Source organism: Rugamonas violacea (genome assembly GCF_016461825.1).
Taxonomy (GTDB): Bacteria; Pseudomonadota; Gammaproteobacteria; order Burkholderiales; family Burkholderiaceae_D; genus Rugamonas.
Genome location: NZ_JAEMNU010000048.1, coordinates 1 through 47,390, shown reverse-complemented (window position 1 = coordinate 47,390; position 47,390 = coordinate 1). Strand labels below are relative to the sequence as shown.

The 47,390-nt window shown below is 68.3% G+C and carries 41 protein-coding genes and 1 pseudogene; 26 read left to right on the top strand and 16 right to left on the bottom strand.

Annotation, left to right across the window (positions count from 1 at the left end; all coding sequences use genetic code 11):
• Positions 1-61: 61 nt before the first annotated feature.
• The 9 genes and pseudogenes from H7U20_RS10290 to H7U20_RS10255 form a co-directional block, all read right to left on the bottom strand.
• On the bottom strand, positions 62-1,000 hold the full coding sequence (locus tag H7U20_RS10290) for a carbohydrate kinase family protein (RefSeq protein WP_199759060.1): 939 nt from the start codon (positions 998-1,000) through the stop codon (positions 62-64).
• Between the two features lie 8 nt (positions 1,001-1,008).
• Positions 1,009-2,325 carry a DUF3426 domain-containing protein gene (locus H7U20_RS10285; RefSeq protein ID WP_199759059.1) on the bottom strand — a complete coding sequence of 439 codons (1,317 nt, stop codon included), beginning with the start codon at positions 2,323-2,325 and terminating at the stop codon, positions 1,009-1,011.
• A gap of 201 nt (positions 2,326-2,526) precedes the next feature.
• A pseudogene (locus H7U20_RS30895) lies at positions 2,527-2,595 on the bottom strand (MJ0042-type zinc finger domain-containing protein); the annotation flags it as partial.
• A gap of 8 nt (positions 2,596-2,603) precedes the next feature.
• Positions 2,604-3,545, bottom strand: a complete 942-nt coding sequence (gene prmA / locus H7U20_RS10280; protein ID WP_199759058.1) for a 50S ribosomal protein L11 methyltransferase — start codon at positions 3,543-3,545, stop codon at positions 2,604-2,606.
• A complete protein-coding gene (gene accC / locus H7U20_RS10275) occupies positions 3,542-4,939 on the bottom strand; it encodes an acetyl-CoA carboxylase biotin carboxylase subunit (RefSeq protein WP_199759057.1) in 1,398 nt (465 codons plus the stop codon). Before accC ends, prmA begins: the two co-directional genes overlap by 4 nt.
• Positions 4,940-5,055: 116 nt before the next feature.
• The gene (accB, locus tag H7U20_RS10270; protein ID WP_199759056.1) at positions 5,056-5,520 is read right to left on the bottom strand and encodes an acetyl-CoA carboxylase biotin carboxyl carrier protein; all 465 of its coding nucleotides are present in this window, start codon (positions 5,518-5,520) and stop codon (positions 5,056-5,058) included.
• A gap of 91 nt (positions 5,521-5,611) precedes the next feature.
• Positions 5,612-6,049, bottom strand: coding sequence for a type II 3-dehydroquinate dehydratase (gene aroQ, locus H7U20_RS10265; protein WP_199759055.1), 438 nt, complete (start codon positions 6,047-6,049; stop codon positions 5,612-5,614).
• Positions 6,050-6,134: 85 nt separating this feature from the next.
• On the bottom strand, positions 6,135-6,680 hold the full coding sequence (locus H7U20_RS10260) for a TlpA family protein disulfide reductase (RefSeq protein ID WP_199759054.1): 546 nt from the start codon (positions 6,678-6,680) through the stop codon (positions 6,135-6,137).
• Positions 6,677-7,345, bottom strand: a complete 669-nt coding sequence (locus H7U20_RS10255; RefSeq protein WP_199759053.1) for a hypothetical protein — start codon at positions 7,343-7,345, stop codon at positions 6,677-6,679. The genes H7U20_RS10260 and H7U20_RS10255 overlap by 4 nt, the downstream gene beginning before the upstream one ends.
• 85 nt (positions 7,346-7,430) lie before the next feature.
• Between H7U20_RS10255 and mpl the strand changes: the two genes are divergently transcribed.
• The 9 genes from mpl (at position 7,431) to corA (ending at position 16,428) form a co-directional block, all read left to right on the top strand.
• Entirely contained in the window at positions 7,431-8,813 is a 1,383-nt protein-coding gene (mpl, locus tag H7U20_RS10250) for a UDP-N-acetylmuramate:L-alanyl-gamma-D-glutamyl-meso-diaminopimelate ligase (RefSeq protein WP_199759052.1), read from the top strand.
• Positions 8,810-9,388: a YqiA/YcfP family alpha/beta fold hydrolase gene (locus tag H7U20_RS10245; RefSeq protein WP_199759051.1), complete on the top strand. Its 579-nt coding sequence runs from the start codon at positions 8,810-8,812 to the stop codon at positions 9,386-9,388. Before mpl ends, H7U20_RS10245 begins: the two co-directional genes overlap by 4 nt.
• Positions 9,385-10,014 carry a chorismate--pyruvate lyase family protein gene (locus tag H7U20_RS10240; RefSeq protein ID WP_370593123.1) on the top strand — a complete coding sequence of 210 codons (630 nt, stop codon included), beginning with the start codon at positions 9,385-9,387 and terminating at the stop codon, positions 10,012-10,014. Before H7U20_RS10245 ends, H7U20_RS10240 begins: the two co-directional genes overlap by 4 nt.
• Complete coding sequence (locus tag H7U20_RS10235; protein WP_199759050.1) at positions 10,011-12,092, top strand: ribonuclease catalytic domain-containing protein; 2,082 nt, start codon at positions 10,011-10,013, stop codon at positions 12,090-12,092. The genes H7U20_RS10240 and H7U20_RS10235 overlap by 4 nt, the downstream gene beginning before the upstream one ends.
• A gap of 244 nt (positions 12,093-12,336) precedes the next feature.
• Entirely contained in the window at positions 12,337-13,224 is an 888-nt protein-coding gene (locus H7U20_RS10230) for a TonB family protein (RefSeq protein WP_199759049.1), read from the top strand.
• Complete coding sequence (aroE, locus tag H7U20_RS10225) at positions 13,224-14,069, top strand: shikimate dehydrogenase (RefSeq protein WP_199759048.1); 846 nt, start codon at positions 13,224-13,226, stop codon at positions 14,067-14,069. The genes H7U20_RS10230 and aroE overlap by 1 nt, the downstream gene beginning before the upstream one ends.
• A 47-nt stretch (positions 14,070-14,116) precedes the next feature.
• Positions 14,117-14,791: a monofunctional biosynthetic peptidoglycan transglycosylase gene (gene mtgA, locus H7U20_RS10220; protein ID WP_233410643.1), complete on the top strand. Its 675-nt coding sequence runs from the start codon at positions 14,117-14,119 to the stop codon at positions 14,789-14,791.
• Between the two features lie 27 nt (positions 14,792-14,818).
• The gene (locus H7U20_RS10215) at positions 14,819-15,265 is read left to right on the top strand and encodes a DUF4124 domain-containing protein (protein ID WP_233410640.1); all 447 of its coding nucleotides are present in this window, start codon (positions 14,819-14,821) and stop codon (positions 15,263-15,265) included.
• 194 nt (positions 15,266-15,459) lie between these two features.
• The gene (gene corA / locus H7U20_RS10210; RefSeq protein WP_199759046.1) at positions 15,460-16,428 is read left to right on the top strand and encodes a magnesium/cobalt transporter CorA; all 969 of its coding nucleotides are present in this window, start codon (positions 15,460-15,462) and stop codon (positions 16,426-16,428) included.
• A gap of 137 nt (positions 16,429-16,565) precedes the next feature.
• Here the strand turns inward: corA and H7U20_RS10205 are convergent, their stop codons facing one another.
• Positions 16,566-17,195: a glycoside hydrolase family 19 protein gene (locus H7U20_RS10205; RefSeq protein WP_199759045.1), complete on the bottom strand. Its 630-nt coding sequence runs from the start codon at positions 17,193-17,195 to the stop codon at positions 16,566-16,568.
• Between the two features lie 93 nt (positions 17,196-17,288).
• Complete coding sequence (locus tag H7U20_RS10200) at positions 17,289-17,786, bottom strand: hypothetical protein (RefSeq protein ID WP_199759044.1); 498 nt, start codon at positions 17,784-17,786, stop codon at positions 17,289-17,291.
• A 289-nt stretch (positions 17,787-18,075) separates the two neighbouring features.
• On the opposite strand from H7U20_RS10200, the gene H7U20_RS10195 reads away from it, so the two are divergent.
• Together H7U20_RS10195 and H7U20_RS10190 are read left to right on the top strand one after the other, a co-directional pair.
• The gene (locus H7U20_RS10195; protein WP_199759043.1) at positions 18,076-19,806 is read left to right on the top strand and encodes an ABC transporter permease; all 1,731 of its coding nucleotides are present in this window, start codon (positions 18,076-18,078) and stop codon (positions 19,804-19,806) included.
• 15 nt (positions 19,807-19,821) lie between these two features.
• On the top strand, positions 19,822-21,153 hold the full coding sequence (locus H7U20_RS10190; protein ID WP_199759042.1) for an ABC transporter ATP-binding protein: 1,332 nt from the start codon (positions 19,822-19,824) through the stop codon (positions 21,151-21,153).
• Positions 21,154-21,386: 233 nt separating this feature from the next.
• Here the strand turns inward: H7U20_RS10190 and hemL are convergent, their stop codons facing one another.
• Together hemL and thiD are read right to left on the bottom strand one after the other, a co-directional pair.
• A complete protein-coding gene (hemL, locus tag H7U20_RS10185) occupies positions 21,387-22,679 on the bottom strand; it encodes a glutamate-1-semialdehyde 2,1-aminomutase (protein ID WP_199759041.1) in 1,293 nt (430 codons plus the stop codon).
• Positions 22,680-22,796: 117 nt separating this feature from the next.
• Positions 22,797-23,660 (bottom strand): bifunctional hydroxymethylpyrimidine kinase/phosphomethylpyrimidine kinase, encoded by an 864-nt coding sequence (gene thiD, locus H7U20_RS10180; RefSeq protein WP_199759040.1) that lies wholly within the window; start codon positions 23,658-23,660, stop codon positions 22,797-22,799.
• A gap of 96 nt (positions 23,661-23,756) precedes the next feature.
• On the opposite strand from thiD, the gene H7U20_RS10175 reads away from it, so the two are divergent.
• The 8 genes from H7U20_RS10175 to H7U20_RS10140 all read left to right on the top strand — a co-directional run bounded on the left by H7U20_RS10175 (position 23,757) and on the right by H7U20_RS10140 (position 35,203).
• Positions 23,757-23,909 carry a rubredoxin gene (locus H7U20_RS10175; protein ID WP_199759075.1) on the top strand — a complete coding sequence of 51 codons (153 nt, stop codon included), beginning with the start codon at positions 23,757-23,759 and terminating at the stop codon, positions 23,907-23,909.
• A gap of 80 nt (positions 23,910-23,989) precedes the next feature.
• Positions 23,990-24,403 carry a response regulator gene (locus tag H7U20_RS10170; RefSeq protein WP_199759039.1) on the top strand — a complete coding sequence of 138 codons (414 nt, stop codon included), beginning with the start codon at positions 23,990-23,992 and terminating at the stop codon, positions 24,401-24,403.
• 18 nt (positions 24,404-24,421) lie between these two features.
• Positions 24,422-24,787, top strand: a complete 366-nt coding sequence (locus H7U20_RS10165; protein WP_233410639.1) for a response regulator — start codon at positions 24,422-24,424, stop codon at positions 24,785-24,787.
• 3 nt (positions 24,788-24,790) lie between these two features.
• The gene (locus tag H7U20_RS10160) at positions 24,791-25,399 is read left to right on the top strand and encodes a chemotaxis protein CheW (RefSeq protein WP_199759038.1); all 609 of its coding nucleotides are present in this window, start codon (positions 24,791-24,793) and stop codon (positions 25,397-25,399) included.
• A 32-nt stretch (positions 25,400-25,431) separates the two neighbouring features.
• Positions 25,432-27,780, top strand: a complete 2,349-nt coding sequence (locus H7U20_RS10155) for a methyl-accepting chemotaxis protein (protein ID WP_370593121.1) — start codon at positions 25,432-25,434, stop codon at positions 27,778-27,780.
• A 67-nt stretch (positions 27,781-27,847) separates the two neighbouring features.
• Positions 27,848-33,820, top strand: coding sequence for a hybrid sensor histidine kinase/response regulator (locus H7U20_RS10150; RefSeq protein ID WP_233410638.1), 5,973 nt, complete (start codon positions 27,848-27,850; stop codon positions 33,818-33,820).
• A gap of 269 nt (positions 33,821-34,089) precedes the next feature.
• The gene (locus H7U20_RS10145; RefSeq protein WP_233410637.1) at positions 34,090-34,869 is read left to right on the top strand and encodes a hypothetical protein; all 780 of its coding nucleotides are present in this window, start codon (positions 34,090-34,092) and stop codon (positions 34,867-34,869) included.
• Between the two features lie 13 nt (positions 34,870-34,882).
• Positions 34,883-35,203 carry a hypothetical protein gene (locus H7U20_RS10140; protein ID WP_199759036.1) on the top strand — a complete coding sequence of 107 codons (321 nt, stop codon included), beginning with the start codon at positions 34,883-34,885 and terminating at the stop codon, positions 35,201-35,203.
• A 73-nt stretch (positions 35,204-35,276) separates the two neighbouring features.
• On the opposite strand, the gene H7U20_RS30175 is transcribed toward H7U20_RS10140, so the two are convergent.
• Both H7U20_RS30175 and H7U20_RS10130 read right to left on the bottom strand, forming a co-directional pair.
• Positions 35,277-38,903 (bottom strand): BTAD domain-containing putative transcriptional regulator, encoded by a 3,627-nt coding sequence (locus H7U20_RS30175; RefSeq protein WP_233410636.1) that lies wholly within the window; start codon positions 38,901-38,903, stop codon positions 35,277-35,279.
• Positions 38,904-38,989: 86 nt separating this feature from the next.
• Positions 38,990-40,456: a cryptochrome/photolyase family protein gene (locus H7U20_RS10130; RefSeq protein ID WP_199759035.1), complete on the bottom strand. Its 1,467-nt coding sequence runs from the start codon at positions 40,454-40,456 to the stop codon at positions 38,990-38,992.
• A 212-nt stretch (positions 40,457-40,668) separates the two neighbouring features.
• Between H7U20_RS10130 and H7U20_RS10125 the strand changes: the two genes are divergently transcribed.
• From H7U20_RS10125 to H7U20_RS10100, 6 genes are all read left to right on the top strand, one after another.
• Positions 40,669-41,328 (top strand): YqgE/AlgH family protein, encoded by a 660-nt coding sequence (locus tag H7U20_RS10125; protein WP_199759034.1) that lies wholly within the window; start codon positions 40,669-40,671, stop codon positions 41,326-41,328.
• A gap of 66 nt (positions 41,329-41,394) precedes the next feature.
• Complete coding sequence (gene ruvX, locus H7U20_RS10120) at positions 41,395-41,784, top strand: Holliday junction resolvase RuvX (protein WP_199759033.1); 390 nt, start codon at positions 41,395-41,397, stop codon at positions 41,782-41,784.
• 95 nt (positions 41,785-41,879) lie between these two features.
• On the top strand, positions 41,880-42,404 hold the full coding sequence (pyrR, locus tag H7U20_RS10115; RefSeq protein ID WP_199759032.1) for a bifunctional pyr operon transcriptional regulator/uracil phosphoribosyltransferase PyrR: 525 nt from the start codon (positions 41,880-41,882) through the stop codon (positions 42,402-42,404).
• The gene (locus H7U20_RS10110; protein ID WP_199759031.1) at positions 42,397-43,362 is read left to right on the top strand and encodes an aspartate carbamoyltransferase catalytic subunit; all 966 of its coding nucleotides are present in this window, start codon (positions 42,397-42,399) and stop codon (positions 43,360-43,362) included. Before pyrR ends, H7U20_RS10110 begins: the two co-directional genes overlap by 8 nt.
• Positions 43,359-44,669: a dihydroorotase gene (locus H7U20_RS10105; RefSeq protein WP_199759030.1), complete on the top strand. Its 1,311-nt coding sequence runs from the start codon at positions 43,359-43,361 to the stop codon at positions 44,667-44,669. The genes H7U20_RS10110 and H7U20_RS10105 overlap by 4 nt, the downstream gene beginning before the upstream one ends.
• 102 nt (positions 44,670-44,771) lie before the next feature.
• Positions 44,772-45,554, top strand: a complete 783-nt coding sequence (locus H7U20_RS10100) for a lysophospholipid acyltransferase family protein (RefSeq protein WP_233410635.1) — start codon at positions 44,772-44,774, stop codon at positions 45,552-45,554.
• Positions 45,555-45,650: 96 nt separating this feature from the next.
• Here the strand turns inward: H7U20_RS10100 and H7U20_RS10095 are convergent, their stop codons facing one another.
• Positions 45,651-46,514 (bottom strand): symmetrical bis(5'-nucleosyl)-tetraphosphatase, encoded by an 864-nt coding sequence (locus H7U20_RS10095; RefSeq protein ID WP_199759029.1) that lies wholly within the window; start codon positions 46,512-46,514, stop codon positions 45,651-45,653.
• A gap of 126 nt (positions 46,515-46,640) precedes the next feature.
• Between H7U20_RS10095 and rfbB the strand changes: the two genes are divergently transcribed.
• On the top strand, positions 46,641-47,390 hold a 750-nt coding region (gene rfbB, locus H7U20_RS10090; protein ID WP_199759028.1), incomplete at its 3' end, for a dTDP-glucose 4,6-dehydratase.

Sequence of the window (47,390 nt, the reverse complement as noted above, 5' to 3'; positions counted from 1 at the left end):
CCCCCCCCCCCCCCCCCCCCCGACTCTGCCCTTGGGTCTGGTGGGCGCCGCCGGATCGCGCTTAGTAGCGGTAGCCGAAGGCCGCTTCGAAGCGGTCGGCGATCTGCGCCGCCGTCAGCTTGTGGTTCTGCGCGCCCTGGTGGGCGATCTTGATCGCGCCCAGCAGGCTGGCCAGGCGGCCGGTGGTTTCCCAGCTCCAGTCGTTGGTGATACCGAACAGCAGGCCGGCGCGGTAGGCGTCGCCGCAGCCGGTCGGGTCGAGTTCGGCCTCGGCCTTGACGGCCGGGATCTCGATGCGCTGGCCCTTGGTGTAGATCTCCGAACCGTTTTCACCGCGCGTGACGATCAGCGCTTCGAGGCGCTCGGCGATCTGCGGCAAGGTCAGGCCGGTGCGGTCCATCAGCAGTTCGATTTCGTAGTCGTTGGCGGTGACGTAGGCGGCCTTGTCGATGACGTCGATCAGCTGCTCGCCGCTGAACATCGGCAGTTGCTGGCCCGGGTCGAACATGAAGGGGATGTTCAGCTCGGCCAGGTCGGCGGCGTGCTTGAGCATGCCCAGGTGGCCGTCCGGCGAGATGATGGCGACACGCGCCGCGCCGGCCTTGGCGATCGGGTTCTCGTGGGCGAACGACATGGCGCCCGGGTGGAAGGCGTTGATCTGGTTGTTGTCGGCGTCGGCGGTGACGAAGCACTGCGCGGTGTAGCTGTCGTCCTTGACCAGGATGTTGGTGGTCGGGATGTTGAGTTTGTTCAGGCGCTCCAGATAGGGGCCGCCGTCCTGGCCGATCACGCCGACGATGCGCGGGTCGCCGCCCAGCAGCGCCAGGCTGTAGGCGATGTTGCCGGCGCAGCCGCCGTACTCGGTGCGCATGGTCGGCACCAGGAAGGAGACGTTGACCTTGTGCAGTTGATCGGCCAGCAGGGTGTCGCCGAAGCGGCCGGCGAATTGCATGATGGTGTCGATGGCGAGCGATCCGCAGATCAGGGAAGTCTTGTTCATGATAGTTTTTAGGGGTAGAAGACAGCGATATGATAGCCGGACGCTTTGATTTGGGCTAATTCGAAATACAGTTTGACAGATTGTTCGCTGCGCGGCGAGAAGCCTTTGTCGACTTCGGCCTGGCTGGCCAGGTAATCGCGCGGCGTGAACACGCGGCGCAACACCGGCTTGTCGTTGGCGTCGTTCAGGGTCAGTTCGATGTGCGGCCAGGCCTGGCCGACGCCGCCTTGGTTGCGCAGCTGGGTGACGAAGGAGAAGGTGGTGTCGGTCACGGTCAGCAGCTCGCCCGGTTCGATGCTCAGTTCATCGATCTGCGACGGCAGTTCGATCTTGCAACCGGCGCGGGCGCAGATCGCCAGCAGCGCCGGCTTGAGCGCCGGCACGTAGGCCGCCAGCGGGTTGCGGAAGGTGCCCACCGCCTGCGTCGCCAGCGCCGCCAGCAGCAGCAGGGAGCCGAGCGCCATGACGATGCGCGCCGCCTTGCCGACGCGCTGCTTGCGGCGGTCGCGTTTGACGAAGCCGGGTTCCTCGTCGGCGCCGCCGGCATGGTCGTCGCTTGCCGTTGCCGCTGCCGCTGCCGCTGCCGCTGCCGATTGGGCCGATGGCCGCTGTTCGACGCCGCGCTCTGTTGACGCGGCCAGCACGGGTTCCAGGCGCGCCGATGGCGCGGCGGCCGATTCGGCTTGCGGCTCGGCCGGCGGCGCGAATGCCGCCGCTGGTGCTGACATCGACCACGCTTCCGCTTCCGCTTCCACTTCCACTTCCACTTCCGCCTCGGGCCAAGGGGCCGAGACGTGCTCGGGTAAGGGTTCGCGCTCGGCTTGCGGCTCGGGCCATGGCGTGGATTTTTGCTCAGGCAAAGGCTCGGGTGCGGGCGCCGGCACCTGTGCAGGTGCAGGCGCGGCGCCTGCGGCTTCAGGCGCGGAGGCGGCTTGCGGCTCTGGTTCGGCCACAGGAGGCAGCTCCGGCGCCGGCGCCGGCTCGGTATCGGCCTGCGCCGCCTTGCGCCAGACGGCGGCCTTCACCGGCGCCGTCGTTTCGGTCGGCGTCTCGGCCGGCGTGTCGGCCGGCGTGTCGGCCTCGATATTCAGGTCCAGCTTCAGCGCCTGTTCGAACGCGGCCTGCAACGGCAGCGGCAGCGGCTCGGCCACGTCGAACGGCGCGTGCGCGGGCCTAGCCGGCGCCTGGAAGGCCTCGGCGTCGATTTCCGCCGCCGCGGTGGCGGTCGCGTCGGCGCCGCCGCCATGCTCGTCCAGATCGAGCGTGTAGGGCTGCTCGGTCGGTGGCGGCAGCACTTCGGCGGCGCGGGTGTCGAGCGCGGCCATCGCGACGTCGAAAGGCGCCGGGGCGTAACTGGTCGGCGCGGCCGTCGAGGCGGACGCGGATGCGGGAGCTGGGTGTGGAACGGCAGGGCGGGAGGAGGGCGGCGGCGCAACTTCCGCCGCGCCCCTGGAATTCGGCTCGATTAGAGCCGCGTTGCCGTCAAAGACTTGATTGCAGGCGCCGCAGCGCACTATGCCCCCACGTAATTTCAACTGGTCGAGGGCGACCCGAAATATCGTGTTGCAGTGGGGGCATTTGGTGGCGAGCGCCATCGCGGTGGTTACGCGCCTTCGCGTGCTGGCGGCACCACATCGCTGCCGAGGCGGCCATGCAGGGCGACCCAGCCTTCTTGCTCGGCCCACACGCCCAGCTTGATGAAGGGGGCGTAGGCGGCGGCCACTTCCTCGGCCTGGCGTGCCAGCACGCCCGACAGGATCAGCGCGCCGCCGGGGGCGACGCGGCCGGCCAGCATCGGCGCCATCACCTTGAGCGGGCTCGACAGGATGTTGGCGACGACGGTGTCGAACTTCTGCTCGGCGTGCTTGGTCTTGGCGAAGGTGTCGGGCAGGTAGTAGTCGACGGCGCAGTTGTTGCGTTCGGCGTTGTCATGCGCCGACTCGATCGCCTGCGGATCGATGTCGACGCCGACCACTTCGCCGGCGCCGAGCTTCTTGGCCACCATGGCCAGGATGCCGGAGCCGCAGCCGTAGTCGAGCACCGACTTGGCCGGCGCCGGATGGGCTTCCAACCACTCCATGCACAGGCGGGTGGTCGGATGGCTGCCGGTGCCGAAGGCCAGGCCGGGGTCGAGCTCAAGGATCAGCGCGGACGGGTCCGGCGCCTCGTGCCAGCTCGGCACCACCCAGATGTTCTTGCCGATGTGGATGGGGGCGAACTGCGACTGGGTCAGCCGCACCCAGTCCTGCTCCTCGACCTTGCGCAGGGTGTACTTGGGCAGCACCGCCAGCTTGATCTGGGCGGCGGCGGCGGCGACGATGGCGGCCTGGTCGGCCGACTCGTCGGTCAGCGCGACGACGCGGCTGTGTTCCCACGCCGCCTCTTTCGGCTCCATGCCAGGCTCGCCGAACAGCGGCTGCTCGGCGTCGGTGCCTTCGTCGGCGTCTTCCACCGAGACCGACAGGGCGCCCGTTTCCATCAGCGCGTCGGACAGGGCCTCGGCGTGTTCGAGGGCGATTTCAATGACGATTTCGGTCCAGCTCATGACGCCGCCTTCAGGTCGGGTTTGTTGCTCAAGCTCAGCTTGTGCAGGTCCGGCATATCGGCCAGTTTCTGTTCCAGGTAATGGATGTTGGTGCCGCCTTCGATGAAGCGGGCGTCGATCATCAGCTCGCGGTGCAGCGGGATGTTGGTCTGGATGCCCTCGACCACCATTTCCGACAGGGCGATCTGCATGCGCTTGATGGCCTGCTCGCGCGTCGCACCGTAGGCGATGACCTTGCCGATCATCGAGTCGTAGTGCGGCGGCACGTAGTAGCCGGCGTAGGCGTGCGAGTCGACCCGGATGCCGGGGCCGCCCGGCGTGTGCCAGGAGGCGATGCGGCCCGGGGAAGGCGTGAACTTGAACGGGTCTTCGGCGTTGATGCGGCACTCGATGGCGTGGCCGGCCAGCATCACGTCGCGCTGGCGGAAGCGCAGCTTCTCGCCGGCGGCGATGCGGATCTGTTCCTGCACGATGTCGATGCCGGTGATCATTTCGGTGACCGGGTGCTCGACCTGGACGCGGGTGTTCATTTCGATGAAGTAGAACTCGCCGTTCTCGTACAGGAATTCGAAGGTGCCGGCGCCACGGTAGCCGATCTTGCGGCAAGCCTCGGCGCAGCGGTCGCCGACCTTTTCGATCAGTTTGCGCGGGATGCCCGGCGCCGGCGCCTCTTCGACGACCTTCTGGTGGCGGCGCTGCATCGAGCAGTCGCGTTCGCCCAGCCAGACGGCGTTCTTGTGCTCGTCGGCGAGGATCTGGATTTCCACGTGGCGCGGATTCTCCAGATACTTCTCCATGTAGACCTCGGGATTGCCGAAGGCCGAACCGGCTTCGGTCTTGGTCATCGCCACGGCGTTGATCAGGGCCGCTTCGGTGTGGACCACGCGCATGCCGCGTCCGCCGCCGCCGCCGGCCGCCTTGATGATGACCGGGTAGCCGACCTTGCGGGCGATCTGCACGATGGCCTTCGGATCGTCGGGCAGCGCGCCTTCGGAGCCGGGCACGCAGGGGACGCCGGCCTTGATCATGGTTTGCTTGGCCGAGACCTTGTCGCCCATCAGGCGGATCGATTCGGAGCGCGGGCCGATGAAGACGAAGCCGGATTTTTCCACCCGTTCGGCGAAGTCGGCGTTCTCCGACAGGAAGCCGTAGCCGGGGTGGATCGCTTCGGCGTCGGTCACTTCGGCCGCGCTGATGATGGCCGGCATGTTCAGATAACTCAGCGACGACGGCGCCGGGCCGATGCACACCGATTCGTCGGCCAACTTCACGTACTTGGCGTCTTTATCCGCTTCCGAGTGGACCACGACCGTCTTGATACCCATTTCGCGGCAGGCGCGTTGGATGCGGAGGGCAATTTCGCCACGGTTGGCAATGAGGATTTTTTCAAACATGATAGGTTCGCGTATGTCTGTGAGCGCCGGCAAGCCGGCAAAACATCTGGAGGGAGAATGCGGTACGAAGTCCGGGACACCGGCCGGCGTCAGCCTGGCCGGTGTGCGCGCCGGACTTAGCCTATCACAAACAGGGGTTGACCGAATTCGACGGGTTGGCCGTTTTCGACCAGAATCTGGGTCACGACGCCGGCTTTGTCGGAGTCGATTTCATTGAGCAGCTTCATCGCTTCGATGATGCACAGGGTGTCGCCTTCCTTGACGGTGCTGCCGACTTCGACGAAGGCCGGGGAACCGGGCGCAGACGAGCGGTAGAAGGTGCCGACCATGGGCGATTTGACCACATAGCCGGTCGGTTCGACCACGGCCGCCACGGCGGCGGCCGGCGCGGCGGCCATGGGGGCGGCGCCGGGCTGGTAATGCTGCTGCATGCCCTGCGGCTGCATCATCACAACTTGATTTTGTGGCATGGCGGAGGACTTGACGATGCGAACCTTGCTTTCGCCCTCGGTCACTTCGAGCTCGGCGATGTCCGATTCAGCAACCAAGTCAATCAACGTCTTGAGCTTGCGTAGATCCATGTGAAACCCCTTGGAATTATCTTGTTTTGTGAGTGAGTGCGGTGCCGCCCGGTGGGCGTCGCCGCGCTAGAATGCGCGCAGATCGCGTAGATTAACGGTTTTTAAGCGCAAAGTCGATGGCAAAGCGATATCCTTCGATACCCAGGCCGCAGATCGTCCCTTGCGCGATCGCGCTCAGAAAAGAGTGGTGGCGAAACGCCTCGCGCGAATAAATATTCGAAATATGCACCTCGACAAACGGGATGGCGACACCGGCCAGGGCGTCGCGCAGGGCCACGCTGGTGTGGGTGAGGCCGCCCGGATTGATGACGATGGCATCGACACCTTCCGCCTTGGCGGCGTGGATGCGGTCGATCAAGGCGCCTTCGTGGTTGCTCTGGAAGCAGGCCAAGCGCGCCCCGGCCACCGTGGCTTGCGCCTGGGCAGCGTGTTCAACGTCGGCCAAAGTGCTGGCGCCGTACACCTCGGGCTCGCGCGTTCCCAGCAAATTCAGGTTGGGGCCGTTGAGCAGTAGGAGGTTTTTTGCCATGTAGTCGAGACCGTTTTCCGCGAAAGTTCCGCATTTTGCCGCCAACAGGCGGCCTTGGCAAGACAAAAATATCTTGCAAAACTATTTATAGTGTTGCCAAGTCCGCACGCAGCTGGTCAAACTTCAGGCGCCCTAGATAAGTCTTCTTGACTTGTCCATCGGCTCCGATCAATACCGTGTATGGCAATCCGCCGGCGGCATTGCCGAATTGGCGCGACAGGTCGGTGCCACCCATGCCGGCCACGTAAACCGGGTAGGCGATCTTGAATTTTCCGGCGAATTCGGCGATGTTCGACGGCGTATCGATACCGATGCCAATGATTTGCACGTTCTTGCCGACGCCCTCGGCCTGCAGCGCGGACAGTTCCGGCATCTCCTGCACGCACGGGCCGCACCACGGCGCCCAGAAGTTGACCAGCAGGGCCTTGCCCTTGAAGCGGGCCAGCGCCTGGGTGGTGCCGGCGGCGTCGGGCAGCGACTGCTTATATAGTGCGTCGACCGGACCGGTGACGCCGGGCGCGATGGTGTTGGTGATCGGCGCCGCTTGTTTATGCTGGGTGGCGACATAGGCGCCCATGGCGCCGAACATCAGGGCGATGACGGTGTAGGCGATCAGGTTCTTTTTGGTCATGGTGGTGGTTGGTTGGTGGAGTCGAATGGTGCCGCCGGGCCGGCCTGCCCGGCGCTGCTACTAACTAAGAGGGCGCGCAGGCCGGCGATGTCGCTGCGGATGGTCTTGCCGTCGTTGCGCGGCTTGAGCGCGCCGCGCAGGTCGTCGAGATCGTACAGGGCGGCGTGCACGCCCTCCTTGTGCCACAGGAAGCTGACCGTCTCGACCGGATCGTGGCGGCCGCCCTTGAAGTGTGGCGTCTCGCTGATGTCGATGCTGACGTTGCGGTTGAGCAGGAAGATCTCGACCTCCTTGGCGCTGTCGGCGAACAGCTGCAGGTGGATGTCGTCGTGCGGCCCGGCCGTGCCGTTCAGCACGGCGCCGGTCAGGAAGGGCTGGAACGGGGCCAGCGATTCCATCACCTGCAGCGCCATGGTGCGCAGGCGGAACAGGCGGGCCGGCTGGCTGTCGGCCTTGAACAAGGCTTGGTAGAGGCGCAGCTCGGCCTCGATCTGGGCATTGTCGGGCAGCACGTTGGCGCCCGCCTGGGCCTCGCCGAGGATCTGCCGCGCCGCCTTGCGTTTGGCGCTGCTGTAGTCGGCGCCGTCCTGGGCGATCAGGCGCGCGGCGGCGGCGGCGATCTCGGCGCGCAACAGCTGGGCATCCTCGTGGGGCTTGGGCATCATGGACGAGATCATACTCTCAACCGGTAAAAGTCACTGCGTCGGGTAAAATCCCATACTTGACCATTCGCCCAACGCAACTCATAACATGCATATTCATATACTCGGCATCTGCGGCACCTTCATGGGCGGCCTGGCCGTACTGGCGAAAGAGGCCGGCCACCGCGTCACCGGCTGCGACAGCAACGTTTATCCGCCGATGAGCACCCAACTGGAAGCCCAGGGCATCGAACTGATCCAGGGCTTCGGCCCCGAACAGATCGAACTCAAGCCCGACCTTTATGTGATTGGCAACGTTGTTTCGCGCGGCAATCCACTGGTCGAGGCCATCCTCAACCGCAGCCTGCCCTATGTGTCCGGGCCGCAGTGGATGGGCGAACATATATTACGCGACAAATGGGTGCTGGCCGTCGCCGGCACCCACGGCAAGACCACCACCTCGGCGATGCTGGCCTGGATCCTGGAAGACGCCGGCTACGCGCCGGGCTTCCTGATCGGCGGCGTGCCGATGAACTTCGGCGTTTCGGCGCGCCTGTCCGGCCACGCCGACGGCAAGAGCGCCGAGTCGGCCTTCTTCGTCATCGAGGCCGACGAGTACGACACCGCCTTCTTCGACAAGCGCAGCAAGTTCGTCCACTACCATGCCAAGACGGCCGTGCTGAACAACCTGGAATACGACCACGCCGACATCTTCCCCGACCTGGCCGCCATCGAAACCCAGTTCCACCACCTGGTGCGCACCGTGCCCGGCATCGGCCGGCTGGTGGTCAACGCCGACGAGGCGTCGTTGCGGCGCGTCATCGGGCGCGGCTGCTGGAGCGAGCACGAGGGCTTCGGCCACGGCGCCGGCGCCGACTGGACCCTCAAGGAGCACGCCGACGGCAGCTTCGACGTGGTGTTCCGCGGCGAGACGGCGGGCCGCGTCGAGTGGCAGTTGACCGGCAGGCACAACCGCGCCAACGCGCTGGCCGCCATCGCGGCGGCGCGCCACGTCGGCGTGCCGATCGCCCAGGCGGCGCAGTCGCTGGCCCGCTTCGAGAACGTCAAGCGGCGCATGGAGCTGCGCGGCGTGGTCGACAACATCAGCGTGTTCGACGACTTCGCCCACCACCCGACCGCCATCGCCACCACCGTCGGCGGCCTGCGCCAGAAGGTCGGCGCGGCGAGCCGCATCCTGGCCGTGCTGGAGCCGCGCTCCAACACCATGAAGCTGGGCGCGATGAAGGATGCCTTGCCGGGCAGCCTGGCCGAGGCCGACCTGGTGTTCGGCTTCGGCAGCCGCGAGGCGCTGGGCTGGAGCCTGGCCGACGCGCTGGCGCCGCTGGGCGCCAAGGCCGGCGCCTACGAGCAGCTCGACGCGCTGGTGGCGGCGATCGCCGCCGCCGCCCGGCCGGGCGACCAGATCGTGGTGATGAGCAACGGCGGCTTCGGCGGCGTGCACCAGAAGATCCTTGAGGCGCTGGCAAAATGATCCTGTACCTGCACGGTTTCCGCTCCTCGCCCAGCTCGATGAAGGCGCGCCTGGTCGGCGCCCGCATGGCCGAGCTGGGCCTGGCGGCCGACTTCGTCTGCCCGCAACTGCCGGCCTCGCCGGCGGCGGCGATGGCGTTGGCGCTGCGACTGGTCGACGGCGTGCCGGCCGAGCGCCTCAGCGTGGTCGGCTCCTCGCTGGGCGGCTACTACGCCACCTGGCTGGCCGAGCGCCTCGGCTGCCGCGCCGTGCTGCTGAACCCGGCGGTGACGCCGCTGCGCAACCTCGACCAGCATGTCGGCGTCGGCACCCAGTTCCACTCCGACGAGCCGTTCGAGTTCAAGCATGAGTATCTGGCCGAGCTGGACGCGCTGGCGGTCGAACGCATCAGCCGGCCCGGGCGTTATTTCCTGCTCGCCGCCACCGGCGACGAAGTGCTGGACTATCGCGATATGCTGGCGCACTATGCGGGCGCGCGGCAGCAGCTCATCGAGGGCAGCGACCACGGCATCGCCGAGTTCGCCGATTATCTGCCGCCGGTGCTGGCCTTCTGCGGTGTCGGGGCGCAGCGGTGACGGCGCCGGCACGGCCCGCGTCGCTGCGCCAGGCACGTTGGATCGAACATGTGGGCGGCGTCAACGCGCCGGCCGCGCTGCGCCACTGGCTCACCACCGGCGCCTCGCTGACGGCCAAATTGAAGGCGCACAGCCAGGCGTTCCGCATCCAGCGCCTGCGCCAGCGCAGCGGCCGCTGCCTGAGCGACGAGGCGGCGGCGATCGGTTTGCCGCGCGCCGGCCGGGTGTGGGAACGCGAAGTGCTGCTGCGGTGTGATAATACGCCGGTGGTGTACGCCCACACGGCGGTGCCGCTGGCGGCCACGGCCAGCGACTGGCCGCTGTTCAGCGCGCTGGGCGAGCGTTCGCTCGGCTCGACGCTGTTCGGCGACCCGCTGGTGCGGCGCGGCGAATTGGAGTTCGCCCGCCTGCGCGCCGGCCACCCGCTCAGCGAGCGGGCCAGGCTGGCGCTGGGCGGCTTGAACGGCGCCGGCCGGCCGCTGCCGCCCGAACAGATACTGTATGCCCGGCGCTGTTTGTATCGGCGCCACCAAGGATTGCTGCTGGTTACCGAGGTCTTCCTGCCGAGCGTGCTCGACCTGGTACCGCAGAACAACACAACAATAATGAATCGAAACGAGCAATGAACCTATTTTTTGAAGAATCCGGCGATTTCAAGGTCGGCACCGTGCTCTCCCAAGCGGGCGAGGCCTATCAGGTGGAGATGGCCAGCGGCAAGCGCACCAAGGTCAAGGTCAAGGACGTGCTGCTGCAGTACGAAAAACCGGCGCCGGCCGAGCTGCACGAGCAGGCCAGGAAAGTGGCCGCCGAGATCGACCTGGACTTCCTGTGGGAAGTGGCCGGCGAGGAGGAGTTCGGCTTCGCCGAGCTGGGCGTCGAGTACTTCGGCCACGCCCCGCTGCCCTTCGAGGCGGCCGGCCTGATCCTCAGCCTGCACACGGCGCCGATCTACTTCTACAAAAAAGGCCGGGGCCGCTACAAGGCGGCGCCGGAACAATCCTTGCGCGCGGCCCAGGCCGGCATTGAGAAGAAGCAGCAGCAGGCGCTGATCCAGGCCGGCTATGTCGAGCAGTTGAAGGCCAATAAATTGCCCGAGTCGATGCAGAACATCGTGCTGCAACTGCTGTTCAAGCCGGACAAGAACTCCATCGAATACAAGGCGATGGAAGCGGCCTGCAACGAGCTGCACAGCAGTCCGCAGCGGCTGATGCTGGCCACCGGCGGCATCGCCTCGCCGAAGGACTTGCACATGTCCAAGTTCCTCTTCGAGAACTTCCCGCGTGGCGCCGGCTTCCCCGACGTGCCCGTGCCGCAGGCGCCGGGCAAGCTGCCGCTGGCCGAGGTGCAAGCGTTCTCGATCGACGACGTGACCACCACCGAGATCGACGACGCCTTCTCGATCACCCACCTGGCCGACGGCAAGGTCAAGGTCGGCATCCACATCGCCGCGCCGGCGCTGGGCATCAAGCCCGACGACGTGGTCGACAAGATGGCGCGCGGCCGCATGTCCACCGTGTATATGCCGGGCGACAAGATCACCATGCTGCCGGACGCCATCGTCAACGCCTTCACCCTGGCCGAGGGCAAGACCTGCCCGGCGCTGTCGCTGTACGCCACCTTGGACCCGGCCGACTGGAGCGTGCTCAAGACCGAGACGCGCGCCGAGCTGGTGCCGATCGCCAGCAACCTGCGCCACAACGACCTCGACGAGCTGGTCAACGAGGAAACCCTGGCCAGCGGCGCCGGCGAGTACGCCCACAAGGCCGAGCTGGCGTTGCTGTGGCAATGGGCCCAGCAGCTCGAACAGGGCCGCATGGCCAAGCGCGAGGGCTTCGGCCTGAAGCCGGAGCAGAACAACCGGGTCGATTTCAACTTCTACGTCGAGGACGACGTGGTCACCGTCAGCCGCCGCAAGCGCGGCGCGCCGCTCGACAAGATCGTCGCCGAGCTGATGATCTTCGCCAACAGCAGCTGGGGCAAGCTCATGCACGAGCACGGCGTGCCCGGCATCTACCGCGCCCAGGGCGGCGGCAGCGGCGGCTGGGCCGCCAAGATGCAGGTGCGCATGGTCACCCATGCCGCGCCGCACCAGGGCTTGGGCGTCGACCAGTACGCCTGGAGCACCTCGCCCTTGCGCCGCTACACCGACCTGGTCAACCAGTGGCAGATCCTGGCCTGCGCCGAGCACGGCGTGACCGCGCCGCTGGTGGCGCCGTTCAAGCCGAAGGACGCCAACCTGTTCGCCATCGTCTCGGCCTTCGACGCCGCCTACGCCGCCTATGGCGACTTCCAGTCGAACATGGAACGCTACTGGTGCCTGCGCTGGCTGGGCCAGCAGGAGGCGCGCCAGGTCGAGGCCGTGGTGCTGAAGGATGAGGTGTTGCGCCTGGTGGACATTCCGCTGATCATCAAGCTGCCGGGCATGCCGCAGGTGGCGCGCGGCGCCCAGGTCAAGCTCGACATCCTGCGCTGGGACGAGGTCGACCTGTCGATCGAGGCCCGCCTGCTGGAGATTCCGGTGGCCGCCACGGTGGCCGCCGACGCCGAGCTGGACTACGAGGACGAGGATGGCGCCGACGGCGCGCCGGCAGCCGAGGCCGACGCCGAGGCCGAGGCCGCCAAGGTCGAGGGCGCCGCCGACGTCGAGCTCGAAGTGGTCGAGGCCGATGGCGAGGCGGCCGCCGCCGCGCCGCCGGCCGACTAAGCCGATAGCATTGTTTTTTTATAAGACGGCGGGCCGCAAGGTCCGCCGTTGCTCCATCTGTGGCGCCGACCAAACCCAAGGGCGGAAACCGGGGTCGGACCCGGCGGGTCCGACCCCAGCTCTGCGCCGCTGGGTTTCGCCGCCACCCCGGCACCTTGAGCGCGGCCAAAAATATATCGCAGCCGCCCGGTGCCATGACGTAGAATCAGCCCATCTTTCGATCCAACCATCCGCCCGGCACCGCGTGAAGTCCTTCCAAGAAAACCGCTTCCTCTACACCGCCATCGGCATTTCCCTGCTGGTCCATGGGGCCTTGCTGGCGGTGCATTTTGTCGCCCCGACGACGTTCCGGCTGCAGCCCACCGATCCCGGCCTCGAAGTGATCCTGGTCAACGCCAAGCACCACAAGGCGCCCTTGAAGGCCGACGCCCTGGCCCAGGCCAATCTGGACGGCGGCGGCACGGTCGACAGCGGCCGCAGCAAGTCGCCGCTGCCGGACATGCGCAAGGTCGAAACGGGCGACAGCGTGAAGGCGGCCAAGCGGCGCATCAGCGAGCTGGAGCAAAAGCAGAGCGAGCTGCTGACCCAGACCGGCAAGCCCACCGCCTTCGCCGCCGCGCCGCTGACCGAGAAGAGCCTGCCCGACCCGACGCCGAACGGCGCCGACCTGCTGGAGAGCAGCAAGGCCATCGCCCGCATGAGCGCCGAGATCAGCGAGACCATCGAGGACCAGAACAAGCGGCCGAAGAAGACCTTCGTCACGCCGAGCACGCGCGGGGTCGGCTATGCGATCTATTACAAGACGATGCAAAAGCGCATCGAGGACGTCGGCACGCTCAACTTCCCGCAGCAGAACGGCCGCAAGCTGTACGGCCAACTGGTGATCTCGATCCCGGTGTTCCAGGATGGCACCATCTACCAGCGCGACGGCGGCGCCAAGATCGACCGCAGCTCGGGCAACGCCGCGCTCGACGCGGCGGCGTTGAACATCGTGCGCCGCTCGGCGCCGTTCGGCAAGTTCCCGCCGAACATGCTGTCGAACGAAAAGGATGACCTGTGGGTCATCATCACCACATTCAAATTCACCCGTGAAGACCGGCTGCAGGCCGACATGAACGGCGGAGGACATTAATGGACCAGCTGGACCCCCTCGACCGGATCGATCGCTACTGCGTGTTCGGCAACCCGATCGCGCATAGCAAATCACCCGACATCCACGCCGCCTTCGCGGCCCAGACCGGCCAGCAACTGGTGTACGACAAACGCCTGGCGCCGCTCGACGGCTTCTTCAGCGCCGTGCGCCGCTTCATGGCCGAGGGCGGCAAGGGCGCCAACGTCACCGTGCCGTTCAAGCTGGAGGCCTGCAAGGTGGCGCAGGCGCTGACCATGCGGGCGCAGGCGGCCGGCGCGGTCAACACCCTGCACTTCACGGCCGACGGCATCATCGGCGACAACACCGACGGCGCCGGGCTGGTGGCCGACATCGTCGACAACGCCGGCGTGGCCATCGCCGGCAAGCGCGTGCTGCTGCTGGGCGCCGGCGGCGCGGCGCGCGGCGTCGTGCTGCCGATCCTGGAACATTGCCCGGCCAAGCTGCTGATCGCCAACCGCACCGTGGCCACGGCCGAGGCGCTGGTGCAGCAGTTCGCCGCGCTGGGCGGCGCCGGCGTGGTGTCGGCCTGCGGTTTCGCCGACATCGAGGGCCGGTTCGACATCGTCGTCAACGCCACCTCGGCCAGCCTGAGCGCCGAGCTGCCGCCGATTCCCGCCGGCGTGTTCGGCCCCGCCACCCTGGCGCTGGACATGATGTATGGCAAGGAGCCGACCGTCTTCATGCGGTTCGCCGCCGGCCACGGCGCGCAGACCCGCGACGGCCTGGGCATGCTGGTGCAGCAGGCCGCCGAGGCCTTCGCCGTCTGGCGCGGCGTGCGGCCGCAAACGGCCGCCGTGCTGGCGCAAATGCGGGCCGCCCTGTGAGTCGGGCGGCGGCGCGCGGTGGCAAGGCGCCACGGCGCGGCGGCTGGCTGAAGTGGATCTTCATCATCCCCGTGCTGCTGCTGTTGTTCGTGCAGCTGTATTACTTCCTGCATATCTGCTGGTGGGTCGAGCACGATCCGGGCATGAGCAGCTTCATGCGCGAGCAGCAGAGCGTGTTGCAGGAGAAAAATCCGAACGCCAACATCCAGCAGATGTGGGTGCCCTACACGCGCATTTCCAACAATCTGAAGCGGGCCATCATCGCTTCGGAGGACGCCAACTTCTCCGAGCACGAGGGGGTGGATTGGGAGGCGCTGCAAAAAGCGTATGAAAAAAATAACAAGAAGCACAAGGTGGTGTCGGGCGGCTCGACCATCACCCAGCAGCTGGCCAAGAACCTGTTCCTGTCCGGTTCGCGCAGCTATCTGCGCAAGGGCCAGGAGCTGGCCATCACCTACATGTTAGAGACGATGATGGACAAAGAGCGTATCTTTGAGATCTATCTGAACGTGGTCGAGTTCGGCACCGGCGTGTTCGGCGCCGAGGCGGCGGCGCGGCATTATTACGGCGTCAGCGCGGCCAACCTGGGCGCGGCGCAGGCCGCCAAGCTGGCGGTGATGCTGCCCAATCCACGCTTCTTCGACAAGCACCGCGACTCCGGTTATCTGGCGCGGCGCACCGGGGTGATTCTGCGCCGCATGGGGTCGGCCGAATTGCCGTGAGGGTTTAGTTTCTCCAGGGAGGGTGCGATGGGACGGCAGCGCGGTATCGGTCTGATCCAGGTGGCGATCGTGATGGCGGCGCTGGCGGCCGTCGCCATGGCGGCCATGATGTCGATGCGCCAGGAGCGCAATCTGTTCGCCGAGGCGCTGGCGCGGCTGCGCGGGCAGACGCTCGAACACCGGCAACAAGCGACGGCGGGGCAGGGCGGCGCCGGCGGCGCCAATGTCAACGCCAGCGCTGCTAGCACGGCCGGCGCCGCCGGCGCGGCGCCGGCCGGCGTGCTGCGCAAGTGCGTGATCGACGGCAAGACCGTGCTGTCGGACGTCGATTGCACGGCCGCCGATCCCAGCAGCCGGGTGGTCAAGCCGCTGGCGACGCGCGGCATCGAGCCGCCCCGGACGCCCAAGGCCGAGCCGGCCGAGGCCGGGCCAGCGACCATGCAGGACAAGATGATCGAAAAGGCAACGCGCTGAGCGCGCCGGCGCGCCTGGCCGTGTAAAAAATAGCACGCCGGGGTGGTCGGCAAAAGGGCTTTGCGGGTACACTTGCGCTGTTTCGAATTTGGCGCACCTGAACGGGGCCGCGCCCGCCATGCCGCGTCATCCGCGCCCGCCATACCGGGCCGCGCGGAGTGGCCGTCCATACCAACCGTCGGCTGAGAGTGCCCATGATTAATGTTTTTGTCCTGCAAAATGGCCGGCTCAACCAGGTGCCCATCGACTCGCGCGAGGATCTGGAAAACGTGGAACCGGTCTGGGTTGACCTGACCGATCCCAACGACGACGAGCGGGCCTGGGTCAAGGCGATTTATGGCGTGACCCTGCCGGGCGAAGACGAGGTCAAGGATATCGAGGCCTCGGCCCGCTACTACGAGGCGGAGAACGGCGACCTGCACCTGCGCACCGATTTCCTGCTGGAGGAGGACGACGGCCCCTCGCGCATCGTCACGGTGGCCTTCATTTTGGCGCGCAAGATGCTGTTCTCGGTGCACACCGACGACCTGCCGGTGTTCCGCCTGGTGCGCATGCGCGCCCGCTCGCGGCCCGGCTCGATCGCCGACTACATGGATGTGCTGCTCGACCTCTACGCCACCGACGCAGAATACTCGGCCGACGCGCTGGAAGGCATCTACCAGAACCTGGAAGAGGTTTCCGGCCGCGTGCTGCAGGAAGAGTTCACCGACCAGGACGCGGCCGCCGCGCTGAACGCCATCGCCCACGAGGAAGACTTGAACGGGCGCATCCGCCGCAACATGATGGACACCCGCCGCGCCGTCAGCTTCCTGATGCGCGGCCGCCTGCTCAACTCGGAGCAGTTCGAGGAGGCGCGGCAGATTCTGCGCGACATCGAATCCTTGGACGGCCACACCTCTTTCCTGTTCGACAAGATCAACTTCCTGATGGACGCCACCGTCGGCTTCATCAACATCAACCAGAACAAGATCATCAAGATTTTCTCGGTGGCCAGTGTGGCCTTCCTGCCGCCGACCTTGATCGCCTCGATTTACGGCATGAACTTCAAGGGCTGGTTCCCCGAGCTGGACTGGTCGCTCGGCTACCCCTTCGCGCTGGCGCTGATGCTCACCAGCGCCATCGCGCCGTTCTGGTACTTCCGCCGGCGCGGCTGGCTCAAGTAGGTGGGCCGGCGGCCACAAACCACCCAACGGCAAAGAGCCGGGGTCAGACCCGCCGGGTCTGACCCCAGATTTGCGCCGCTGGGTTTTCCTGGCTTGCTGGCATTGTTTGCACCTCGACTCCGCCCGTCCGTGGCGGCTCAGGCCAGCAGCGGCGCCAGCCGGCGGTACAGCTGGAAGCGCTCCGGCACGCTGCGCGTCGAACCGTTGATGCGCTCGCTGATGCGGCTGAAATTCTCCATGTGTTGCTCGTCGGCCGCCTGGTCGGCCAGCGGGTTCAGTCCCCGGCTGGCCCAGAACCACGCGGCGCTGAGCGCGGCATGCTCTTTTTGTTCCAACAGCTCCGGCTTGGCCAGCAGGTCCAGGTCGAGGGCGTGGCCGGCCTCGGCGTAGTTGCCGCGGCCGGTGATCTGGATCAGGCCACGGCCGCGGAAACGGTAGCCGTCGCCGCTGGCGGCGTCGCCGTTGCCCAATTTGCCCGCATAGACGACATTGCCCAGCAACTGGTCCTGGCCCAGATAGGGCCGGGCCGCCTCCTCGTTGGCGAAGTGGTGCGGCCAGACCTGCACCAGTCGGGCCGCCGAGCGGTACTGCAGGTTTTCCAGGATATGGTTGAACTGGCCCGATTCGTAGCCGACCTGGGCGAGGAAATGGCCCAGCCGTTGTTGGCCGATGTCGAAGCGGGCCAGCGGCGCGGCCAGCGCCTCGGCCCAGCCGGCCGGGTCGGCGCAGACGGGGAAGGCGGTGCGGAGGATGTCGGCCAGGACCATGATGTACTCCCGATGAGTGTCATGGTTTGGACCGCCGCGCCGCCGGCGCGGTTCCGGCCGGCCGCGCGCGGTTTGATCTGGCTCAGTGCGGCCTTACAGGGCGCGCGGACTGAACTCCAGCGACAAGGTGCTGTAGTAGGGCGCCGCCTGCCATTGCCGGTGCAGGGCGACGGCGCGGTCGTACAGCGCGCTCTTGACGTCGAGCGCGCCGAAGTCGTAGGGTTTGCGCTCGCGCGCCGCGCAGGCGCCGGCGGCGCCGAGCAGGAAGGCGTCGAGGTCGAAGGCGCCGGCCCACAACTGGGTCTGCAAGCCTTCGACGATGGCCTCGGCCTGCACCGCCTCCTGGGCGACGTGGGGATTGTTCTTGTCGTGCACCTCGGCCATCACCGCCTGCACTTCGGCGCCGCGCGCCAGCAGGCTGAGGAAGCCGAAGCGCAGCGGCAGCGCCGATTCGACCACATAATGCACCAGGTCGTGCGGCAGGATGCCCTGGCGCGGCATCAGCGTGTCGCCGCAACTGCCGTTGTTGCGCACGAAGCGCAGCACGTCGTATTGGTCCGTCCGGGACCGCTTTTCCGCTATCAGTTTCATGCCTGGTGTCGCTATCAAATCAAGAGTCGGATTATGCCGCGTTTGTGTTGATTGAATATTCACCAACATTCACACATTGCTAAATATTTCAAATATTAGCAAAAAATGAAATATTCTTTCATGCTCGACGCGGCGCCGCCGCGCCGTCGCCGGCGCCGCGTTTTTTGCCGCCGGACGGCGCCAGCGTTTAGAATGGCGCCCAGCGTCATGCTGCAGTCACCCATATCGCCTACACTGGCCGGATTTTCTTCAGAATCGTCGGGCCGGCCGGGCCCCGGAAAGCATATCAATGATTAAAAAGCGGCAATTTTTCCCCCGCCAGGTGGTGGAGGCCGGCGGCAACCGCTGGGACTGGGCCTTGCTGCCCATCGTGCTGGCGCTGTTCGTGCTGTTGGCCTACGGCGGCCAGTCGATGGTGCGGCCGTACCAGCTCGGCCAGACCCTGCCGTTGTCGCTGTCGCCCGACCATCTGCCCTACTACCTGCTGCGCACGACCATGCGCATGTTCATCGCGCTGGGCGCCTCGGTGGTGTTCAGCTGCGTGTTCGCCGCGCTGACCACCAAGTACCGCCTGGCCGAAAAGGTGCTGGTGCCCCTGCTCGACATTTTGCAGTCGATCCCGATTCTCGGCTTCCTGTCGATCACCGTCACCGCCTTCATCGCCCTGTTCCCCGGCAATCTGCTCGGCGTCGAGTGCGCCGCCATCTTCGCCATCTTCACCTCGCAGGCCTGGAACATGGCGTTCTCCGCCTACCAGGGCTTCCGCACCGTGCCGGCCGAACTGTCCGAGGCGGCCGATGTGTTCCAGCTGTCCGGTTGGCAGCGTTTTTGGCGCCTGGAGCTGCCCTTCGCCATGCCGGGACTGCTGTGGAATATGATGATGTCGATGTCGGGCGGCTGGTTCTTCGTCGTCGCCTCGGAGGCGATCTCGGTGTCGAACCAGAACATCAAGCTGCCCGGCATCGGCTCCTACATCGCGCTGGCCATCGAGCAGCGCGACCTGGGCGCGATCGGCTGGGCCATCGCCGCCATGCTGATCGCCGTGCTGCTGTACGACCAGCTGTTCTTCCGCCCGCTGCTGGCCTGGGCCGACAAGTTCCGCTTCGAGGAGACCGGCAGCGACACGGCGCAGCAATCCTGGCTGCTGACCTGGCTGCGCCGCACCGAGCGCACGCAAGGGCTGGTCAACATGTTCGCCAAGCTGCTGGCCCGCTCGATCGCGCTGTTCCGCCGCCAGCACGACGGCACCTCGATCCGCGCCCGGCCGCAGCAAGCCTCGCTGGGGCCGCAGCGGGTCTGGGACGCGGTGATCGCCGCCGTGGTGTTCTACGCGCTGTGGAGCCTGGGCCATTTCATCCACGCCGAGGTGGGCTGGGCCGAGGTCGGCCGCGTGCTGGTGCTCGGCCTGTACACCCTGGCCCGCGTGCTGGTGCTGCTGGCGCTGGCGGCGCTGGTGTGGGTGCCGGTCGGCGTGTGGATCGGGCTGAATCCGCGCTGGGCCTCGCGCACCCAGGCGGTGGCGCAGTTCCTCGCCGCCTTCCCGGCCAACCTGATGTTCCCGGTGGCCGTGGTGCTGATCGTGCGCTACCACCTGAACCCGGACTGGTGGTTGTCGCCGCTGATGATCCTCGGCACCCAGTGGTATCTGCTGTTCAACGTGGTGGCCGGCGCCTCGACCATTCCCACCGAGTTGCGCCACGCCGCGCAGAACCTCGGTTTGACCGGCTGGCTGAAATGGCGCCGCTACCTGCTGCCGGCGATCTTCCCCAGCTTCGTCACCGGCGCCATCACCGCCACCGGCGGCTCGTGGAACGCCTCCATCGTGGCCGAATACGTCAGTTGGGGCGACACCACCCTGAAGGCCCACGGCCTGGGCAGCTACATCGCCGAGATGACCGCCGTCGGCGACTTCCCCCGCATCGCCCTGGGCATCGGCGTGATGTGCATCTTCGTCATGGGTTTCAACCATTTTGTCTGGCGCCGGCTGTATGTGATGGCCGAGAGCCGACTGCATTTTTAGCATTGTGAGCATCCGATGAACAAGCAGCAGAACACCCCCATCGTCGAACTGAAGGCGGTCGGCAAACACTTCCGCGCCGCCGACGGCTCGGCCAGATCGGTGCTCGAAGGCGTCGACTTCACGCTGCGCGAGGGCGAGATCGTCGCCCTGCTGGGCCAGTCCGGCTCGGGCAAGTCGACCATGTTGCGCATCATGGCGGGCCTGATCCAGGCCGACAGCGGCCAGGTGCTGTATCGCGGCATGCCGCTGTACGGCACGGCGCGCGGCATCCGCATGGTGTTCCAGTCGTTCGCCCTGTTCCCCTGGCTGACGGTGCAGAAGAACGTCGAGCTGGGGCTGGAGGCGCAGGGCATGCCGGCCGAGGAGCGCGCGCTGCGCGCCGAGAAGGTGATCGACCTGATCGGCCTGTCCGGCTTCGAGGGCGCGCTGCCGCGCGAGCTGTCGGGCGGCATGCGCCAGCGCGTCGGCATCGCCCGCGCGCTGGTGATGGAGCCGGAGGTGCTGCTGATGGACGAGGCCTTTTCGGCGCTCGACGTGTTGACCGGCGAGCGGCTGCGCGAGGAGATCCTCGAACTGTGGCAGTCCGGCCAGATCCCCACCAAGGCGATCCTGGTGGTGTCGCACAATATCGAGGAGGCGGTGATGATGGCCGACCGCGTGCTGATCTTCGCCAGCGACCCCGGGCGGGTGCGCGCCGAGCTGCCGATTTCGCTGGCGCAGCCGCGCAAGGCGGCCGGGCCGGAGGTGCGCGCCTTGATCGACAAGGTCTACGAGTTGATGACGGCCGGCGCCGCGCGGCCGGGCCTGATCAGCGAAAAGGAGGTCAAGCTGCAACTGGGCGACCGTCTGCCGCAGGCCGACATCTCGCACATGGAGGCGATTCTGGAGCTGCTGGCCGAGGAGCCCTTCCACGGCCGCGCCGACCTGCCGCAGCTGGCCGAAGAGACCGAGCTGACCGACGACGAGCTGCTGCAGGTCTTGAACGGCTTGATTTTGCTGGGCTTCGCCTATCTGACCGAAGGCGACATTCTGGTCACGCCGCTGGGCAGCCGCTACGTGGCCGGCAAGAACCTCGAACGGCAAGAGATCTTCGGCGCCCAGCTGTTGGAGCACGTGCCGCTGGTGGCCTACATCCGCCACGGCCTGTTGCAGGACCGTTCCGGTGATTTGCCCGAAGAGCTGTTCCTCAAGCTGCTGCGCTTCACCCTGAGCGAGGACGAGGCCGAGCGCGCGCTGCGCGTGGCCATCGAGTGGGGCCGCTACGGCGACCTGTTCGAGTACAACTTCAACACCGGCGTGATCCAGCTGCCCAAGGAAGACAAGGAAGAGCAGGCCGGCGCCGACTAAGCGGCGGGCTCCACCGCGGGGTCAGCACAGCGGGGTCAGTGCCGACATTCGGACACGGCCTCAGCTATAGCACAGCGGGGTCAGTGCCGACATTCGGACACGGCCTGAGCAGTAGTAGCACAGCGGGGTCAGTGCCGACATTCGGACACGGCCTGAGCAGTAGAGCTGTCGATACACGCTAGTAAAGCTCAGCTCGTGTCCGAATGTCGGCACTGACCCCGCCCTTGCAGCTATCAGGCGGCGAGCTTTTTGAAGACGCGGCGGGCCGCTTCGATGGTGGCGTCGATGACGGCGTCGTCGTGCTGGGCCGAGACGAAGCCGGCTTCGTAGGCGGCCGGCGCGAAGTAGACGCCTTCGTCGAGCATGTGGTGGAAGAAGACGTTGAAGCGCTCGCGGTCGCCGGCCATCATCTCGGCGTAGTTGTTGGGCGGCGTGGCGCTGAAGTACAGGCCGAACATGCCGCCGATGGCGTCGGCGCAGAACACCACGCCGGCTTCCTTGGCGGCGGCGGTCAGGCCGTCGGCCAGGCGGCGCGCGGTCGCGCCCAGGCGCTCGTAGAAGCCTTCCTCCTGGATCAGCTTGAGGGTGGTCATGCCGGCCGCCACCGCCACCGGGTTGCCGGACAGGGTGCCGGCCTGGTAGACGGCGCCCAGCGGCGCCATGTGGCTCATCAACTTGGCGCTGCCGCCGAAGGCCGCCACCGGCAGGCCGCCGCCGATCACCTTGCCCAGCGCGGTCAGGTCGGGCACGATGCCGTAGACCTGCTGGGCGCCGCCGAGGGCGACGCGGAAGCCGCACATCACTTCGTCGAAGATCAGGATGGCGCCGTGCGCGGTGCACAGGCGGCGCATCGCTTGCAGGAACTCGGGGCTGGCCTTGATCAGGTTCATATTGCCGGCCACCGGCTCGACGATGACGCAGGCGATCTCGCCACCCATGTTGGCGAAGGCGTCTTCCAGCTGCTGCACGTTGTTATAGTCGAGCACCAGGGTGTGCTTGACGAAGTCTTCCGGCACGCCGGCCGAAGTGGGGTTGCCGAAGGTGAGCAGGCCGCTGCCGGCCTTGACCAGCAGCGAGTCGGCGTGGCCGTGGTAGCAGCCTTCGAACTTGACGATCTTGTCGCGCCCGGTGGCGCCGCGCGCCAGGCGCAGCGCGCTCATGGTCGCCTCGGTGCCCGACGAGACCAGGCGCACCTGCTCGATCGACGGCACCAGGCGGCAGATCTCTTCGGCCATCAGCACCTCGCCTTCGGTCGGCGCGCCGAACGACAGGCCGCGCGTGGCCGCCTCCTGCACCGCCTTGACCACCTGCGGGTGGGCGTGGCCGACGATGGCCGGACCCCAGGAGCCGATGTAGTCGATGTAGCGCTTGTCGTCGGCGTCCCAGAAGTAGGGGCCGTCGGCGCGGGTGATGAAGCGCGGCGTGCCGCCCACCGAGCGGAAGGCGCGCACCGGCGAGTTGACGCCGCCGGGGGTGGTTTTCTGGGCGCGGGCGAACAGCGTGTCGTTGTTGGAGATCGTGGTCATGGTCGGTTCTTTACAAGGTTGTCGGGGGAACTGCGGCGCCGGCGCGGCGGCAAGGCGGGCTGGCGGCCGGCGGCCCGGCGCCACGGCGGTGGATCGACCGGAGGCCGCCGTCGACGCTCATTGGCTGCCGGCGGCCGGCGCGGCGGCGGCGGGGTTGAGCATGAAGAAGCGGTTCGGCACCAGCTTGCCCATGCCGTAGCGCTGGGCGTTGGCCAGCGCGCCGACGGTGTATTCCTGCGCCGCCAGCACCGCCTCGATGGCGTCGGCGCCGCGCGCCATGTTGGCGGTGATCGCCGCCGACAAGGTGCCGCCGGCGCCCAGGAAGGGGCCGGGCAGGTGCTGCCAGGTGTCGTGGCTGATCATGCCGTCGGCGCCGAACAGGGTGTTGGCCAGGGTGTTGGCGTGCGCCGCCTCGCCGCCGACGCCGGCCGGGGTGCCGGTCACCAGCACGAACTCGCAGCCCAGCGCCAGCAGGTGTTCGACGTCGGACTCCATGGTCTCGTCGGCGCTTTCGCGCCAGGTTTCGGCCAGGCGGCCCAGCTCGACCTGCGACAGCATCAGCAGCGTGGCCTGCGGGATCAGCAGTTGGCGCAGCGCCGTCAGCAGCTCCTCGTGCTCGCCGTCGTCGGGCTGCTCGGGCATGCGCGAGCTGAACGGGTCGAGGATCAGCGGCGCGTCCGGGTAGTCCGAGAGGATCTCGGCGATCGCCGAGACGTGCTCGATGTTGTCCAGCGCGCCGACCTTGAAGGCGGCCACCGGCATGTCTTCGAGCAGCACGCGGGCCTGGTCGCTGACCCAGTCGGGGTCGATCTGCTGCTGGTCCTCGATGCGCGCGCTGTCGCCAATCAGCAGGGCGGTGGTCACCGAGATGCCGTTGCAGGAGTGGGCGGCAAATACCGCCAGGTCGGCCTGGACGCCGATGGCGCCGACCGGATCGGCCACGCCGAAGCTGAATATGAGAGGAGAAGTTTGGTTTTGCACGGCGGGTAGATTAAGATACCTAATTCAGCATTTTACTAGATAGAAGGATGGCCGAACGTGAGTAGCAACGAAACAACGCAGCAGTTCCAGACCTGGATGTGCCTGATCTGCGGCTGGGTCTACGACGAGGCGGCCGGTTTGCCCGACGAGGGCATCCCCGCCGGCACCCGTTGGGCCGACGTGCCGATGAACTGGGCCTGCCCGGAATGCGGCGCCCGCAAGGACGATTTCGAGATGGTGGCGTTCTAATAGCCGCCCGGCCGGCCCGTCGCCGGCGCGCGGCGGCGCCGCGCTATGCTATCGTGTAGCCTCATCCCAGTGAACCGACTATGACGACGACGCCGCAATCGACAGGTTTGAAAATCATGGTGATCGACGACAGCAGCACGATCCGTCGCTCGGCCGAGATCTTCCTGAGCCAGGCCGGCTATCAGGTGGTGTTGGCCGAGGACGGTTTCGACGCGCTGGCCAAGATCAACGACCACCAGCCGGCGCTGGTGTTCTGCGACATTTTGATGCCGCGCCTGGACGGCTACCAGACCTGCGCGCTGATCAAGCGCAGCACGCGCTTCCACGCCACGCCGGTGCTGATGTTGTCGTCCAAGGACGGCCTGTTCGACCGCGCCCGTGGCGCCATGGTCGGCTCGGCCGCCTACCTGACCAAGCCCTTCACCAAGGACAGCCTGCTGGCGGCGGTGCGCGAGCACACCGCCGGCGCGGCCGCCTTGCCCCCCCATGCATAAGAAAGTCGCAGGCACCCCATGTCCATCCACCGCATCCTGATCGTCGACGACTCGGCCACCGAACGCTACTACCTGACCGAGATCCTCGAGCGCAACGGCTTTTCCGTCACGATCGCCGAATCCGGCGAGGAGGCGCTGTTGAAGATCCGCGCCGACAAGCCCGAGCTGATCCTGATGGACGTCGTCATGCCCGGCGCGAACGGCTTCCAGGTCACCCGCGCCATCGCCCGCGACCCGGAGCTGAGGGACGTGCCGGTCATCATCTGCTCCAGCAAGAACCAGGAGACCGACCGCATCTGGGGCAAGCGCCAGGGCGCCCGCGACTATCTGGTCAAGCCGGTCGACGCGGCCGAACTGTTGGCGTCCATCGCCGCCCTTGAGTAGCCGATGAGCGCCAGCGGCCGCGATCCCGTGACGGCGCCCGACGGCGCCGAGCGGCGCAGCCGTCTGCGCCAGTATCAGGTGCAGCTGCTCGAACGCATGCAGGCGGCCGCCAGCGGCGCCGTGGTCGGCGGCCGCGAGCTCGGCGTGCAGCTGGGCGGGCGCCGCTTCCTGCTCGACCTGACCCAGATCAGCGAGATCGCGCCGCCGCAGGCGCTGACGGCGGTGCCGCTGGCGCAGCCCTGGTATCTGGGCCTGGCCAATCTGCGCGGCGCGCTGAGCGGGGTGGTCGACCTGGCCCGCTACCTGGATATCGGCGCCGTGGCCGCCGGCCCGCAGGCGCGCCTGGTCAGCTTCGCGCCCGGCCTGGGCTGCCCCTGCGCGCTGTTGGTCGAGCAGGTGCTGGGCCTGCGCCGGCTCGACCAGTTGGAGCCGGCCGAGGCGCCCGAGGTGTCCGACGCGGCCGGCGACGCCGACGCGGCGGGGCGGGGCGGGGCGGCGCCGGCCGCGCCCTGGTGCAGTCAGTATTTCCGCGAGCGCGACGGCGCCCATTGGACGAGGCTCGACCTGGCGTTGCTGCTGCGCGAGCCACGGTTTTTGCAAGTCGGTTTGTAGTCGGCCTGGCCGCACGAATGGGAGACGGTGGAATGGGATTCATGAAGGCTTTATTCTCGCGCGACAAAGCGGACGCCGGCCACGGCCCCGACTCGGCCTTCGCCGACGCCGGCGACTCGCAGTTTCTCGGCACCAGCAGCGCGGCAGCCGCTCCCGCTCCCGCTTCCGCTCCGACTGCCCCCGCCGCCGCCGCCGCGGGGCCGGCGGGCGACGCCGCCGACGCGCCCTTGCGCCTGCGCGACGCCATCCGCCGCCGTGGCAGCGCCGCGCCGGTCGACGCCGGCCCGGGCCTGAAGCTGCCGCTGATCGGCCACCTGCCGCCGCAGCGCCAACTGAGCATCCTGTCGACCAGCCTGGCCGTCAGCCTCGGCCTGTCGGTGCTGTTCGTCGCGCTGAACACGGTGCGCGGCGCCGGCCGCTCGACGCAAACCCAGGTGGCCAGCGACGCGTTGATGCACTCGCAGCGCATCGGCAAGGCCGCGCCCAACGCGGTGCAGGGCAACGCCGAGGCCTTCCGTCAACTGGAGGAGAGCCGCAAGGAACTCAACAACGACTTCCGCCTGATGGCCGGCGGCGGCAACTACCAGGGGCGCAGCATCGGCGCGCCGCGCGCCGGTCTGGCGCCGGTGGTGGCGGCGGCGCGCCAGCAGTGGAACAACTCGGAACAGGCGGCCGGCACCATCCTGCTGCTGAAGGCCGACCTGAGCGGCTTCGACCGCACGCTGCGCGAGATCAACGCCGCCTCGCCGCGCCTGCTGGCGATGAGCGAGGAGATTTCGGCGCTGAAGCTGGCGCGCGGCGGCAACGGCCACGAGCTGGCGGCGATCGGCCGGCTGACCATGCTGACCCAGCGCATGAGCCGCAGCGCCAGCGAGTTCCTCACCTCCGGCGGCATCAGCTCGGAGACCGCCTTCCAGCTGGGGCGCGACACCACGGTGTTCCGCACCACCATCGACGGCTTCCTCAACGGCAGCCCGGCGCTGCAGCTGGCGGCCAGCCGCGACGCCGAGCTGCGCGGCAAATTCGAGGCGCTCAAGGGCGCCTTCGAGAACTACCAGAAGCAGGTCGGCGCCATCCTCGACAACCTCGACAAGTTCAGCGCCGCGAAGGGCGCCGAGCAGCTGATCTTCAGCCAGAACGAGACCTTGCGCCAGCACCTGGCCACGCTGCAGCAGGCCTACCGCGCCGACCAGGACTCGCTCGACCTGACCTTTTGGCTGATGGTGGCCGGCGGCATGCTGACCCTGTTGTCGGCCGCCGCCATCGGCCGCGTGCTGCTGCAGGATTCGTACAACCGCGCCCGTGGCGCCGAGCGGCGGCGCGGCGAGGCCGAGGCGCTGCGCCAGCAGTCGCAGCGCCAGGAGGAGGAGGCCAAGGCGATGAACGACCAGAACCAGGCGGCCATCCTGCGCCTGATGAACGAGCTGCAGGAGGTGGCCGACGGCGACCTGACGGTGCAGGCCACGGTGTCGGAGGACATCACCGGCGCCATCGCCGACTCGGTCAACTACACGGTCGAGGAGCTGCGCGGGCTGGTCGGCCGCGTCACCTCGACCGCCGAGCAGGTCACCGAGGCTTCCGGCCAGGCGCAGAACATCGCCAGCGACCTGTTGCTGGCCTCGCAGCAGCAGTCGCGCGAGATCCTCGACGCCAGCGCCACCGTGGTCAAGATGGCCAACGAGATCACCGACGTGTCGCGTTCGGCCAGCGAGTCGGCCGACGTGGCGCGCCAGTCGGTGGCGGCGGCGCGGCAGGGCTCCATGGCGGTGGAGAACGCCATCAAGGGCATGCACGAGATCCGCGAGCAGATCCAGGAAACCTCGAAGCGCATCAAGCGGCTGGGCGAGTCGTCGCAGGAGATCGGCGAGATCACCGAGCTGATTTCCGACATCACCGAGCAGACCAACGTGCTGGCGCTGAACGCGGCGATCCAGGCGGCGTCGGCCGGCGAGGCGGGACGCGGTTTCTCGGTGGTGGCCGAGGAGGTGCAGCGCCTGGCCGAGCGTTCGGCGGCGGCGGCCAAGCAGATCGGCGCGCTGGTGCGCACCATCCAGACCGACACCCACGACGCCGTCGCGGCGATGGAGCGCTCGACCCAGGGCGTGGTCGAGGGCGCGCGCCTGTCCGACGCGGCCGGCGCCGCGCTGAACGACATCAGCCAGGTGTCGAACCGGCTGGCCGAACTGATCTCCGGGATCTCCTTCGCCACCGGGCTGCAGGCCACTTCGGCCAACGGCGTGGCGCAGAACATCCAGCACATCTTGACGGTGACCGAGCAGACCCAGGGCGGCACCCAGCAAACCGCGCAGTCGATCCAGCAGCTGTCGCGGTTGGCGCAGGAATTGAAAAACTCGGTGTCGCGCTTCCGCATTGCGGCCTGAACGACATCACCTCACGCGCGGCGAGCCGGCAGCTTCCCGCGCGCATCCATTGAAAGGCCGAGCAAGCATGAGCAAGACTGATGTTCCGAACCCAGCGCAGGCGCAATTCGACACCGGACCCCTGTCCTGGGTGATGGTGGAGATCCGCGAGGCGCTGGCCCGCTCCAGGACCGCGCTGTTCGAGGCGGGCGGCAGGGCGGCGGAAGACCAGGCGACCCAGCTGCAGCACGCCAAGTCGCACCTGCACCAGGCCCACGGCGCGCTGCAGATGGTCGACGTCGACGGCGTCGCCCTGCTGACGGCGGCGGCCGAGCAGGCGCTCGAACGCTTCAAGGACGGCAGCCTCAAATGCAGCGCCGACCATGTCCACGTCGTCGCCCAGCTGTACCAGGCGCTGGTCGAATACCTGGAGGAGCTGCTCGACGGCGCGGCGGCCCAGCCGGCGCGCCTGTTCCCGTATTACCGCGCGGCGCAGGAGATGCTCGGCGCCGAGCGCATCCACCCGGCCGACCTGTTCTTCCCCGACCTGTCGCTGGCCGCCACGGCGAGCTTGCCGCCGGCCGCCGCCGACGCGGCGGGCGACCCGGCGAGCGACGGCTCGGCCGACTATTCGGCCTGGCGCCAGCGCTTTGAGAAATCGCTGCTGCCCTACCTGAAAAGCACCGACACGGCGCAGCAGCGCGAACACGCCGCCGCGCTGCGCGACGCCGTGGCCCTGGTGGCCGGCGCCCAGCGCGAGCCGGCCGCGCGCGCCTTCTGGCTGGCGCAGCAGGGTTTCGCCGAGCTGGTGGCCGACGGCCGCGTGGCCGGCGGCCTGTACGTCAAGCAGTTGTTCGGTCTGATCAATCTGCAGATCCGTCGCCTCAGCCAGGGTAACGCGGCCCAGCCCGAGGGCATGCTGCGCGACGCGCTGTTCTTCATCGCCACCGCCGATCTCGATGCCGCCGCTGGCGTCGACGGCGGCGCGGTTGTCGATAGCGCCGCCGCCCCGGTGGCGCGCCAGTTGCGCCGCGCCTTCGCGCTCGACGGCCAGGTGCCGGCCGACTACGAGGCGCGCCGCTACGGCCAGATCGACCAGCAGGCGCTGGCCCGCGCCCGCGCCGGCATGGCGCAGGCCAAGGCCAGCTGGGACGGCCTGGTCGAGGCGGTCATCGACCCGGCGCAGGGCGCCGCCTTCGACAGCGCCCTGCGGCAGACCGCGCAAGAGTGCGACACGCTGGGCCTGGCCGCGCTGAGCACATTGTTGCGCCAGCTGGCCGACGTCGCCGCCCGCGCCGTCAGCGCCGGCCGCAGCGAGGAACTGGCGCTGGAGATGGCCACCGCGCTGCTGTTCGCCGAACATGGCCTGGAGCAGATCCGCCATCTGCCCGACGACTTCAGCGCCCATGCCGACACCATCGGCGCGCGGTTGCTGGCGCTGGTGGCCGGCGAGGCGCCGCCGCAGCCGGCGCAGTGGCAGGGCGGACTGGCCCAGCGCATGCGCCAGGACGACACGGTGGCCGCGCTGTCGGCCGAAATGAAGAGCGGTTTGCGCCAGGTCGAGAAGGTGCTCGACGAGTACTACGTCGACGCGGCGACCCGGCCGGCGCTGGACGATCTCGATCCGGTGCTGCACCAGCTGCATGGCGCGCTGGCCATCCTCGACCAGGACGACGCCATGCGCGCCGTGCTGCAGGTGAGGCAGGCGGTGCGCCAACTGGCAGAGGGGCTGGGCGAGGCGCAGCAGCAGGCGCGGGCGCTTGACGAGATCGCGCAGAACGTCGGCGCGCTCGGCTTCTTTGTCGACATGCTGGCGCAGAACGCCGCCGGCGCGCGCGAACGTTTCGCCTTCGATGCCGAACACGGCAGCTTCCGCTCGCTGCCGTTCAAGAAGATCGCGGCGGCCGGCGCGGTGCCGCTGCTCGACGAAGCCATGCCGGCGGCGCCACCGCCGGCGGGACCGCAGGCCGAACCGGTAACGCCGGCCAGCGACGCGGCGGTCGAGGCCGAGCTGCTCGATATCTTCATCAGCGAGGCGCGCGAGGTGCTGGTCTTCGTCGACCACACGCTGGCGCAGCCGCGCCAGTTGGCCGGCGGCGTCGACAACCTGAGCATGCTGCGGCGTTCCTTCCATACGCTCAAGGGCAGCGGCCGCATGGTCGGGCTGAACCAGTTCGCCGACGCCGCCGCCAGCGTCGAGCGGGTGATGAATGTCTGGCTGGCCGAGGCCTGGCCGGCCAGCGACGCCTTGTTCGCGCTGCTGGAACACGCCGCGCGGGAGCTGGGTCTGTGGGTGGCCGAGCTGGTCGCCAGCGGCCACTCGGAGCGCAACGGCGCCGCGCTGATCGCCGCCGCCGCCGTGGTGCAGCAGGGCGGCGCCTTCGCCATCGCCATGCCGCCGGCGGCAGCGGACGCGGACCAGCAGTTCGAAGCGCTCGAAGTGCTCGAAGCGCTCGCGCCGCCGCCGGACGAGGTGGCGGAGGAGCTGGCGCCGCCCGCTGACGAAGTGGCCGAGGCAGTGACCGACGAACTGACAGAGGCGGTGACCGACGAAGTGACCGAGGCAGTGGCCGACGAAGTGGCCGAAAAATTGGCGCCGGAACCGGTCGCTGCCGCGCCTGCGACGCCGGCGCCGGCGGCCGGCAACGTGATCGAATTCCCCAGCATCGGCGTGCCGCTTCCCGCCCGCGACGACAATCTGAAGCACGTCGGCGAGCTGGATATTCCTCTGCCGCTGTTCAACATCTACCTGGCCGAGACGGACGAGCTGGTGCGCCTGCTGGCGCGCGACTTCGGCGAATGGCGCCACGAGCCGCGCCGTCCCGTCAGCGGCGAGGCGCTGCAGGCGGCGCACACGCTGGCCGGCACCTCGGGCACCGTCGGCTTCATGGCGCTGCGCGAGCTGGCGCACGCGCTGGAGATGACGCTGGAGGCGCTGCTGCCGCCGGCGCCGCATCTGGACCAGGCGCAGCACGACCTGCTCGATTTCACCATCGAGCGCATCCGCCAGATGCTGCAGAGCTTCGCCCAGGGCGACATGCCCGCCGCGCAGCCGGAGCTGATCGCCGCGCTGCTCGATTTGAGCGCGCAACTGGCGGCGACGCCGCCGGCGGCCAGCGACGATATCGAAGCCCGTCTGGACACCTTGCTGGCCGAGACGATGGAGAACCTCACGGCAGCGCCCGCGCAGGCCGGTGCGCCAGCCGATGTCGCCGGTGGCGCCGACGAGGTCGACGCGACGCCGCTCGATGCGCTGTTCCGCCAGTGTTTCAACAGTTTGAGCGGCACGATTCCGCTGGCGGAGCTGGCGCCGGCTGCGGTCAAGCCGAAACCGGTCAGCACCACCGACGATATCGACGACCTGTTTAGCTCCGCCTTCGACGACGCTTTCGACGAGCCGGCGCTGACCCAGATCGCCGCGCCGAACGTACCGGACGCCGAGCCGGGCCCAACGCCGCCGGTGCAACCGGTGCCATCGCCGGAGCCGGAGCCGGAGCCGGAGCCGGAGCGGATAGAGGAAGCGCAGCCGGAAGCGTTGTCGGAACCGCCGGCAGAATCCGAGCCTGAACCGGTAGCGCAACTGCTGCCGGAGGCGGAGCCGGAAACCGCGCCGGAACCTGAGCCGGAAGCGCAGCCCGAACCGCAGCCCGAACCGCAGCCGAAACCGGAGCCGGAACCGCTGGCCGAGCTGGAAGTCCCAGCCGAGGCCAACGCGCTGACCTTGGAATCCGAGCCGGCGCTGTCCTTCGCCGCGCCGCTCCTGGCGCTGCCGCTGGTGCCGGAGCCGTTGGCCGCCGCGCCGGCGCTATTCCACGACGAGATCGACGCCGACCTGCTACCGGTGTTTCTGGAGGAGGGCGCCGACCTGCTGCCGCAAGTGGGTCAACTGCTGCGCGCCTGGCACGCCGCCCCGGCCGACGCCAGCCAGGCCCAGTCGCTGTTGCGCATCCTGCACACGCTCAAGGGCAGCGCGCGCATGGCCGGTGCGATGCGTCTTGGCCAGCACGCCCACGAGATCGAAACCCACATCGAGAACATGGTCCACGCCGGCAGCGCCACGCCGCAGGCCTTCGACGAGCTGCTGGCCCACTACGACCACGCCATGCTGCTGTTCGAACAGCTGCAGCATCCGCCGGCGCAGACGGCGCCAAGCCGCGCCGACTCCGCCGCCGACACGCCGGCCATGCCGGCGGCGGCAAGCGGCGCGACCGAGCCGGCGGAGTCCGCGCAGGACGAGGCCCCGGCCGCCAAGACCGCGCTGGTGCGCGTGCGCGCCGACATCCTCGACCGCCTGGTCAACCAGGCCGGCGAGGTGTCGATCTCGCGTTCGCGCCTGGAGAACGAGGTTGCATCGCTGCGCAGCTCCCTGTTCGACTTCTCCGACAACCTGGCCCGCCTGCGCCGCCAGTTGCGCGAGGTGGAGATGCAGGCCGAATCGCAGATCGCTTCGCGCATGGCGGTATCGAGCGAGCGCGAATTCGACCCGCTCGAATTCGACCGCTTCACCCGCCTGCAGGAACTGACCCGCATGATGGCCGAAAGCGTCAACGACGTCGCCTCCTTCCACGAGAGCCTGAGCCGCAGCGTCGACAGCGCCGGCGAGGACCTGGTGCAGCAGGCCCGCCTGACGCGCGACCTGCAGCGCGACCTGATGCGGGTGCGCATGGTGCCCTTCGCCAGCATCGCCGAGCGACTGTTCCGCGTCGCCCGGCAGAGCGCCAAGGAGGTCGACAAGCGCGTCAACCTGGACATTCGCGGCAGCGCCGTCGAGATCGACCGCAGCGTGCTCGAACGCATGGCCGCGCCCTTCGAGCACCTGCTGCGCAACGCCATCGCCCACGGCGTCGAGACGCGCGCCGCGCGCGCCGCCGCCGGCAAGAACGAAACCGGCGAGCTGCTGGTGCAGGTCAGCCAGCAGGGCAACGAGGTGGTGATCGACTTCTCCGACGACGGCGGCGGGTTGGACTTGCAGCGCATCCGCGCCAAGGCGCTCAGCGTCGGTTTGCTGGCCGCCGGCGAGGAGATCAGCGACGTGCAGGCCGCCAACCTGATCTTCGAACCGGGCTTCTCCACCGCCGAGGCGTTGACCGAGTTGTCCGGCCGTGGTGTCGGCATGGACATCGTGCAGTCCGAGGCGCAGGCCCTGGGCGGCCGCGTCGACCTGTTTTCCGATCCGGGCAAGGGTGCCCGCTTCACCATCCACCTGCCGCTGACGCTGGCGGTGGCCCAGGTGGTGTTGCTGGGCGCCGGCGGCAAGACCTACGCGCTGCCGTCGGTGCTGGTCGAGCAGGTGCTGCAACTGAAGGAGGCGGCGCTGGCCGAGGCCTGGCAGCAGGGGCATATCGCCAGCCACGGCCGGGACGCCGCGCTGCACTACCTGCCGGCGTTGCTGGGCGAGGGCCGGGCGCGGCCGGCCGGCCAGCGCTCCAGCCCCGTGCTGCTGCTGAAGAGTGGCAGCGAGCGGCTGGCCTTGCAGGTCGACGAGGTGCTGGGCAACCGCGAGGTGGTCATCAAGAACGTCGGGCCGCAGCTGGCGCGCATGGTCGGCATCGCCGGCGCCACCGTGCTGGGTTCGGGCGACATCGTGTTGATCCTCAACCCGGTGGCCTTGGCCCAGCATCTGGCCCAGCATCCCGAACTGCGCGAGCAGTACGCGGTGGCGGCCAGCGACAGCCCGGCGCTGCCGCCGGCGCAGGGCAAGACCATCATGGTGGTCGACGACTCGCTGACGGTGCGCCGCGTCACCCAGCGTTTGCTGGAACGCGAGGGCTACCAGGTGGCGCTGGCCAAGGACGGCGTCGACGCGCTGGAGCAGTTGCAGGGCAGGGTGCCCGACCTGATGCTGGTCGATATCGAAATGCCGCGCATGGATGGTTTCGACCTGACCCGCAACGTGCGCGGCGACGAGCGCACGGCGGCCGTGCCGATCATCATGATCACCTCGCGCAGCGCCGACAAGCACCGCAACGTCGCGCTGCAGCTGGGCGTCAACGCCTACTTCGGCAAACCCTTCCAGGAGCCGGTGCTGCTCGGCACCATCGCCGGACTGTTGGGCGCTTGACACTTCCAGCAATCAATATTCAGCAATCAATATTTAGAAATAAAACGCAGTGACTAGCAAACCGGGGCCTTGGCCCCGGTTTGCGTTTGTGCGCGCTTTTTTTTCCGTACCGCCCCGCGCCGCCGGATGTCGGCTGGGAAATGATTGAACATTTGCAAGTCATTTGTGGGTAGCCGACCGGTAACTTAGCGTCTGTGGATACGGCGCGGCCTCTGAAGTTTGCGACACGCGGCGCCGGTTTCCATTAGTACTGCGGTAACGGTAGTTTCATGCCGGAAGCGGTGGCGTACTCGTGCTGTGCGAGCGCGGCGCCGTCTCTTCGGCACAATCACTTAAGTCTATCTCTACAGGAAAAACGCATCATGTCAGTCACAAGTACATACACATTTCTTCAAGGCTTTTTCAACGGTTTGTTCACCGTGCACAATACGGCGCAGGCGGCGGATCAGCCGTTTTCCCGCACCTTCCCGAACAGTTCGACGATGGTGCTGCACCGTCCGAACGGCGAGATGCTGGTCGATCTCGGTACGCTGATCAACACCAATGAAAACGTCGGCCTGGTGTCCAAGCGGCTGATGTCCGCCGGCGGCGCCATGACCAGCGAGCTGCGGGTGCAAGGCGTGCAGTGGGCCAGCGTGCCCTATTTCATGCAGTCGCCGGCGGCGCACATGCCGATGGACATGCTGACCAAGGTCAATTTCGATTTCCACATTGAAACTCCGTTCGGCTGCACCGACGTCGACGGCACCATCTCGGTGTTCCTGTTCCTGTTCATCGATGCGCAAAAGCATCTGCAGGTGAGGGTCGACGGCACCTGGTTGCACGTCGACGGCGGCGGCTTCTGCCATGCGCCGGCATTCAATGCGCTGAAGGCGGCCATGCCGGGGGTGCGCCAGCAGGTGGCGGATCTGCTACCGGGATTGATGGCGGTCACCAAGAATTTGAAGTTCAACAATCTCTACTACATGCCGGGCAACGGCTTCAAGGCGGCCGGCATCGCTGCGCAAAATGCCAGCGTCGACACCGCCATCGGTTTAATCTCGGCTTAAAAGGAAAATGAAAATGGATAAGGATCAAAAATTGGTCGATGATATCGCCACCCTGTTGCGCGCCGCCGGCTATGTCGGCCTGTCGGTCCGCAAGGACGACGGCGACACCCAGCTCAACGCCACGCGCGAGCATGGCGGCGTGATGCTGCGCCTGGCGGCGCAGGTGGCGAAGGCGCCGAACCGCAGCGAGCACGGCGGACCGGAGCAGCACACCGCGCGTTTCGATGTGCATCTGGTGCCGACGATGGAGGGCTTGGACGTGCAGTTGCGCGCCCAGCCCGAGCTGGCCAAGGCGATGCAGATCCCCGAGGCGCATTTGAAGCACATGATGTAACAGGCGCCAAGCGGCGTTGAGCGGCATTGCGCCGGCATCATCGTGCCGGCGCAATGTCTGGATGGCCGCCGCCTCAGTGCTGGTTCGCCGTGCCGCTGCGTTTGGCGCGGGCCGGCGCCTTGCCGGCGGCCTTGCCGGTGGCGCCGGGCGGCGGGCGGCTGGCGCCGGCCAGCAGTTGCTGCGCCAGCGCCTCGATGTCCGCCGCCACAGGCGTGCCCAGCGCACCGAGCGCGATGCGCTGGTAGCGCCGGTAAGCGGCCAGGCCCTCCTCGTAGTGGCCGCTGTCCAGGTGCAGGTGCATCAAGCTGCTGCTCAAGGCTTTGCAGTACGGGTCGGCCTCCAGCGCGCGTTCCAGCAGCTGGGCGGCCGCTGCGGGTCGTCCGGCCTGGGCCAGCGCCCGGCCGGCCAGGCCCAAGGCGCGCGCCACCCTGGCGCGCCAATATTCCCGCCGCGTCAGCAACCAGCTGGCGCTATCCCCCGCCAGCAGTTCGCCCCGGTACAGCGCCATGACCCGGCCGGCCGCCGCCGTCACGGCGTCGAGCCAGTCGTTCTGCTCGGCCGCCGTGGATGGCCCCGGCGCCGCGCCGGCGGCAGGGATGGCCAGGCCGGCTCGCCCGGCCAGCACCGTCCCTTCCAGCAGACAGGCGGCGCTAGTCGCTGTGCGCTCCTCATTTTCAGCTGGCGCCGTTGTCACCACGGCCGCCGTCGTCGTCGGCGCGGCTGCCGTCGTCGACACAATGCCCGTGCCCGTGCCCGTGCCAACGCCAACGCCCACTGTTCCACCCTTTTGTCGCCGCCGCTGCCAGCCCGGCGCAGCTTGGCGGTGGCCGTCGTTGCCCAGCATTTGCAGCCGTGTCAGCGCCTGCTCCAGCGTGGCGGTGTCGCACCAGCAGTGCTGCGGCGCCAGCGACAGCAGGCCCTGTTCCAGCACCACGCCGGCCGCGCCGACGGTGGCGCGCAGGCGCGACAGCGTGGTCTCCAGCGCCTTGCGGGCACCGTCGCCGTCGGCGTCGGGCCACAGCAGCTCGGCGGCGCGCTCCAGCGCCACGCTGGCCGGCGCGTGCGCCGCCAGCAGCTTGAGCAGGTCGAGCTGGCGGTGTTTGGACTTGCCCTGCGAGCGCAGCGGCGTGTCGGCCAGGCACAGCTCGAAGCCGCCGAAGCAGCGCAGCCGCAGCGGCCACGGCCAGTTGTCGCCGGCGTCGGCCGGCGGCGCCAGGCGGTAGGTGCGGATCAGCGCGGCGGCCTGTTCGACGGCGATGCCGGCGGCCAGCGCGTGCACGCACAGCGGTTGCAGAATATGCGGCGTGGCGAAGGTCAGATAGCCGCTGCCCTCGGCCAGCACGGCGGCGAAGGCGCGGCCCAGGCAGTCGTGCGCGCGGCGCAGCCGGGCCGGCGGCAGCGTCTGGCGCAAGGCCGCCGGCGCCAGCGCCCCGCCGGCCGCGCCGGACAGGTTCAGCCAGGCCTCCAGCAGGTCGGCGTGCAGCCGCGCCAGCGGCGAATCGCAGGCCTCGGCCAAGGTGCGCAGCGCGGCCGTCTCGACGGCGCAACGGGGGCGGTCGAATAGCGACCAGGCCAGGCAGGCGGCGATTTGCGCGCAGGCCTCGTAGGGCACGCTGCCTAAGCTGGCCGCCGCCGCGCGGGCCAGCAGCGCGTGTTCCAGCGCGTCGCGGCCGGCGCCGCTCCAGCTGGCCAACCAGGATTGGCTCAGTTGCAGGTGGGCGACCAGGTTGTAGTGCGCCGGTGGGATTTGCGCCGCCACCTCGGCCAGCGCCGCGCGCGCCTTGCCAAGCTCGCCGCGCAGCAGGCGGGCGTTGGCGTCGATCAGCGCGTAGTGGCAGTCCATGATGCGGATGCCGCTGTCCTCCGAACACAGACGCGCCGCCGCATAGCTGGCGTCGAAGCGGGCCGGGTCGGCGCCGGCCAGGTCGGCGTACAGCGTCGGCAGGAACGACAGGTAGCGCGCGCAGGGTGGCGCGGTGGCCGCCTCCGGCAGCGCCGCCATCAGCGCGCGCAGGGCACGCAGCGCGGCGTAGCGGCCGCTGTGGAAGTAGTGCTGCGCCAGCATCGAGGCCAGCCGCGCCTTCACCGTGGCCTCGGCCGGCCGGCGCAGCGCTTCGAGCGCGCGGCCCTCCCACAGCGCCATGTCGCGGTGGCCCGGGTCGGTTGTGAACAGGGCGCTCCACACGCTGTGGGTCAGGTGCGCCTGCAGGGCCGGGTTGGCCAGGCTGTGGTAGTCGGTCTCGGGATCGATGTGCTGGCGCAGGAAGGCGCGCAGGGGCTGCTCGGCGGCGCCGTCGAAGAAGTAGGAGCTGATGATGGCGCTGACCGCCAAAAAACGGTAGCGCGGCTGTTGTTGCGCGCCGAAGGCCGGCAGCGCCATCATCAGCTCGGCGCGGGCGCGCGCCGTGTCGCTCATGAACACGGCCAGGCCCAGCCAGTAGTGGTGCCAGGCGCTGCGCAGTTGCTCGGGCAGGGCGTCGATCCAGCGCGTCAGCGTGGCGTGGCGGGCGCTGGCGAACATCGCTTCGGCGCAGGCCTCGATCATGCCGGCGGCGCGTTCGGGCATGGCGTGCTGCAGCGCCAGCGTGATCGCCAGCTCGGCGTTGTCGCTGTCGCGCAGCAGGTCGACGCAGGCGGCCACCATGCGGCGGCGCCAGGCTTCGGCCTGGTGCAGCGCCGACCATTTGCGCAGGAAGCCCTGGAACAGCGGGTGCAGCGCGTACTGGCCGCCGGGGTAGGCGTAGATCAGCGCGCCCTGGGCGGCCAGGCGGGCGACGAAGTCGGCGGCGTGCGCCGAGCCGGACAGCGCGACCGCCCAGGCGCCGCTGAAGTGCGGCAGCCAGCACACCGCCAACAGGGTGTCCTGCTGCTCGGCGTCGAAGGCGCCGAACACCTCCTCGGCCAGGTAGCCCAGCATGGCTTCGCTGAGCACGTCGTCGGCGACCGGCACGGCGTCGGGGCGCTGTTGCAGCCAGGTCGCCATCAGCGCCACGCCGGCCGCCCAGCCACGGGTGAACTGGTAGACCGGCGCGGCCAGTTCGGCGGCGCGGACCACGCCCAGCGCCTGCAGCAGCAGCGCCGTTTCATCGGGGGTGAAGGCCAACGCGGCGGGGTCGAGCTGGCGCATGTCGCCGTGCGCCAGCAGACGCGCGCAGGCGGCCGGCGCCGGCATGCGGCTGAGCACCAGCACGCGCAGGGTGGGCGGCAGTTCGGCCGCCAGCACGTCGAGCAGTTGTTTGAAGAAGGGCGTGTCCTGGCAGCGGTGGGCGTCGTCGAACACGATGTAGCGCGGCGCGGCGGCCGGGCCCGGGCCCGGGCTTGCGGCCATGGCGGCGCCGGCATCGGCCGCCGCCGCCTCGCCCAGCGAGCGCACCAGCAGGCGCAGATAGCCCTGCGGCGCCGGCAGGTGTTCGCGCAGCAGTTGCGGCGCGCGCCAGCCGGGCAGCAGCGCGCCGTGGACCACGGCTTGTTCGAAGTACAGCAGGAAGCTGGCCGGATCGCTGTCGCCCTCGTCCAGCCGCAGCCAGGCCACCGGGGCGTCCGCCGCCTGGCAGAACTCCAGGCCCAGGCTGGTCTTGCCGGCGCCGGCCGGCGCGGCGATCCAGGTCAGCGTGGCCGGCGCCGCCAGCATGGCCTGCACCGCGCGGTGGCGGCCGATCAAACGGGCCGCCGGGCGCGAGGTTTTGGCGAGTGAGCGCATGATAGCGACCCCAGAAGTCATATGCATGACGAACCGCTATCTTAGGCTCAATTACCAAAACAACAAATGTTTAGTTTGGGAAATCCTCAGCCGGGTTTCTTGACCACCGCGTAGCGTTCCAAGGTGCGCTTGCGCGCCTCGTCGTGCATGACGATCGGTTCCGGATAGTCGCGTCCCAGCACCAGGTTCTTTTGTTCGAGCAGCATGCGCGGCACCAGCCAGGGCGCGTGGATTTCCTTGTCGCCCAAGGCCGCCAGCTGCGGCAGGTAGCGGCGGATGAAGCGGCCGGCGCTGTCGAATTTTTCCGATTGGGTGATCGGGTTGAAGATGCGGAAGTAGGGCTGGGCGTCGCAGCCGGACGAGGCGGCCCACTGCCAGCCGCCGTTGTTGGAGGCCAGGTCGAAGTCGTTCAGGTGCAGGGCGAAATAGGCCTCGCCCCGGCGCCAATCGATGCCCAGGTCCTTGATCAGGAAGCAGGCGGTGACCATGCGCAGGCGGTTGTGCATATAGCCGGTCTGGTTCAACTGGGCCATCGCGGCGTCGACCAGCGGATAGCCGGTGCGGCCCTCGCACCAGGCGGCGAAGGCGGCGTCCGCCTCCGGCCCTTGCTCCCACGCGATGGCGTCGTAGGCCGGCTTGAAGGCGTGGCCGACCACTTGCGGGTGATGGAACAGGATCATGGCGTAGAACTCGCGCCAGACCAGCTCGTTGAGCCAGACCTGGGCGCCGTCGCCGCCGCCGCCGCGCGCCATCAGGTCGAGCACCGTGCGCACCAAATGGCGGATCGACAGGGTGCCGAAGCGCAGGTGCAGCGACAGGTAGGACGGCCCCTTGACGGCGGGGAAGTCGCGCGCCACGCCGTAGTTGGCGATGCGCGGCAGGAATTGCTCGAACAGGCCGGCGGCGCCGGACATGCCGGTCGGGATCGCCAACTGGCCCAGGTTGCTCGCTTCAAAGCCGAGCTCGGCCAGCGCGGGCAGGGCGCTGCGGCCGGGCGCCAACGCCGCCTTCAGCGGCTCGATGTTGTAGGGGATCAGCACCGTCGGCTCGGCCTGCAGCTTTTTCAGCCAGGCGTTCTTGTACGGCGTGTAGACGGAGAACACGCCGCCGGTTTGCGACAGCACCTCGTCGCGCTCGAACACCACCTGGTCCTTGTAGCTGAACCATTGCCGGCCGGCGGCGCGCAGCGCGGCGGCGACGGCGGCGTCGCGTTCGATCGCCTGCGGTTCGTAGTCGTGGTTGGCGAAGACGGCGTCGACCGCCAGCTCGGCGGCCAGTCGCGGAATTGCCTCGGCGGCGTCGGCGTGGCGCACGATCAGGTGGCCGCCCAGTTGCTCCAGCTCGGCGGCCAGCTCGGCCAGGCTGGCGTGGATGAAGTCGAGCCGGCGGTCGGCGCGCGGCAGCTCGGCCAGGATCGCGCTGTCGTAGACGAAGACGCAATACACGGTTTTACTTTGTCGCAGGGCGTGGTGGAGGGCGGCGTGGTCGAAGGCGCGCAGGTCGCGGCGGAACCACACCAGCGAGGTCTGCGGGGCTGGGGGAGCGGTGTTCATCTTGTGTTGGAGGTCAAGGTCGGGGTGGATTTTCCCGCCTACCATCGGGCTGGACGGCCGTTCGACAGGCGTGATCGGTGGTGGCGGCGGCAATTCAGTGTAAACTATCGAAATTACCACAGCGGTTCTCCGGGCGCATCGTACAGTAGACAGCGAGCAAACGGGCGGACTTGCCGTGCCAGAACAGCAGCCCTGCAGAGAGAGCAACGTGTATGAAGAAAAGCAAAATCGACCAGACTCTGGCTGTGCCCGGCCTTCCGCCGGAGCCGATTGATCCGCTGGCGCCGCTGCACGTGCAGAAGCCGCCGGCGCTGAATTTGGCCAATCACTTCCTGATTGCAATGCCATCGATGCAAGATCCGGTCTTCGGCGGCACCGTCGTCTACGTCTGCGAGCACAACGACAACGGCGTGCTCGGCGTGGTCATCAACAAGCCGACCGACATGACCATGCAAGTGCTGTTCGAACGCATCGACCTGCCCTTGCAGGCCGGCCTGGACAGCGCCGTCGTCGACGAGCCGATCATGTTCGGCGGCCCGGTGCAGGACGATCGCGGCTTCGTGTTGCACACGCCCGGCGCGCATTACTCCTCGTCGCTGACGGTGACCGACCAGGTCGCCTTCACCACCTCGATCGACGTGCTCGAGGCGGTCGCCGCCGGCACCGGCCCGACCCGTCTGCTGGTGTCGATCGGCTACGCCGGCTGGAGCCCGGGCCAGCTGGAGGACGAGATCAGCCGCAACGGCTGGCTCACCGTCGCCGCCGACCCGCGCGTGGTGTTCGACCTGCCGATCGAGGAGCGCTACACGGCCGCCATCAAGCTGCTCGGCTTCGACCCGCTGATGCTGACCACCGAGGTCGGCCATGCTTGATGAGTTTGTGATCCCGCTTGCTACCCCGCTTGCAAGCCCGCTGGCCGCCCCGGCGGGGTGCGCACGGTGAGTCTGGAAACGGTATTCGGTTTCGATTTCGGCGTCAAACGCATCGGCGTGGCGATCGGCAACACGATGATCTGCCAGGCCCAGCCGCTCAAGGTGATCGCCGCCATCGACAACGCGGCCCGCTTCACCGCCATCGCCACGCTGATCGCCGAGTGGACGCCGGCCCGGCTGATCGTCGGCCTGCCGACCCATCCGGACGGCGCCGAGCACGAGATGACGGCGCGCTGCCGCCGCTTCGCCAACCAGCTCAACGGCCGCTTCAACCTGCCGGTCGAGCTGGTCGACGAGCGCTACTCGTCGGCGGTGATCTCGGCCAAGCGCGGCGAGGTGATCGACGACCGCGCCGCCGCCATCATCCTGCAACAATATTTCGACACGCTGGGCTGAGGCGCGCGCCGCCCGCGCCGCCGTCGCCACCCGACACAACCGATACCACTCGATAGACCACCCGAATTGACCACCCCTTGAGAGCGCCACCACCCATGTCCAACTCAACCCCCACCACCCCGCTCGACGCCGAGGCCTTGTACGCGACGCTGCTGGCCCAGCTCAAGACCGGCCTGGCCGGCGCCAGCGACGTCGCCATCGTCGGCATCCACTCGGGCGGCGCCTGGCTGGCCGAGCGGCTCGCCGCCGACCTCGGCCTGAGCGCCCGCCTCGGCGTCATCGACGTCTCCTTCTACCGCGACGACTTCGCCGAGAAGGGCCTGCACGCCGACATCAAGCCGACCCAGATCGGCTTCGACGTCAACGCCGCCACCCTGGTGCTGGTCGACGACGTGCTCTACACCGGCCGCACCACCCGCGCCGCCATCAACGAGCTGTTCGACTACGGCCGCCCGGCGCGCATCATGCTGGCCGCCCTGGTCGACCGTGGCGGCCGCCAACTGCCGGTCGCCGCCGACTTCGTCGCCGCCACCGTCAGCGTGGCCGAGGGCCAGGCGCTGGTGCTGCGGCGCGGCACCGACGGAAAATTCACGCTAACCATAGACGACGACCATGCTTAATCCGCAACTGAATAAACACGGCGAACTCCAGCATTTGCTGACGATCGAGGGCCTGCCCAAGTCCATCGTCAACCACATCCTGGACACCGCCTCCTCCTTCGTCGGCATCTCCGACCGCGACGTCAAGAAGGTGCCGCTGATGCGCGGCAAGAGCGTCTTCAACCTGTTCTTCGAGAACTCGACGCGCACCCGCACCACCTTCGAGATCGCCTCCAAGCGCCTGTCGGCCGACGTCATCAACCTGAACATCCAGGCCTCCTCGGCCAGCAAGGGCGAGTCGCTGCTCGACACCATCGACAACCTGTCGGCCATGCACGCCGACATGTTCGTGGTGCGCCACGCCCAGTCCGGCGCGCCCTACCTGATCGCCAAGCATCTGATCGACACCAAGCAGGCGCACGTCCACGTGGTCAACGCCGGCGACGGCCGCCACGCCCACCCGACCCAGGGTCTGCTGGACATGTACACCATCCGCCACTACAAGAAGGACTTCACCAACCTGACGGTGGCGATCGTCGGCGACATCCTGCACAGCCGGGTGGCGCGTTCCGACATCCACGCCCTGACCACGCTGGGCGTGCCGGAAGTGCGGGCGATCGGCCCGCACACCCTGCTGCCGGGCGGCCTGGAGCAGATGGGCGTGCGCACCTTCACCAATATGGACGAGGGCCTGAAGGGCGTCGACGTGATCATCATGCTGCGCCTGCAGAACGAACGCATGAGCGGCGCCCTGCTGCCGTCGGCGCAGGAATACTTCAAGAGCTACGGCCTGACGCCGGAACGGCTGGCGCTGGCCAAGCCGGACGCCATCGTCATGCACCCGGGGCCGATGAACCGCGGCGTCGAGATCGACTCGGCGGTGGCGGACGGCCCGCAGGCAGTGATCCTGCCGCAGGTCACCTTCGGCATCGCGGTGCGGATGGCGGTAATGAGCATTTTGGCAGGAAACCAAGGATGAAACTACATATCAAGAACGGCCAGCTGATCGATCCGGCCAACGGCATCGACGCCCCCCACGACCTGTTCATCGCCGACGGCAGGATCGTCGCCGTCGGCGCCGCGCCGGCCGGCTTCGTCGCCGAACGCAGCATCGACGCCAGCGGCCTGGTGGTCGCGCCCGGCTTCGTCGACCTGTCGGCGCGCCTGCGCGAACCCGGTTACGAATACAAGGCCACCCTCGAATCCGAGCTGCAGGCGGCCATGCAGGGCGGCGTCACCAGCCTGGTCTGCCCGCCCGACACCGACCCGGTGCTCGACGAGCCCGGCCTGGTGGAGATGCTCAAGCACCGCGCCAAGACGCTGAACCTGGCCAACGTCCACCCGTTGGGCGCGCTGACCGTCGGCCTGAAGGGCCAGGCGCTGACCGAGATGGCCGAGCTGACCGAGGCCGGCTGCATCGGCTTCGCCCAGGCCGAGGAGCCGATCGAGGACACCACCGTGCTGCTGCGCGCCATGCAGTACGCCAAGACCTTCGAGTACACCGTCTGGCTGCGGCCGCAGGACGCCCACATCGGCCGTGGCGGCATCGCCCACGCCGGCCCGCTGGCCTCGCGCCTGGGCCTGTCCGGCGTGCCGGTGATGTCCGAGACCATCGCGCTGCACACCATCTTCGAACTGATGCGCGCCAGCGGCGCCCGGGTCCACCTGTGCCGCATCTCCTCGGCCGCCGGCATCGAGCTGGTGCGCGCCGCCAAGAAGGAGGGCTTGCCGCTCAGCTGCGACGTCGGCGCCCACCACATCCACCTGACCGACGCCGACATCGGCTTCTTCGACTCGAACGCCCGCGTCACGCCGCCGTTCCGCAGCCAGCGCGACCGCGACGCGATCCGCGCCGGCCTGCTCGACGGCACCGTCGACGCGCTCTGCTCGGACCACACCCCGGTCGACGACGACGAGAAGCTGCTGCCCTTCGGCGAAGCCTCGCCCGGCGCCACCGGCCTGGAACTGCTGCTGTCGCTGGCGCTGAAGTGGGCCGACGACTACGTCGCCGGCCAGCCCGGCGGCGGCATGCGGCCGCTGGCCCGCGCCGTCGGCAAGATCAGCGCCGAGCCGGCCCGTGTCGCCGGCCTGGGCAGCGGCACGCTGTCGGTCGGCGCGGTGGCCGACGTTTGCCTGTTCGATCCGGCCGCGCGCTGGACCGTGGCGGCCTCCGCCCTGGCCAGCCAGGGCAAGCACACGCCCTTCCTCGGCTACGAGCTGAGCGGCCAAGTGCGCGCCACCATCGTCGCCGGCCACGTCGCCTTCGAACGCGCAGCCGCGCGCTAAGCCCGCCCGGGCTCAACCCCGGGGCCGGAACGGCGCCGCCGCCCCGCATCGCGCCGGGCGGCGGCACCGTTCCGGCCCCGCTGCTTTTTGGTTTGGTGTGATTTGAAAATTAAGCTGATATTCCGCCTGCTGCGGGTGATATGCCACGTCTTCGCCGGCATGGCCACCTGCGCCGTCGTCTTCCCCTGGATCGGCGCGGAGCAGCGCAACGGCCACATCCGCCGCTGGTCGCGCCGCTTGATGGCGATATGTAACGTGACGGTCGAGCAGACGGCCAACGGCCAGGCCATCCTGCCGCACGCGATGATGGTGGCCAACCATGTCTCCTGGCTGGACATCTTCGTCATCAACTCGCTGTATCCCTGCCGCTTCGTCGCCAAGGCCGAGATCCGCGCCTGGCCGCTGCTGGGCTGGCTGGCGCAGCAGGCCGGCACCGTGTTCATCTCGCGCGGCAGCCGGCGCGACCTGCGGCATATCTTCAAGGGCCTGGTGCACAGCCTGCAGGCCGGCGAGCGGGTCGCCTTCTTCCCCGAGGGCACCACGGCGGTGCAGGGCAACCTGCTGCCCTTCCACGCCAACCTGTTCGAGGCCGCCATCGACGCCAAGGTGCTGGTGCAGCCCTTGGCGCTGGCCTATGTCGACCCGGCCGGCCGGCCGCACGGCACCATCGACTTCGTCGGCGAGATGACCTTCGCCGCGAGCCTGGTGGCGATCCTCGGCGGCGCGCCGGTGACGGCGCGGCTCAGTTGCCTGGCCGGCCTTGTCAGCGACGGCGCCCACCGCCGCGAGCTGGCCGAGGCGGCCCACCAGGCCGTCGCCGGCGCGCTCGGCATCACCCCGGCCGCCGGCCACGCACCGCCTTCCATGCCGTTGAGTCAAGAGTAGACCCAGGGGAAAAATCCGGGGTCGGACCCGGCCGGGTCCGACCCCGGCTCTCCGCCCCGGGGTGGTGTTTGCCGCCGCAGCCGCCTCGGCTCGGCGCTAGCGCTTCCCGCCCGGTTGCTGGTAGGACGGGCAGGGCACCTGCAACAGCGCGCGGTCGTGCAGACGCACCGCCGTCAACTGGCCGCCCCAGACGCAGCCGCTGTCGAGGCCGATCAAATTCGGCCGCAGCAGCAGGCCCAGCGCCGACCAGTGGCCGAACGCCACCGTGTCCTGCGCGGTTTGCCGGCCGGGCACCTCGAACCACGGCATCAGGCCCGATCCCGCCGGCGCCGTGCCGCTCTCCTTCATCTTGAAATCCATCACGCCGTCGGCGTCGCAGAAGCGCAGCCGCGTCATCGCGTTGACGATGCAGCGCAGCCGCGCCGCGCCGCTCAGCCCGGCGTTCCAGGCGGCCGGTTGGTTGCCGTACATGCTGCCGAGGAAGCCGGCCAGGTCGGCGCCGCGCAACTGCGCCTCGACCTCGCCGGCCAAGGCCAGCGCCTCCGTCTTGCCCCACTGCGGCAGCACCCCGGCGTGCACCAGCAGATGGCCGTCGACCTCGATGGCCAGCGGCCGGCGGCGCAGCCAGTCGATCAGCTCGGCGCGGTCGGGCGCGCCGAGGATGGCGTCCAGCGTGTCCGACTGGTGCGGCGGGCGGATGCCGTGGGCCACCGCCAGCAGGTGCAGGTCGTGGTTGCCCAGCACGCTGTCGATCCGCCCGCCGCTGGCTTCGGCCAGCGCGCGCACATGACGCAGGGTGGCCAGCGAGTCGGGGCCGCGATTGACCAGGTCGCCGGCGAACAGGATGCGCGGCGCGTCCGCGCCGTTTTGCGCCGCAATGCGCTCGAGCAAGGCCACGGTTTGGCCGTGGCAGCCCTGCAAATCGCCGATTACCCAGCTAGAATTGTTGCGCTGCGTCATGATATTCCATTATGTAAAATATATTCCCGGATCGCTGACACAATAGCGAATTTTTTTCGCGGCAATGGCTCAGTTTCACCTAAAATCATGCTTATTACTAAATTAACCTGCTGGACGGGATACTAAATGATTTTTGTGACAGGTGGTGCTGGTTTCATAGGTTCGAATTTCGTGCTCGACTGGCTGGCCCAGTTCGACGAGCCGGTCTTGAACTTCGATAAATTGACCTACGCGGGCAATCTGAACAACCTCGCCTCGCTCAAGCAGGATGCGCGCCATCTGTTCGTGCGCGGCGACATCTGCGAGCAGGAAACCGTGCTGGCGCTGCTGCGCGAACACCGGCCGCGCGCCATCGTCCACTTCGCGGCGGAGAGCCACGTCGACCGTTCGATCCTCGGCCCGGGCGAGTTCATCAACACCAACATCAACGGCACCTTCAGCCTGCTCGAAGCGACCCGCGCCTACTGGGGCGAGCTGGCCGAGGCCGAGAAAAACGCCTTCCGCTTCCTGCACGTCTCCACCGACGAGGTGTACGGCACCCTGGGACCGGACGACGCGCCGTTCAGCGAAACCACCGCGTTCGCGCCGAACAGCCCGTACTCGGCGTCGAAGGCGGCCTCGGACCACCTGGTGCGCTCCTACCACCACACCTACGGCCTGCCGACGGTGACCACCAACTGTTCGAACAACTACGGTCCCTACCACTTCCCGGAAAAACTGATTCCGCTGATCATCGCCAACGCCCAGGCCGGCAAACCGCTGCCGATCTACGGCGACGGCCAACAGGTGCGCGACTGGCTGTATGTGAGCGACCACTGCGCGGCGATCCGCCGGGTGCTGGAGTCGGGCCGCCTGGGCGAGACCTACAACGTGGGC

Bases quoted from the DNA above. Each gene is read 5' to 3' on its own strand.
- H7U20_RS10110 (WP_199759031.1), top strand. From the start codon at position 42,397: ATGCTTAATCCGCAACTGAATAAACACGGCGAACTCCAGCATTTGCTG.
- H7U20_RS10140 (WP_199759036.1), top strand. From the start codon at position 34,883: ATGGATAAGGATCAAAAATTGGTCGATGATATCGCCACCCTGTTGCGC.
- accB (WP_199759056.1), bottom strand. From the start codon at position 5,520: ATGGATCTACGCAAGCTCAAGACGTTGATTGACTTGGTTGCTGAATCG.
- H7U20_RS10235 (WP_199759050.1), top strand. From the start codon at position 10,011: ATGAACCTATTTTTTGAAGAATCCGGCGATTTCAAGGTCGGCACCGTG.
- H7U20_RS10215 (WP_233410640.1), top strand. From the start codon at position 14,819: ATGGGACGGCAGCGCGGTATCGGTCTGATCCAGGTGGCGATCGTGATG.
- H7U20_RS10200 (WP_199759044.1), bottom strand. From the start codon at position 17,786: ATGAAACTGATAGCGGAAAAGCGGTCCCGGACGGACCAATACGACGTG.
- H7U20_RS10175 (WP_199759075.1), top strand. From the start codon at position 23,757: ATGTGCCTGATCTGCGGCTGGGTCTACGACGAGGCGGCCGGTTTGCCC.
- H7U20_RS10205 (WP_199759045.1), bottom strand. From the start codon at position 17,195: ATGGTCCTGGCCGACATCCTCCGCACCGCCTTCCCCGTCTGCGCCGAC.
- mpl (WP_199759052.1), top strand. From the start codon at position 7,431: ATGCATATTCATATACTCGGCATCTGCGGCACCTTCATGGGCGGCCTG.
- aroQ (WP_199759055.1), bottom strand. From the start codon at position 6,049: ATGGCAAAAAACCTCCTACTGCTCAACGGCCCCAACCTGAATTTGCTG.
- H7U20_RS10165 (WP_233410639.1), top strand. From the start codon at position 24,422: ATGTCCATCCACCGCATCCTGATCGTCGACGACTCGGCCACCGAACGC.
- H7U20_RS10290 (WP_199759060.1), bottom strand. From the start codon at position 1,000: ATGAACAAGACTTCCCTGATCTGCGGATCGCTCGCCATCGACACCATC.
- H7U20_RS10095 (WP_199759029.1), bottom strand. From the start codon at position 46,514: ATGACGCAGCGCAACAATTCTAGCTGGGTAATCGGCGATTTGCAGGGC.
- pyrR (WP_199759032.1), top strand. From the start codon at position 41,880: ATGTCCAACTCAACCCCCACCACCCCGCTCGACGCCGAGGCCTTGTAC.
- H7U20_RS10285 (WP_199759059.1), bottom strand. From the start codon at position 2,325: ATGGCCGCGCTCGACACCCGCGCCGCCGAAGTGCTGCCGCCACCGACC.
- H7U20_RS10160 (WP_199759038.1), top strand. From the start codon at position 24,791: ATGAGCGCCAGCGGCCGCGATCCCGTGACGGCGCCCGACGGCGCCGAG.
- H7U20_RS10145 (WP_233410637.1), top strand. From the start codon at position 34,090: ATGCCGGAAGCGGTGGCGTACTCGTGCTGTGCGAGCGCGGCGCCGTCT.
- H7U20_RS10260 (WP_199759054.1), bottom strand. From the start codon at position 6,680: ATGACCAAAAAGAACCTGATCGCCTACACCGTCATCGCCCTGATGTTC.
- H7U20_RS10190 (WP_199759042.1), top strand. From the start codon at position 19,822: ATGAACAAGCAGCAGAACACCCCCATCGTCGAACTGAAGGCGGTCGGC.
- H7U20_RS30175 (WP_233410636.1), bottom strand. From the start codon at position 38,903: ATGCGCTCACTCGCCAAAACCTCGCGCCCGGCGGCCCGTTTGATCGGC.
- H7U20_RS10195 (WP_199759043.1), top strand. From the start codon at position 18,076: ATGATTAAAAAGCGGCAATTTTTCCCCCGCCAGGTGGTGGAGGCCGGC.
- H7U20_RS10255 (WP_199759053.1), bottom strand. From the start codon at position 7,345: ATGATGCCCAAGCCCCACGAGGATGCCCAGCTGTTGCGCGCCGAGATC.
- H7U20_RS10170 (WP_199759039.1), top strand. From the start codon at position 23,990: ATGACGACGACGCCGCAATCGACAGGTTTGAAAATCATGGTGATCGAC.
- H7U20_RS10105 (WP_199759030.1), top strand. From the start codon at position 43,359: ATGAAACTACATATCAAGAACGGCCAGCTGATCGATCCGGCCAACGGC.
- H7U20_RS10155 (WP_370593121.1), top strand. From the start codon at position 25,432: ATGGGATTCATGAAGGCTTTATTCTCGCGCGACAAAGCGGACGCCGGC.
- aroE (WP_199759048.1), top strand. From the start codon at position 13,224: ATGGACCAGCTGGACCCCCTCGACCGGATCGATCGCTACTGCGTGTTC.
- hemL (WP_199759041.1), bottom strand. From the start codon at position 22,679: ATGACCACGATCTCCAACAACGACACGCTGTTCGCCCGCGCCCAGAAA.
- H7U20_RS10150 (WP_233410638.1), top strand. From the start codon at position 27,848: ATGAGCAAGACTGATGTTCCGAACCCAGCGCAGGCGCAATTCGACACC.
- corA (WP_199759046.1), top strand. From the start codon at position 15,460: ATGATTAATGTTTTTGTCCTGCAAAATGGCCGGCTCAACCAGGTGCCC.
- H7U20_RS10130 (WP_199759035.1), bottom strand. From the start codon at position 40,456: ATGAACACCGCTCCCCCAGCCCCGCAGACCTCGCTGGTGTGGTTCCGC.
- prmA (WP_199759058.1), bottom strand. From the start codon at position 3,545: ATGAGCTGGACCGAAATCGTCATTGAAATCGCCCTCGAACACGCCGAG.
- H7U20_RS10245 (WP_199759051.1), top strand. From the start codon at position 8,810: ATGATCCTGTACCTGCACGGTTTCCGCTCCTCGCCCAGCTCGATGAAG.
- accC (WP_199759057.1), bottom strand. From the start codon at position 4,939: ATGTTTGAAAAAATCCTCATTGCCAACCGTGGCGAAATTGCCCTCCGC.
- H7U20_RS10125 (WP_199759034.1), top strand. From the start codon at position 40,669: ATGAAGAAAAGCAAAATCGACCAGACTCTGGCTGTGCCCGGCCTTCCG.